Origin of the sequence: Thermobacillus xylanilyticus (assembly GCF_907165215.1) — a bacterium.
GTDB lineage: Bacteria > Bacillota > Bacilli > Paenibacillales > Paenibacillaceae > Thermobacillus > Thermobacillus xylanilyticus.
Genome location: NZ_CAJRAY010000083.1, coordinates 57,672 through 113,524 on the forward strand (window position 1 = coordinate 57,672; position 55,853 = coordinate 113,524).

The following is a 55,853-nucleotide window of genomic DNA, read 5'->3' on the forward strand; positions in this document are numbered from 1 at the left end:
CGCCGAGCGGTGGGACGGCGAGCCGGAACAGCGCGACCGGCTGGTGCCGCTGCTCGGCGCCGGCAAGATGATCGCCACCAACCACGCGATCCGGATCGTGGACCGGGCGATGCGCATCGCGGGGATCGCGGGTCTGAGCCGCAGCCTGCCGCTGGAGCGCTTCTACCGCGACGTCCGCGCCGGGCTGAGCAACCCGCCGATGGACGACGCCGCGTTGGCCGCGCTCGCCGATGCGGCGCTGAAGGAAGCTGCGGCGAGGAAATCCGTACAAGAACATGAATTCAGCCGGTAAAGGAGGCTTTTCCATGTCGATTACCCATGTGGATCATGTGCTCATCGCCGTGACGGATCTCGATGAAGCCGCGAAACAATACGAAAGATTGGGGTTCCACATTACGGAAGGGGGAACCCATCCGGGGCTGGGAACCGCCAACCGTCTGGCGGTGCTCGATACCGGATATCTGGAGCTGATCGCCGTCCGCGACAAGGCGGCCGCATGGCCGGAACTGGTGCGGCATCTGGAGCAATTCGGTCAGGGGCTGTTCAGTTTCGCCTTCGCCAGCGACGACCTGGACGCGGATGTGGAAGGGTTCCGGTCGCGCGCCGCGGCGAAGCTCACGTCCCTGACGATCGAAGAGCCGCGGGAAGGTGTCCTGGAGACCCCGGGCGGCAAGCGCAGGGGCTGGCGCAAAGCCGACGTGTCCGGGGGAAACGGCGTCAATCCGTTCCTGATCCGGCATGACCAAGACGGCGAAGCGTTGCGGAACCGGTTGTTCGGCGACCGGCCGCCGCATCCCCATCCGCTCGGCTACGGGCGCATTGACCGGCTGGAAGTGGTGTTCCCGACGCTTGAGGAAGGGGAGGCCTGCTTCCGCGACGGCTATGGCCTTCGGCGCGTCGGCGAGCAGTCGGTCTGCCCCAGCCGCCAGGGGGACCGCGTGTTCTTTCCGCTGTCCGACGGGCAGCTCGAGGTGATCGCGCCCAACTCCGCGGACAGTCCGCTGCAAGATTTCGTCACCCGGCGGGGATACGGCCTGCGGGGCGTCGTGCTCACGGTGCCCGATCCCGACGCGGCCGCTGGCGCGCTGGAAGCGAGGGGCGTCCGCTTCATCCGCTCGTCCGCGTCGGGCGCCGTCCAGATCGATCCGGCGGAAGCGGCGGGTGCACGGCTGATTCTCATCAAAGGTTGAAGGTTTGTTACTTCCGCGTTCGGCCGGAGCTGTAACGGTTGCCGCTTCCCGGCCTGCGGATGCGGGCAATGGCATAGATAAGCGCCGGCAGGACGATGAACATCGTGAACGACAAGGGGATGAGGGACGTGGAGATCGTGTGCGTCATCTCCTGATAGTTCGCCGCAACCCAGACGCCGAACAGCGTCAGCAGCAGGGCGACCGGGAACACGATCGGCCGGTAGTCGGCGAGGTTCATCCACTCCGCGGCGCCGATCACGGTGATGTAGAAGAACACGCAAATTTTCACGAAGGCGCCGAGCACCCAGATGGCCATGAACAGTGCCTCCAGATGGGCGAAAAATTCGGCCAGATCGATGTACCGCGCGAGGATCAGGAACGGGAACGAATAACCGCCCGTCAGCTCGCCGAGCAAGAGCAGCGTCACCAGGTTGGACAACACCAGCGTCAGGATGATCGCGCCGAACGTGATCCAGAGGCTCTTCTTCGCATTTTCCCGATCGGAGACATGGGGGAGGAAGAACCACGCGATGGACAGCTCCCCGAACCAGATTTGCAGCACCAGCGAACCTTTCATGGAGGGCAGGATGCCGTCCCCCAGAATCGGCATCATGTACGTGATGTGCAGGTCCGGGATGATGAGCAGCACGATCAACAGGAACAGCAGGAGAAAAGCGGGGAGAAAAAGATCGGCGAAACGCCCCACGATCTCCACTCCGCCCCGCACGGCGAGCGCACACACCAGCACCAGGCTGCCGAGCACGACGATGAGCGGGGTGTCGGACAGGAAAGCGCCGACGACGAACTCGCCGTATTCCCGCAGAACGATCCCGCTGATGTAGAGATAGTACAGCCAGAGCGCGCCCCCGATCACCCAGCCGGGCAGCCGGCCGACGGTGTCCCGGAGCGTCTGGACGACGCTCCGATCGGGGAACATCCGGTTAAGTCCAAGCACGACCGGCACGGCGATGACGCCGCTGAAGGCCCAGACGGGCGACAGCCACAGATCCTGCCGCGCGAAGTTGAAGGAGATGCCCGACGCGGTGAGAATGGCTGTGGGGGTGATAGCGAGATAAATCATCTTGCCCATCTGAAGGGCGGAAATTTTCCCTTTTTCGATCATGGCGCCTATCCGCTCCGTTTCGCGCTCAGTTGTTCGATCATGACGACCGCCGGCCGGAACATCCAGTCGACCATCCGCGACGGTCCCGGCATCCGCGGGTTGTATGCGAGCGCGGCCGCCAGCGCGACGCCCGCAAGGGTCAGGACGAGGGCGGCGATCCGCTCCCTCGTCATGCGCTTCTTCATGCGCGGCTCACCTCTGCTCCTGCCTGAAAAAGTTCTTGCCGATCAGACCCGGTCTAGCGATCCGCAAGTCCGTCTCCAGCCGGACTTCCACTTCCGGGAAAATTTCGTCCCAACGGTCCGCGTTCGCTTCCCAGATTTTCGGGTACTTCCGGTAGAAGTTGTCAGCGAACTGGAAGATGTCGGCTTTGAATTCCTTTTGGGCCTGCCCAAGCGCCATCTTGACGCGGGTATTGACGACTTTCTCCAGTTCCTTTTCCACCTTCCCGATATGGTCCGGAACCGACAGATCCAGATCCGACGTGTTTTCGACGATGTCGTCCTGGCCGGTGATCCGGACGGTCATGATCCAGCGCCCGCCTTCGATCTTCGGGATCAGCCGCGTTTGGCTGCGGTGCAGATGCAGCGAGACGTACCCGTCGGACTGCTCCGGCGAGACGGTCACGGTCGCCTGCTTGATCTCATTGCGCAGCCACATGATGCCCCGGGTGACGTCCTCGTTCACTCGCCCGATCATCTTGCCGTTCTTGATGACCGACACTCCCTGGATATACGGGAAGGACTGCTTTTCGCCCTGCTCCTCGCGGATAACCACGATCGGCAGAACCGCCGCCTTCGATTTGCTGATCAGCATCTGCGCCAGATCCATCATTGTGATGTTCAGTCCGGTCTGCTGTTCGGCCATGTGGACGAGCGCGTCCGCGACCGAGCGTTCGATCGACGGAGAGAGCAGCAGCACATTTTTCGCCGGACCGTCGCAGACGAACACGTGGGCGCGTTCCCTCGACGCGATGTGCCGCATCAGGAAGTCCATCGGCGCCTCCAATCCCGCTCTCGCCATGCGCTCGCCGAACAAGAACACATCGGCCTGTCCCCAGAACACTTTGCGGGATATCTTCTTCTGCAGCCGGGAGGCCGCATCCGCCATGTTGATGCCCGTCACGGAGCGGACGACCGATGTTCCCTTGTTGCCGTCGGGCTGACCCGACATCGAGCCGCTGCCGCTCGGCGATGTCAGATAGATCTTCACGGACAATTCGATTTGCCCGTCTTCCGTCAGATCCACGCCGGTCGCCGTAATGATGGCGAGATCGTTCACTTCCCGCGCGTTCCAGCAGCCGGCAAGAAGGAACGCGCAGACGAGCAGCGACAGGAATGCCGGCGCGGTTCTCCGCCCGTTCGCAAGCATGTCTTTCCGCTTTCGCCTCATCGCTTGCCTCTCCTGTTCAGCATCCAGCGGGGCGCCCGCCACAACACATCTTTCAGCCCGCTGTTTTTCATCGGCGCGAGCGGCGACATATAAGGAACCCCGAAGGAGCGGAGATTGAGCATGTGATTCAGGATGATGATCACCCCGAGGATCATGCCGAGCAGACCCATCATGCCCGCCAGGAACATGATGGGGAATCGGAGCAGCCGGATGGGAATGCCGATGGTGAAGCGGGGGGCCATGAACGATGCGATGCCCGTGATCGCCACCACCATGACCATCGGCGCGGACACGATGCCGGCCGAGATCGCCGCCTGGCCGATGACGAGGGCGCCGACGATGCTGACGGCCGAGCCGATCTGCTTCGGCAGCCGGGCGCCGGCTTCGCGCAGCGCTTCGAACATCGTCTCCATCAGGATGGCCTCCATCAGGGCGGAGAACGGGATCTGTTCCCGCGACCGCGCCATCGTGAGCATGAGGGTGGTCGGAATCATCTCCTGATGGAACGTCACGACCGCCACATACAGGGACGGGCCGAGCAGCGAGATCGCAAGAAAGAAATACCGCAGCCAACGAATCGCCGTGCCGACCACATACCGCTCGTAGTAGTCCTCCGGCGTCTGCAGCAGGGAGAAAAACGTCGTCGGCGCGATCAGTACGGTGGGCGTTCCGTCGACCATGACGACGACGCGGCCCTCCATCAGATAAGCGCTGGCCACATCCGGACGCTCCGTGCTGAGCAGCTGCGGAAAGGGGGAATACCGGTTGTCTTCAATCCATTCCTCGATGTACGAGGTCTCCAGCACATCCTCGATCTCGATCCGATTCAGCCTGCTCATGATTTCCCGAACCAGGGACGGTTGTGCGATACCCTCGATATAGATGACGGCGACCGGGGTTCTGGAACAGGTTCCGATGTGGAGGGTGACGACTTTCAGCTTCGGGCTCCGGATCTTGCGCCGCAGCATGGCGATGTTCGTCCGCATCGTCTCGATGAAGCCTTCGCGCGGCCCGCGCAGCACCGATTCGGCCGTCGGCTCCTCGACGGAGCGCTGCTCCCAGGAGGACAGGCCGAACACGAGCGCCGCGTTCTGGCCTTCGACGAGCAGCACCGGATTTCCGCCGGAGATCTTCTCCACGGTTTCTTCGATCGTGCCGCAGGTTTGCACGGATGCGACGGTCGTCTGATTCCGGATATCTTGCAGCGCAGGGTTCGGGCCGGGACCGTCCCGGAGCGGCGCGACGACATGCTGGTCGAGCTCTTCCAGCCGGATGAGGCCTTCAATATAGACCAGCATGGCCGGGGTGTGGCCGCCGATGACCATGTCATGGAAGACCACGTCGGCGCAATCGCTGTAGACGGCGCGCAGCCGCCGCAGATTTTCCCGCAAATGATTGGAGAGTTTCATCGCCATCCCCTGCCGTGTGCGTTTGGTTCCATTGTTTGCATGCGGGGCGTGTTTTATCCAAGGTGCCGCGTTCACAAGATGCTCGTTTGCCGAGTGGAAACATGTGCCGTATAATACGTGGAAATGAGCCATGGACAAGGGGGAGACGGCAATGGCGGGAAGAAAAGGATGGCTGGCTCTGCTTCTGCTCGCCGTCGGACTGACCGCATGCGGCGGAGGCGGCGGGAACGGGACGGGGCAGGGAAAGGCGGACGAGGCGGACCGGGTGGCAGCCGAAGGAGAGCGGCTGTACATGAACCGGTGCATGTCCTGCCATGGCGGCGAACTGGAAGGGGGCTTCGGCCCGGAGCTGCGGAATGTCGGGGAGCGGATGAGCAGGGAAGAGTTCATCGCCGTGGTCCGGGACGGCAGGAACACCATGCCGGCGTTCAGGGACCGGCTGACGGATGACGAGATCGGGGCGATCATCGATTGGCTGGACAAGCAATGACAGCGGACAAGCGTCCGCTGTCATTGCTTTATCGGCTTGCCGGGCCGACCGCCGCTTGCCGGTAGGCGGCCGGCGGCTGCCCGAGGACGGCCTTGAAGTCCTTGATGAAATGCGCCTGGTCGAAATAGCCGAGCTGCAAGGCCAGCTCCGTGAGCGACGTCGAGGCGTCCTTCTCGATCCGCTCCGCCGCTTCCTGCAGCCGGAACCGGCGGATCACCCATTTCGGCGTGACCCCGACATGGCGCTGGAACAGGCGCTGCAGCTGCCGGATCGACAGCCCGGTCAGCTCGCAGAGCTGCTCCACCCGGACGACGGATCGGTCGCGCATCACCTGCTCCACGATGCGCGCCGCCTGTTCGGCCTGCGCGTCGGGACCGGGCAGGCGCGCGAGCAGGAAGTCCTCCGCCTGCCGCGCCATCGCTTCGTCATCGCCCGCGTCCAGCACCGCATCCATCCATCCGGAAGCCGCCGGGCCGAACAGATCGGCTGCCGGAATCGTCCTCCCGGTCAGGCGGGAGACATCGTCCCGCCAGAACGGGTGGAAGCAGCCCGCGCGGAACTTGACGCCCAGCACGCGGCACGCTCCGCGCAGCACGCGCACGAACGGCCGCTTCGTGACGCCGTAGATGAGCGCCCGGCGTCCGTCGACATCGTGCTCGAACGCGAGGTGGACATTCGGATAGGACAAGATCCGCTGGGTGTACGACTCGCCGGGGGGAAGATTGTAGCGGACGATCCAGTAATGCTCGATGAACGGCTGAAGTTCGGCGCACGGTACGTAGCGGTTGAGCGAGAACTTGTCCAGGCCGGCGGCCGCGTGCACGATGCCGCGGGTCGAACCGCCGTCTTGTTTCGGTCTCATGCGCATCCCCCGTTCTCTTCCGATGACCTGTCGCCTTTTTACAATACATCGGTCGGCCGATGGCCTACCATGAACATATCACAGAATATGGGAGGAATCGAGATGTCCGAACAGACCGGCCGCAAGGGCGTCACCGGGCAATATACCCGAAACGGCACGCCGAATTGGTACACCGCCATCACACCGTTCATCATCGTGGACAACCCCGCCGCAGCCATCGCCTTCTATGAAGCGGTATTCGGCGCCAAGTTGAAAAACGCCACCTCTTTCGGCAGCGGCGATGATGCCGTGATCGTCCACGCCGAGATCGATTTCGGCAACGGCTATCTGCAGCTCGGCGCGCCGACACCCCAGTTCAAGACGGTGCTGCCGCCGGGAGACGACACGGCTTGCTATTCGCTGGGCCTCTATGTGCCGGATGTCGACCGGGTGGTGGAGCTGGCCGTCGAACACGGCGCAGTGGTCCGCGAGCCAGCCATGGATTTTGTCTCCGGGGACCGTTACGCCAGCATTCTGGACCCGTTCCGCGTCCGCTGGACGATCATGTCGCGCATCGAGGATTTGTCCGAGGAGGAAAGTATCCGCAGAGTAAGCGAGTGGAGCAAGCGTTTCAACTAGCCGGAGAGGAGCGATATCGCCGCGTCGATGATCCGTCCGATCAGAGCGTTCAGGATGATCGGGCGTCCGGACGCGATGCTCGCCCAGAGTCCGAACCCGGACAGGGATACCGCCGCGAATACGGCGGTGTCCCTGTACATTTTTTTGCGGATCAGCCAGGCCGCCTGCAGGACGATGGTCGGCGCCAGCACGATGTACAGCACCCACATGTACGGTCAACTCCTTCGGCCGCGGCTTTGGATTGCGCGTCTGATGCGCAAGGACAGCAGCATCAGGGAAGGAATGAGAATCGTATAGAAACTGTCATAGGCGAACGTGATCTTGTTACTCAATATCCGGTTCTGGATCGGGTTCTCATAGATGACGACGGCGGCGGCGGAGAGCAGGATGGAGAGCGCCACGAGATGCGGCCAGCGGGCGGCCGGCCTGGACAATTCACGGATCGTTTCGAATGCCGCATAGAGCAGCACCAGCAGTTTGATGAATATCAGCGTGATCAGGATGACGATCAGCACGGAATGGATGTTGACGATGATTTTGCCGAATTCCACTTCCTGGACGACCGTATAGATCGGATAATTGATCCGGCCCGCGCGTTCCGGTCCCAACAGACCGGTCACCATGAACACCACCAGGCTGATCGACATCGCCGCGCTGGCCAAGCCGAGCAGCAGGGCGCCCGCGGCTCCCGACCGGACCTTCGGATAGAGCATCATCAGCGCGAACGTCTCCATGAAAGGAAAGCCCATAAGGGACGTGAAGCGGAAGATCTCCCACGGATTCTGGAACGCGGGCAGCAACCGTTCCCAGTCCCAATCCACCGTCGCCAGCATCAGAATGGTCCAGAACGGAAAGACGAGGAACGGCGTGACGATCCCGTTCAGCCGCCCGATTGTTTCCGTTCCCTGGACCACCGTATAGCTGGCAACGAGCAGAAACATGACATGGAACATCGAAGGCGGCGTTCTCGGCATGATCGTCACGTTCATGAAGTCGCTCACGTTGCGCAGCGCCCATGCGCCGATCATGCAGAACCAGAGCAGATAGAGAATGCCGACGATCACGCCCGCGGGTCCCCAGGCCTCCCGCGCGATCTGGACCGGACTTTTGCCCGGGGAAGACCTGAGCAGCAGAATCCACAGCAGCGCGGCGAGCATGCCGTATGCGCCCGCCCACAGGGGCATCAGCCAGGCGTCCCGTTTGCCTCGCTGTATGATCTCGTTGATGGTCACGAACAGCGTGGTGCCGAGTGTGAAGTTTACCGTGAGCAGATAGAACTGCGCGCGAGAAATCATGGCTCTCCCCCTGCTCCGTCATAGAGTCCGCCCAGGTTGCCCATTCCCCTGAGCCGGGTCTCGACTTCGATCTTGATCTCCGCCTCGCTTGCCGCCTGATCCGGATCCGGAAGGTTCGGCGCCTTTCGGTGCAGCAGGCTGCGGATGCGGAGCAGATCCCAGCCCTTCCTGCGGGTTTTGTCCACGAAGGTTTTCAGCTCTTCGGCGAAGACCTGGTTCAGATGCTGTTCCAGCTTTTTGAGCTCATCCAGCGTCTGCGGAAAATATTCTTTCATGGCGATGGTGGAGAACTCGAACTGAAGCCGGATCCGGACGACGGGCTTGCCGTCTTGCCAGTCCAGCCGCCGCTCCATGCGCTTGGTCTTCATGATCACCGTGATGTGCTCGCCGCGAAACGGAAAGCGCCGCACGAACCGCCCTTTTTCGCCGGTGAGCACGTGATACAGAACCAGGTCGCCCTCGTTCAGGCGGCCGACCATCCGGTAATCCCGGATGACCGCTCCGCCGCTCACCCTGAGCTGGTTCCGGTTCGCGTCGATCTCCGCATTGACATCAAAGCTGTTGAGATGGCCTGTCTTGGATGTCGCGGCGACGATCGGGATGACGACCATTTCTTCCCTTTCCACCCGCTCGATGACGTCCCGGAGTTCGATCCTCCGGCCGGCCTTGAGCGTGAAATCGTACATCAGGTCGAGCCGGGAAACGATGGAATCCGCCGGGTTCCGCTCCAGGGGGGTGAATGTTCGCATCACTTCGGCGATCGAACCGTCGACGACCAGCAGCGGGATGGAAGTCCGGGCGTCCGGCTGAAGTTCGGAGAAATTCAAGAAATCCCGCATTCCCTGCCTGGCGGCGCGTTCGGAAATCAGGACGGCCTTGGCGTGATGGAGGAACATTCTTCTGGGCAGGACATTGTAGAAGGACGCCTGCGCTTCTCCCGGTGATTTGCCGCTGGCCGTGTAAGTATAGACGGGAGCTTGCTCGCCTCCCGGGGCGCCCTGGGCGGAGGCGCCGGTGGCCGGGTTGATGACCTGCAGGTAAACCGTATAGATGCCGCTCTCCGGATCCCGGTCCAGCCCGGCCAGACTGACGAGCGACAGTTCGTTGATTTCGACTTTGTCCCAGCAGGATGTCAGCAGTGCCGCGCACAGCGCGAGGACCGCCGCCGCGGCGCGTTGTCGGCGTGACATGCCCATTCCTCCCGGTTACTTTCGTTTCAGCCGCCGGATGGACGCGGGGAGAAGGTTCGGTTTCATCGAGGGACGGGGCGCGCGTATCAGTACATCGCGCCAGTCGTCCTTGTTGGCCGGCGCGAGCGGGGTCAGGTACGGGACGCCGAACGATTTCAGCGACACCAGATGGGCGAGCAGGAACAGCGCGCCGCACAGGACGCCGAACAGCCCCATGAACCCGGCCAGCAGGATGAATGTAAACCGGAGCAGCCGCTGCGACATGCCGAAGCTGTACACCGGCACGACGAAGTTGGTGATGCCGGTCACCGCGACGACGATGACGACCGCGGCGGAGATCAGCCCGGCTTCCACGGCCGCCTGTCCGAGGACGATCGCGCCGACGATCGACAGCGCCTGTCCGACCGCCCTCGGCATGCGCAACCCCGCTTCCCGGATGATCTCGAACACGATCTCCATCAGCAAGACCTCCAGGAAGGCCGGCAATGGCACGCCTTCCCGCTGGGCGGACAGGCTGATGAGCAGTTCAGTCGGGATCAACTCCTGATGAAACGTCGTGGCGGCGACGAACAGGGAAGGCGCGAAGACGGCGGCGAAGAACGAGATCAGCCGGATCCAGCGGATGAACGTCGCGATGTCCGCCCGCTGATAATAGTCTTCGGCCGAGTTGAACAGCTCGTGGAATGTGAGCGGCGCGATCAGGACGAAGGGCGTGCCGTTCACCATGACGGCCACCTTGCCTTCCAGCAGGTGGGCGGCCGTCTTGTCCGGCCGCTCGGTGTTCAGCAGCGTCGGGAAAGGCGTCAGAATCCGATCCTCGATGTACTCTTCCACATAGGAGCTCTCCAGCACGCTGTCCGTCCGGATGGCCGCCAGCCGGCTTCTCACTTCCCGAACAAGCGTTTCCGGTGCGAGGTTCTCCATATAGACCATCATGACGGTCGAACCGCTCTGACTGCCGATCGTCATCTGTTCGAACCGGAGCGACGGATTGGCGATGCGCTTGCGGATCAGGCCGATGTTGATCCGGATGTTTTCCGTAAACCCTTCGTAAGGACCGCGGATCGTCGGTTCGGTCCTTGGTTCATCGACCTGGCGGCCCGGCGCATTGTACGTGTCAATGAGCCAGAGCCGTTCCCGCACGGCGTCGATCAGCACGCATTTGCCGGTGATAACCGCCTGCAACACCTGTTGCCGCAAGGTTTCATACGGCGCCGTGAACGGCAGTTCTTGAATATACTGGTTGCCTGAAGCTGCCGGTCCTTCGGCGAACGTGTTCTGCTGAACGGAGCTTACGATGAACTCGTCAATGGTCCGCTTGTCGACCAGCGAATCCAGATAGATGCATTGCACGATGCGGTCCCCGTCCGGGATCAGGGAACGGCAGACCAGATCCGGGGGAGACCCGAGCATCGTCTGGATGTCGCCGGCCAGATCGGAACCGATCGAACGGCCTTTTGTTCTTCTTCCCATCGCCGGACCTCCGGATGACATTGTTCCGTGCGCGCGGCGGGGCCGTCTCCCTTGGAGAAGGCGTCAACCGCTTTCTTGACTGTCAGGACGAGGTAATCTATAATCTTCACCGTGCGCGAAAACTTCATACGGAAGATTTGGGAGGAGCCTGTCACCGACGGGCTTCTCTTTGTATTAGGATAAATTATGGAAGGAGAGGAACGATTTGGATTTTATATTGGAGGCCATGCTGCAGCTTGCCATCATCGTGGCGGCAGCAAAGCTTGCGGGGGAGCTGGCGATTCGTCTGGGCCAGCCTTCCGTGCTGGGCAAGCTGCTGGCGGGTGTCCTCGTCGGGCCGGCCGTGCTTGGATGGGTGGAGTCGTCCCATTGGGTCGAGGTATTCGCTGAAATCGGCGTGCTGCTGCTCATGTTTCTGGCCGGCATGGAGACCGACCTGAAGATGTTGAACGAGAACCGCACGTCCTCGCTGGCGGTGGCGACGGGTGGAATCCTGTTTCCGCTGCTGGGGGGGTACGCCGTCGGGTTGTCGTTCGGACTCGATTCCGCACATGCCATTTTCCTCGGGCTGCTGCTGTCGGCGACATCCGTCAGCATTTCGGTCCAGACGTTCCGCGAGCTGGGGAAACTGGGCGGCAGGGAAGCGACGACGGTGCTGGGCGCCGCCATTGCGGACGACATCCTGGTCGTCATCGGGCTGGCCGTGGTCCTCGGCCTGCTGGCGTCCGGCGGGGTCAGCCTCGCAACGGTGATCGGCCTGATGGTTGCGTTCACCGTCGTGGTCGTCCTGATGGTATGGAAAGGCATTCCGTTCCTGCTCCGGCAATCGGCCCGTCTGTCGGTTACCGAGCCGGTGCTGAGCGCGGCCATCGTCATCGTGCTGCTGATGGCCTTCGCCGCGGAATATTCGGGGATGGCCGGCATCATCGGCTCGTTCGCCGCCGGACTGGCCGTGTCCCGCACCGAGTTCAAGGAGAAGGTGGAGCGGGGGGTCGAGCGGATCGCCTACCCGGTATTCGTTCCGGTCTTCTTCGTCAGCATCGGACTGCATGTCTCGTTCGACGGTCTGTCCGAACAATGGTTGGAGCTCATCGTCCTGTCCGTCCTCGCCGTGTTGACGAAGCTGATCGGCGCCGGGCTCGGCGCCCGCCTCACCGGTTTCAACCGGAAGTCCTCCCTGATTATCGGTTCGGGCATGGTGTCGCGCGGGGAAGTGGCGCTGATCATCGCGTCGCTCGGACTCGGGAACGGGCTGGTGCCGCTTGACCTCTATACGACGGTCATTCTGGTCGTCGTCTTCACGACGCTGGCCGCGCCGCCCATGCTGAAATGGACGCTCCGGGAACCGAAGGGCGCGGTCGAGCGGACCTGAACCTTTCGGTTCGCAAGAGCAAGGATGACAAAAAGCCGGCTTAATGGCCGGCTTTTATTGGTATCAGCGGTGCGTTACGACCCGGACGGCATCCAGATCCGGTAATTTCCGGTCAGCGCCAGCATTGCGAAGAAATAGAGGCAATTGTCATAATAGCGCCGATTGCCGGTGCGGACGGGCGTCCGCCAGAACAGCTCGACCGCCCGGCGGGCATGCGGGCCGTCCGCCGCCAGCGACGCCATCGCGTTCGTCGCGATCAGGCCGGTCGGATGAAGGGCCGGCTCGTCTAACGGCTCGCCCGCGATGGTGTACCGGCGCAGATCGGCCGGATCTTTGTCCGCGAAGAACGCCTGGATCAGGTTCGCTTCCTTCACGTTCCACGGGTCGGCGCGGAACCATTCCCAGTCGAGTCCGATATTCGCCGCCACGCGGTACGAATCGCTGAAGAAATGGCCGAAACCGCGCACATGGTTCGGCGTTCCGTCATAGAACGCATACTCGGGCGCCAGGCCGGTGACGGGATGGCAGGCGGTCTTCAGGAATGCCCGGCTCGCCTGCGCCGCTTCCCGCCAGAACGCCCGGTCTTCGGGATAAGCCCACAGGGCGAACAGTTCGTAGAAGTGGGGCAGATGGTAAGACGGGTCGGTGAACTCGCAGTTCGGGATGAATTTGATCAGCTTGTTGTCCGGGTTCCACATCGGCCGGCCGACGCCGTCCTCGCCTTTGTGCAGGCAGGTGCGGAGCAGATCCCGGGCCTGGCGACCGTAATCGAAGATGCCTTCGCCGTCGCCCCAGCGGTGCGAAGCGAAGAACAGCGCGAGCGCGAAATATTCTTCGCCGTCCGGAGCGGGGCCGTTCGAGTTGCGCGAACCGTCCGGCAGGCAGGACCAGGCGAAATACCCCGCATGCTCGCCTTCCGTCATGTACATGTAGGTCATCGCCCAGCGCCAGATCCGGTCGAAAATATCTTTGCGGTCCATCTGCACGGCCATCATCATGCCGTACGACATGCCTTCCGTGCGGACGTCGAGATTGCCGGTATCGAGCAGGTAGCCCATATCCGGACCGGCTTCATAATAAATGCGCGTCTCGGCATGATCGCCGTCCTCGCCGAACAGCTGATCCCATGTGTCCTGCAGCCGCCCCGCGGCTTCCTGTTCCGATGCAAGTCCGTACTCTGCTATGACGTTGCGGTATTGTCCGGTATGAAACGCTCCTTGCTTTGCTTCCGTCATTTCGGCATGCTCCTCCAGTGGAATTCAAATGTGTCATGTTCAAGTGCGTCAAGACTTCGCCGCTTCGATGGCGGCCCAGAACGCCGGCTTGGCCTGCAGCTGCCTGTCGAACAGGAGCGGCGCGTCCGTCCGGCCCTGAACGGGGAAATCGTGCAGCCACGTGTGGCTGTCCGCGATCCCCCAGAAGACGACGGCGCTCACGAGGTCCCGGTTGTCCCTGAACGCTTCGAAAAATTCGCGGTACCGGTCGGCCTGCTTCTGAATCACGGCCTCGGGAATGTCGTCGCCGTAATCGCTGCGGTTGTTGTACGCGTAAATGCTCATATCCATCTCGGTGACGATGTTGTCGAGGCCGAGCCCGGCGAACTTCCGCATCGACTCGATCAGCGAATCGGCGGACGGCCAATCGACATTGACGTGCGTCTGATGGCCGACCCCGTCGATCGGCACGCCGCGGTCCAGCAGCTCCTTCACCAGCTCGTAGAGCCGGTCGCGCTTCGCCGGTTCGTTCGTGTTGTAGTCGTTGATGTACAGCTTCGCGTCCGGACCGGCCGCTTCGCGCGCGGCGCGGAACGCCGTCTCGATGTAGTCGATTCCCGCGATCTGGTACCATTCGCTGTTGCGGAGGCCGCCCGGGTCCGACGGCTCGACCACTTCGTTCACGACATCCCACGATTTGATGTCGTCCTTGAAATGTTCGACGACGACGCGGATATGGTTCTCAAGCCGCTCGAGCAAGAGTTTCTTGTTCTCCTCCCGCTTCGCGGGATCGGTCTCGTCCGTCATCCGTTTGCCTTCCCGGTCATGGAAGAACCAGGCGGGCGTCTGCTGATGCCAGACGAGCGTGTGGAACCGCAGCTGCATGCCGTTCTCCCTGGCGAACTCGACGATCCGGTCGGCCTGCTCGAAGCGGAACTGGCCTTCCGTCGGCTGCAGCAGCATCGGCTTCATGACGTTTTCGGCCACGAGCATGTTCACGTGCTTCTTCAGCAGTTCGGCCATGGGACCTTCCGTCTGTTCCGGCGTGATGGCCGCGCCGATCGGGAAATCGTCGGCATACGCTTCGGCCAGCGACGGAATATCGGTCTGGACGGCCGGTTCCGTCGGTTCAACCTTAGCTGCGGCCTCTTCTTCCTCGGCCGCCGCATCGCTCTCCGCATCGGCGTTCTCCCGCGTCTGACCGCCGCTGCCCGCCTCTTCCTCCATAACCGGGCCGCTTGCCGCAGCATCCGGCTCTCCGGCATTGCGCGCCGAGCAGCCGAGCGCCAGCAGCAGCAATACGGCCGCGAGGAGCGCCGCGCCGCTGCGCGCGGCTTTCGTTCTGCCGCCTTGCCTCATCTTACCGCCCCTCCGGATCACTGACATCATGCCTGTGAAACAGAAATTAGGAGTTGGAAATCTGTTGAATGAAATGTACAATGATTTTCCCGGGATGTAAATTGAGTCTTAAATTTTTGCTATGAAAACTATATTTTTTCAAGTTCCGTCCACCCGTTCATTTCTGTAAACTGAAAAGAAAACGGCATGGGCGAAACTTTTGTGGATGTAAGCGGTTACAGATTGTGAGGGAATCTACTTTTTAACCAGGCGGATATTTGTATCCGGCGAAATCGACGTTCTGCCGAACACCGGGGAAGAGCGCGCATGCGAAGTTGCGCAAACGAGCAAATGCAACGATGCGAAAGGAGCAACGGTCATGCACAAAGTATTGCTCGTCGATGACGAAGTCTTCGCGCGCACGGGACTTCGCGGCTTGATACCATGGAACTCTCTTGGATTCGAGATCGTGGCGGAAGCGGAGAACGGCGAAGAAGCGCTCCAGATGATCAGGGACGAGCAGCCGGACCTCGTCGTGACCGACATCCGCATGCCGGTGCTGGACGGTCTGGAGCTGATCCGGACGGTCAAGGAGCAGGAGATCGGAAATCCGAAATTCATCATCATCAGCGGATACAATGACTTCAAGTATGCCCAGCAGGCGGTCCGCTTCGGCGTGGAGGATTTCATCCTGAAGCCGATCGACGAGGCGGAGCTGGAGGACACGCTGAAGCGTGTTGCTGAATCGTTAAAGCGGGATCAGCTGCTGGAAGCGGGACATCCGGCCTTGCATCTGTCGCTGCTCGAGAGCCTGCTGACGGGAAGGCTGGATAAGCCGTACATCCCCGGCGCGGCGGCCGCCCTCGGCCTTCCCGCCGGCCGTGAGCTCTGCTACATCATTGCGGAAGTGAACGATGTCGGCGCGGAGGCTGACACGGAATCCGCCGACGCGGGTCATTGGAAGGCGGAGTTGATCCGGGCGGCGGCCGCATTGACGGGCGGCCGGGAACCGCTGCTGCACGAGCACGGCGAGTGGACCGCGGGCCTGCTGCTCCCGCTCGGCGAGAGCCTGCAATCGTGGGAAGCGGCGGCGGAGAAGCTGCGGCAGGCCGTCCGGCTGCGCGGCGGCGTCCTGCGCCTGTATGTGGGCAAGCCGGCCGGGACGCCGGAACAGATCCATCGCTCGTACCGGTCCGCCAAGCAGACGATGGATTACAAATATGCGCTTGACGGGCAGGCCGTATTGTCCGGCAAGGATACGGAAGGCCTGGCGCTCGTCCGGACGGAGCTGCCGTCCGATCTGTTCGACCGGCTGCTTCACGCGATGGAAGAGCGCGATGCCAACGCGGCGGAAGCGGTGCTCGACGAAATCTTCGACACGTTCCGCTCGTCACGGTTCGCTCCGGACGCGGTCGCGGCGTCGATTGCGCGGCTGATCCGGGCCGTCAACCGGACGGTGCAGGCGATGGACGGCGACGAACAGGCGCTGGCCGGCTGCACGGCGCTCGCCGGATGGCAGGAAAAGCCGATGACGCTGCAGGGGCTCAAGCGGCTTGCGGCAGCGTTCGTCGAAGAAGCGTCGGATTACATGGCGGAGCTTCGCAAAGAAAAGGCGAAAGGCTCGATCCACAAAATCAAACAGCACATCGAGCGCCATTTCCGCGAGAACATCAGCCTGAAGGTCATCGCGCAGCAATACTACATGAACCCGGTCTACCTGGGGCAGCTGTTCAAGAAAACGTACGGCGTCTATTTCAACGATTTTCTGCTGGATCTGCGCATCCAGGAAGCGAAGCGGCTGCTCCGCCAGACGGATATGCGCATCTACGAGATCGCGGCGGAAGTCGGCTTCAGCAATCCCGAGTATTTCGCGGCGCAGTTCGAGAAAGTCGTGAGCATGACGCCGAAGGAATACCGCACCGCCCTGACGTCGAAAACATGAAGAAGCACCGGAACAAAAAAACATATTGGAAAATTACAAATGTTCTATTGTTCTTCTATGGCGGTTCACGGTGCTTCATTCCTATAATGAAAGGGAAACGGAACGCTTCGGCGTTCTGTTTTTACGATATAAGAGTTTAAATTTTTTCAGGCGTCCATCCCTTCGCTGCGATGGAAGAAGGCGGGTAGCCTTTGACCGCTTTGAACACGTTGCTGAAGTACGCGACGTCCTTGAAGCCGCATCGTTCGGCCACTTCGCTGACAGTGAAGCCGCCGGCGGCGAGCATCGCTTCGGCGTTGTTGACGCGGATCGTGTTCAGGAACGCGCGGAAGGAAACGCCGGTCTGCTGTTTGAACAGCCGGCCGAGATAGACCGGGTGCAGGCCCGCGAGCTCCGCCAGCCGGCCGATGTCGAGATCTTCGGCGTAGTTCTCGGCGAGGTAGGCCTTCATCCGCTCGATGCGCGGATCGGGGGCCAGATCTTCCGTCCGGTGCAGCGCCGTGACGAGCAGCCGGTGGAGGATCAGAAGAAACTGGCCGCGCGCCTGCATTTTGTATCCGGGCTGCTTGCTCATCCAGATCTGGTTGAACGCCTTGATCTGCTCCAGCAGCGGTCCCGTAAGCCGGAACTTCGTGATGGTCGCAAGCGGCAGCCGGGTCTCGTTGTTCGGGGGCAGCCACAGAAAATTGAACGCGTAGGAATGCATCGGCGAGTCGGCATAGGTATTCGCTTCACGAATCGACCCCGGCGGAATGTAGATCAGGTTGCCGGCTTCGGCGGTATGTTTTACGCCGTTGACGTAGTAGTCGGCCTTGCCGCCGACGACGAAGGTCAGGTCATGGAAATCGATCGGCCTCCGGATGATTTTCCAGTCGGGGTAACAGCGCCGGTCGACAAAGAGCACCACTTCGGGCACCAGATGATCGTATTGGGACAATGCCATGGGCACTGAGCCTCCTTCGTTCGGCTTGCTGACGCGTTCATGTGCGGAATACGGATCGCAGCAAAGGTTCCTGCAACTATCCTATCACGGGTCATCACTTAGCGTACATAAGGAGGATTCATTCATGTCCGTCGCGAACGCCACTTCCGACACCGGTTACGATGCCTGGCTCCGGTACGACCGATTGCCGGAGAGGCAGGCCGGGGTGCTGACCGGCTGGTGCCGCCGGATCGTGATGCCGGAGCGGGAAGGTCTGTTCCACACCGTTCGGCGCGAATTGACGGCGGCGCTGGCGTCGCTGCTCGGCATCGAGCCGGTCGTCACGGATGTGCTCGACGCGGATGCGGACGCAGCGGACACGACCGGCGCGGGGCGGGCGCTGGTCGTCGCGACGGCGGAACGCGCCGCCGGCCTCGGGCTGCTTGCCGGAGAAGAAGCCGGGGCATTGCATGCGGATGGTTTCGTCATCCGAACCGTCCGCCGGGGAGACGTCCGGGCGGTGCTGCTGGCGGGCGGCACGGCGCGCGGGCTGCTGTACGGCGCATTCCATTTTCTCCGGCTCGCGTCCATCGGCAGCCTGAACGATCGCGCTCTCGAGCAACTGGATATCGCGGATCGCCCGCGCAATCCGCTGCGCATGATCAATCATTGGGACAATATGGATGGCAGCATCGAGCGGGGTTACGCGGGGAAATCCATTTTCTTCCGTGATGGAAAATTTATTGCGGACAAGACGCGCGTCCGCGATTATGCCCGGCTGCTCGCATCGATCGGCATCAACGCGCTGACGATCAACAACGTTAACGTGCATGAAACGGAAACGAAGCTGATCACGGACGAACTGCTGCCCGATGTCGCGGCGACGGCCGACATTTTCCGCGAATACGGCATCCGGCTCATGCTCAGCATCAACTTCGCCGCTCCGATCCAGGCCGGCGGCCTGCCGACGGCGGATCCGCTCGATCCGGCGGTGCGCGCGTGGTGGCGCGAGCGCGCGGCAGCCATCTTCCGCCGGATTCCGGACTTCGGCGGCTTCCTCGTGAAGGCCGATTCCGAATTCCGGCCGGGGCCGTTCACCTACGGCCGGGACCACGCGGACGGCGCGAACATGCTGGCCGAGGCGCTGGAACCGTTCGGCGGCATCGTCATCTGGCGCTGTTTCGTCTACAACTGCCTGCAGGACTGGCGCGACCGGACGACGGACCGGGCGAAGGCGGCGTATGACCATTTCGTGCCGCTCGACGGCCGCTTCAAGGACAATGTGCTGCTGCAGATCAAGAACGGGCCGATGGATTTCCAGGTGCGCGAGCCCGTGTCGCCGCTGTTCGGGGGCCTCACGCGGACGAACCAGATGCTCGAGCTGCAGATTACGCAGGAGTACACGGGCCAGCAGCGCCACCTCTGCTACCTGGTGCCGCAATGGAAGGAAGTGCTCGATTTCGACACTTATGCCTGCGGCGAAGGGACGACCGTGGCGCGCATCGCAAGCGGCAGCGCGTTCGGTCGCGAGACGGGCGGCATCGCGGGCGTCTCCAACATCGGCGACGATCCGAACTGGACCGGCCATCTGCTGGCGCAGGCGAATCTGTACGGATTCGGCCGGCTGGCGTGGAATCCGGAGCTGTCCGCAGAAGACATCACCGATGAATGGGTGCGGCTGACGTTCGGCGGCGATCCCGAGACGGTCCGTACGATTGCGGAGATGCTGCTGGACTCCTGGCGCATTTACGAGAACTATACGGCGCCGCTCGGCGTCGGCTGGATGGTCAATCCCGGACACCACTACGGTCCGAACGTCGACGGATACGAATATTCGAAGTGGGGGACGTACCACTTCGCCGACTGCCGCGGCATCGGCGTCGACCGGACGGTGAAGACGGGGACGGGCTTTACGGCCCAGTACCACAAGCCGCACTCCGAGATCTATGAATCGCTTGAGCAGTGCCCGGATGAACTGCTGCTGTTCTTCCACCATGTGCCGTACACGCACCGGCTGCATTCCGGCAAGACGGTGATCCAGCATATCTACGACACGCATTTCGAGGGCGCCGAGCAGGCCCGCGGGCTGGTGGAGCGGTGGTCCGGCCTGAAGGGCCGGATCGATACCGGCCGGTTCCTGCAAGTGTTGAGACGGCTTGAGGAGCAGGCGGAACACGCGAAGGAATGGCGCGACGTCATCAACACCTATTTCTGGCGGAAATCCGGCATACCGGATGCGCGCGGGCGCAAGATCTATTGAAGGGCGCCGCGCGCATGTTCGCCGATTGTCCATACGCCGCCCCAAGGAGGATGAGAACATGTCGGCCAACCATCCCGTCCGCGTCGCGTTGATCGGCTGCGGCGCGATCGCTCCGGCGCATGTCGAAGCTTGTGCATCATTTCCCGGGCAATGGGAGATTGTCGCCTTGTGCGACATTGTGCCGGAAAAAGCCGAAGCGCTCAAAGCCCGCTTCGGGCTCGAGCAGGCTGTCGTGGCAGATCATGCGGAGAAATTGCTCGATCTCGACTTCGATCTCGCGTCCGTCTGCACGCCGCCCTACACGCATGCGGAACTCGCCATTCTGTTCCTGCGCGCGGGACGGCACGTCATCGTCGAGAAGCCGATGGCGGCTTCGCTGGAGGAATGCGACCGGATGCTGGCCGCCGCGGCGGACAGCGGCAAGGTGTTGTCGGTCATTGCCCAGAACCGGTTCCGCACGCCGCTCATGAAGCTGAAGCGGATGCTGGATTCCGGGCTCGCCGGCAAACTGCTGCATGTGCAGGTCGATTCCCATTGGTGGCGGGGCTACAGCTACTACGATCTCTGGTGGCGCGGAACATGGGAGAAGGAGGGCGGCGGCTGCACGATCAATCACGCCGTTCATCATATCGACGCGATGCTCTGGATGGCCGGCATGCCCGTGGAAGTGCAGGCGTACCTTGCGAACACGGCGCATGACAACGCGGAAGTGGAGGATCTGTCCGTCGCGATTTTCCGCTATGCGGACGGGGCGCTCGGCCAGCTCACCAGCTCCGTCGTCCATCACGGCGAGGAACAGCAGCTTGTCTTCCAATGCAGCGGCGCACGCATCTCGGCGCCCTGGCGGCCGAAGGCCGGAATCGCGAAGCCGAACGGCTTCCCGGAGCCGAATCCGGAGCTGGAACGGAAGCTTCAGGAAGCTTATGACGCCATTCCGGATCTTGAGCACGAAGGCCACGCCGGACAATACGCCGATGTGCTGAACGCGATCCGGACCGGCGGGAAGCCGCTGATCGGCGGCGAGGACGGACGGCGGACGCTCGAGTTCATCACCGCCGTCTACAAAGCGGGCGCGACGGGTCAGGCGGTCCGGCTGCCGCTTGCGCCGGACGATCCGTTCTACACCCGCGAAGGAATTCTGGCCCGGGCGGTGAAGTTTTACGAGAAGAAACGCTCGGTCGAAGGTTTTGCGCCATCCGGCGACATTACGACCGGCAGCGATTACCGATAACGGGTGCCGCGGCATGCCGAAGAACAACGGTATGCCGCGGCAGTGTACCGCATGAAGGTTGAGCGCATGGGGAACCCGGCCGCATGCGACGCCCGGCAGTCCGGGTTGCGGATGCGGCTGTGAAATCCTATCAAACAACAATCAGCGAGGTGAACCGGGCATGGCCGAACTCAAACTGTGGGAAGTTTTCAAGGACGACTTCGACATCGGCGCGGCGGTGAACGTCCGGACGGTGGACAGCGCGGCGGAACTGCTCAGGGCGCAGTACAACAGCATCACGGCGGAGAACGAGATGAAGCCCATTAATACGCAGCCGTCTGAAGGCGTTTTCACCTTCGAGCAGGCGGACAAGATTGCCGATTTCGCCGCGAAGCACGGCAAGAAGCTGCGCGGACACACGCTCGTCTGGCACAACCAGACGCCGGACTGGTTCTTCGAAGCGCCCGGCGGCGGTCCCGCCGGCAAGGAGACGCTGCTCCGGCGCATGCGCGACCACATCCATGCGGTGGCGGGCCGGTACAAAGGGCGGACCTACTGTTGGGATGTCGTGAACGAAGCGGTCGCCGACGAAGGCGAACAGTGGCTGCGGGCGTCGAAATGGCACGACATGGTCGGGCCGGAATTCATCGTCCGCGCGTTCGAGTACGCGCACGAGGCCGATCCCGACGCGCTGCTGTTCTACAACGACTACAACGAATGCAATCCCGCGAAGCGCGACAAGATCATCCGCCTCGTGAAATGGCTCAAAGAGCAGGGCGCGCCGATCCACGGCATCGGCATGCAGGGGCACTACAATCTGGCGTCGCCGTCCATCGCCGAGGTGCGCGAGGCGATCGAGAAGTACGCCGAGCTCGGCCTGGTCATTCATGTGACGGAACTGGACATGTCCGTCTACGCCTGGGATGACCGGCGAACCGATCTGCTCGAGCCGACGGCGGAAATGGTGGAGCGGCAGGCGGAGCTGTACGAGCAGCTGTTCTCGCTTTACCGCGAATACCGGGACGTCATCCGCAGCGTCACGTTCTGGGGCGCGGCGGACGATTATACGTGGCTCAGCTATTTCCCGGTGCGCGGGCGGCGCAACTGGCCGCTGCTGTTCGACGCGCAGCACCGGCCGAAGGAGGCGTTCCGGCGCGTCGTGCGGACGGCGGGCGCTGAAGCTTGAGCCGGCGGAAACCGGCAATCGCAGCCGGTCTGTTCCGGAGAAACGGACGGACCGGCTGTTGCCGTTCCGCGGGCTCAGATTCGTGAGCACCGCCGCGTTACGCCCGGACGGTTGTTTTTGCCCTTCCGGAGCGGAATTCGCCGGGCGTGAGGCCGATGTACTTCTTGAACTGCCGCATGAAGTGGACGTCGTTCTCGTATCCGCACTGTGCGGCGATGTCGCGGATGCTGTCGGACGTGTTTTTCAGCCGGTACATCGCGTATTCGAGCCGGTTGTGGATGATGTCGTTCATGACGGAGATGCCGAACAGTTCTTTGTACAGCTTCTGGAAATAGGACCGGCTCATGTTGACGCGGGCCGCCAGATCGCCGATCGTCCAGGCGACGGACGGGTTGCTGTATATGTCGTTGCGCAGCGACACGAGCAGATCGTAATATTTGCTGACCGGCTTGTTCGGCTCGATCCGGTTGCGGATGTCGCTGAGCTTCATGAGGAGGCAGCGGACGGTCGCGTCGATGATCTCGTCCCGGTACAGCCCGTTCTGGACCAGCGCTTCCTGGATTTCGCTCACTTTCCGCGACACATATACCGGTTCATGCACCTTCATCGGCGTGTCCAGCGGCAGATTCAGTTTCCGGCAGAACGTCTCGACATCCTCGCCGTCAAAATGGAACCAGTCGTGCACCATCGGCTGTTCGATGTCATGGTAGTATTGCCGGCTTCCTTTGCGGTAAATGATGCAGGTGTTCTTGTCCGTCAGGAAGCGCTCTCCCTGCGCTTCGACGCACATGCGGCTGCGGAAGAACAGGAACAGATAATCGCCCGAGCCGTGCGGCCGGTCGATGACGATGCCTTCCGGATGGACGACGTTGTAGCCGCACCGGTTCATCTGGAACATCGCGCCACCGCCTTGAAGACGAAAGATCAGTTATTGATTATGATAGATCATTTCACCAATGCGATCAAACCTTTACAATGATTAGTGAAGACAAGAGTCGCGGGGATTCGAATATGAGAGTTGCACGGCCCGCGGAAGATAATCTTTCAGCAAAATGAAGGAGCGATGAACGTGGCAAGCCGGGTAGTCGTAAACGCCGACAGGGTGAAGGGCACGATCAACCGCAACATTTACGGCCATTTCTCGGAACATCTCGGGCGATGCATCTACGAAGGGCTGTGGGTCGGAGAAGATTCGCCGATTCCGAATACGAACGGGATCCGAAACGACGTGCTCGAGGCGCTGAAGCAGATGAAAATTCCGGTCCTCCGCTGGCCGGGCGGCTGCTTCGCGGACGAATACCATTGGAAAGACGGCGTCGGCCCGCGGGAGAAGCGGAAGCGGATGGTGAACACGCACTGGGGCGGCGTCATCGAGAACAACCATTTCGGCACCCATGAGTTCATGATGCTGTGCGAGCTGCTCGGCTGCGAACCGTACATCAGCGGCAACGTGGGCAGCGGCACCGTGCAGGAGATGTCCGAATGGGTCGAGTACATTACGTTCGACGGCGAATCGCCGATGGCGAACTGGCGCAGGGAGAACGGACGGGAGAAGCCGTGGCGCATCAAGTACTGGGGCGTCGGCAACGAGAACTGGGGCTGCGGCGGCAACATGCGCGCGGAATATTACGCCGATCTGTACCGCCAGTTCCAGACGTATCTGCGCAACTACGGCGACAACAAGCTGCACAAGATTGCGTGCGGCGCGAACACGGCCGACTACCATTGGACGGAAGTGCTGATGAAGCAGGCCGCGCCGTTCATGCACGGGCTGTCGCTGCACTATTACACCGTTCCGGGCCCCTGGGAGAAGAAAGGACCCGCGACCGGCTTCACGACGGATGAATGGTGGGTCACGCTGAAGAAGGCGCTGTTCATGGACGAGCTCGTCACGAAGCATTCGGCCATCATGGACGTCTACGATCCGGACAAGCGGATCGATCTGATCGTGGACGAATGGGGCACGTGGTATGACGTCGAACCGGGCACGAATCCGGGCTTCCTGTATCAGCAGAACTCGATCCGCGACGCGCTTGTCGCGGGCGCGACGCTGCACATTTTCCACCGCCATTGCGACCGCGTCCGGATGGCGAACATCGCCCAGCTCGTCAACGTGCTGCAATCCGTCATCCTGACGGAGGGCGAGCGGATGCTGCTGACGCCGACCTACCATGTGTTCAACATGTTCAAGGTGCATCAGGATGCGGAACTGCTCGATACATGGGAGTCTGTGGAGCGCACGGGTCCGGAAGGCGAGCTGCCGAAGGTATCGGTCTCCGCTTCCCGCGCGGCGGACGGCAAGATCCACATCAGTCTGTGCAATCTGGACTTCGAGACCGGAGCAAGCGTGGACATCGAGCTGCGCGGCCTGAACGGCGGCGTGAGCGCAACCGGCACGACGCTGACGTCGGACCGCATCGACGGGCACAACACGTTCGACGAGCCCGAGCGGGTGAAACCGGCCCCGTTCCGCGACTTCAAACTCGAGGGCGGGCACCTGAACGCATCGCTGCCGCCGATGTCCGTGACGGTGCTTGAGCTGACGGCGGGGTGAGCGGCGGATGACGGCGGAACGCCCGTGCAGAGGCTGCAGGTCTGACGCGCACGTGTCGGAAGAACGCATCCGGGCGATGCTCGCCGCGCCGATGTTCGCGGAATCAAGCGGGCTGTGCGTGCCGGACGACGTCTATGAGATGCGGCTGGACCTCTGCCGGTCCTGTCCGAAGCTGATTGGCGGCCATACATGCGCGGTCTGCGGCTGCATCGTTCCGATCGTCGCGAAGCTGAAAGACCGCGCCTGCCCGGCTCCCGGCGCGCCGCGCTGGACGCGGTACACGGAAGCGGGAGCTTGAGGCGGGCGGAGAATGAAACGGCACGGGGAACACCCCCGTGCCGTTTGTTCGTCAGCCCGTGCCCAGCGGCAGCCTGACCGTGAACACCGAACCTTGTCCGAGCCGGCTGTCCGCCTCGATCGTCCCTTCGCTCAGGTCGACGATCCGCTTGACGATGGCAAGTCCCAATCCGTTCCCCGTCTTCGAGCGGGACGGGTCGCCCTGGTAAAACTTGTCGAACATGCGCCGCATCGTTTCTTCGCTCATGCCGCAGCCGCTGTCTTCAAGCCGGAAGACGGCTTCCCGGCCGTCTCTCCAAAGGGCGATTCGCAGCGTTCCGCCCTCGTCGGTAAACTTGATCGCGTTGTCGAGCAGGTTGAGCCATACCTGTTGAAGCAGGTTTTTGTTGCCGACGATATCGACTTTGACCAGCGCAATATCGAGCTTCAGCGCTTTGGCGCTCCACTTCGGCTCCAGCATCAGCATCGCCAGCCGGATCTGCTCGTCCAGACGAAAGACCGTCTTCTCGCGCAAAATTTCGGTGTTCTCCACCTTCGACAAGTTCAGAATGCTGGCTGACAGCTCCACCAACCGCTCGGATTCCTGAATGATGCGATCCAGGTAGTCCTGCCGGTCCGCTTCGCTGAGATTGCCCTGCTTCAACAATTTTGCGAAGCCGCTGATGGAGACGATCGGCGTCTTGAACTCGTGGGAGAAGTTGCGCACGAAATCGCTGCGCAGCGTCTCGATCCCTTGCAGCTCCCGCACCATCTTGTTGAAGCTGGCGGCCAGCTTGTCCAGTTCAAACACGACGCTTCCCTTCACCGTCGCCTGGGCGGAAAAATCGCCTTTGGCCACCCGGTCGGTCGCCTCCATCATGTCGCGGATCGGCTTCACGGACCGCCTGCTCAACAGCGCGGCGATGACAACGCCCATGAAGACGCTGATGTACAGCAGGACGTATATGCCGCGATACGAATCCGGCTGGTTCAGATCGATCAGCCCGGCCCGCTTCAGCAGGAAGGCGAGCAGGGCGGCCGAAGCGACGGACAGCACCATTACGAGAAAGACGAGGGCGACCAGGGAGAAGGCCAGCGATATTTTTTTCGTCCCGAACCTCCGGTTCGATTTCAACTCCGCTTCACCGCTTTGTATCCCAGACCGCGCACCGTCACGATCTCGAAATCGGGATTGTTCCTGAATTTGTCGCGCAGCCGGTTGATGTGAACGTTCAAGGTGTGATCATCCGTCGTGTCCGGTCCCCAAATTTCCTCCAGCAGCTGCAGCCGGGTAAATATTTTGTTCGGATAACTGAGCAGCTTGGACAAGAGGAAAAATTCCTTCTGCGGCAGCGTGATCTCCAGATCTCCCCTCGTTACCGTCAGCGCGTTGTAATCCAGCGTCGTGCCGCCGACGACAATTTTGCGCTCGCTGGCGATCCGCGCCCTCCGCAGCAACGCCTTGATCCGGAGCAGCAGCTCCTGTTCGTCGAACGGCTTCGTCAAATAATCGTCCGTGCCGGCCAGGAAACCGTTGCGCTTGTCCTCGATATCCTGGGCCGCCGTGAGCATCAGGATCGGAATGGTGTCCCCCGCGCCGCGCAATTCCTCGCATAACCGGTAACCGTCCATTCCCGGCATCATCAGGTCCAGCACAATCAGATCGAAGCGGCGCTTCTCCATCAGGTCCAGCGCCTCCAGTCCGTTCGCGGCCACATGAGTCCTGTAGCCTCCCCGCTCAAGCAAGGCGCAGAGCAGCTTCCGGGTATTGGCATCGTCTTCGACCACCAACAGATCGATCACCGCATCTCCCCCACTTCGGTTTGATCTACGCCCTTACTATACGATCCCCACATCAACCGAAGATCAACGAGCTTCCAGACCGCGGGTTGAGATTCGGTTGAGATGCGTCGGTTAAAGTACAGGCTGATTCCATTTTGAAAAAAGTCTGCAGCAAGGGTGGTTCGAGAAATGAGAGACGGAAAAGCCGGCGCCATCGCCATCCGAATGGACCGGGTGAGCAAAAAATTCGGCGATTACTACGCCGTGCGCGACTTGTCGCTTGAATTGAAGAAAGGAGAAATCATCGGCTTTCTCGGCTTGAACGGAGCCGGCAAGACGACGACGATCCGGATGCTCCTGTCGCTGCTCAAGCCTACCGACGGCAGCATTCATCTGCTGGGAAGCAAGGTCGACTCCGGCAACTACAAGCTGTGGGAGAAGGTGGGCTACCTGGAGGAAGCCTCCTATTATCCGGAGCTCACCGTGGCGGAGAATCTGGACATCGCGCGGAGAATGCATCGGATCGCCGACCGGGAGGCCGTCGACCGGGTCATCCGGAAGCTCGACCTGGACGCGCACCGGAACAAGAAAGCCAAAAATCTTTCGCTCGGGAACCGGCAGCGGCTCGGACTGGCGAAAGCGATCATTCACAACCCCGAACTGTTGATTCTGGACGAACCGGTCAACGGGCTCGACCCGGCCAGCGTCGTCGAAATCCGGGAACTGCTGCTGGATCTGTCCCGCAATGACGGCGTTACGATCTTCCTCTCCAGCCATCTCCTGGAGGAGTTGTCCAAGCTGGTCGACCGCGTCGTGATCATGCATAAAGGGCGGCTCGTCCGGAATCTGACGATGGACGAGCTGGAACGCTCGCTGCAGAAGAAGCTGGTGGTGGGCGGACGCGACTTGGCCGCCATGAAGCGCGTCCTCGCGGAGCACGGGTTTGCCTGTGCGGACACGGAAGACGACCGGCTGGAGCTTGCGGAAGACCGCGCGCTGGATCGTCCCGAACAGATCGCGGAGCTACTCGTGCGCGCGAAACAACCGCCGACGCATCTCAGCGTCGTCACGGAAAATCTGGAAAGCTATTTTCTGCGGACCATTCGTACGGCAGGGAGGACGGATGCATAATGCTGCATGCTTTCATTCGCAACGAGACGCTCAAAGTCAGGCGATCGGTCGTGTTCTGGGTCGTGGCCGCGGTGTGGGGAACCTATTATTCGAATGTCCTGGACTCCATCGCTTCCCTGCTGGTGGTGGGCTTCTCTTTCACTTCGGCATGGGTGTTCGGACGGGAGTACACGGACAGAACGATCAAGGATCTGCTCGTCAAGCCGATTCCCAAATCGTACAGCGTGCTGTCGAAGTTCATCGTGACCGCGATGTGGAATATCCTGATCGCCCTGTTTACGTTCGCGATGATTACGGCCGCCGGTGCGGTCAATGGCGCGCACGGCGGGTCGGCCGACACCTTCCTCCGGGTCTTCGGGACCTACATGACGGCAGCGCTGTTCATTATGGCCGTCAGCTCGACGAGCGCCTTGATCGCCAATCTCACGAAAGGGTACCTGGCCCCGATCGGGGTGATCTTCGTCATCATCATCGTGTCCAACGCCGTAGTCCAGTTCGGATTCGGGCCGTATTTTCCGTGGACCATCCCGGTCCTTCTGGCCAAGGGCGCGGACATCGGCTTCGTCAGCGTCATGATTCTCGCGCTCACCGCGATCGCCGGTTTTGCCGGAACCGTCGCCTGGTGGAGATATGCGGAGCACAAGTAAGCGGCGGTTCGCCAACCGGCGTCAGAGCCTGGCGGCAGGCCGTTCCGGCTGCACCGCCGGCTTCGGCCGGCGCTCCAGCCGGACATACGCCAGCAGGCCGGTCATCGCGATCAACAGCGCGAGCAGCAGGTAGACCGCGCCGTAAGTCGACGGTTGGACCAGCGCAAAGGCGTTCAGGCCGCTCAGATCGAACTCGATCAGCTTGCTGACGATGGCGCCGCTGATTGCGCCCGACAGGAAGTTGACCAGGTTGTACATGCCCATGCCGACGCCGGACTGTTCCCGCGGGAGCGTGGACGACACCGACTTCGCCATCGCCGTCTGCACGAACGTGAACGGCGCGTTGATCAGCGGCAGGAGGAGCGCGATGACCCAGGCGTCCGCGGCGGACAGCAGCGAGAGCGCCAGCATGCCGGCGCCGATGAAGCCGAGCGCGACGAAGAGCGCGAACCGGGTGCCGCGCCGGTCGACGAGGCCGCCGCCGAACCGGCCGAGCAGCGCCGCCGACATCGCGCCCGGGAACAGGACGAAGCCGATGGCCTGCGCGCCCAGTCCGTGGCCTTCCGGGTTGCCGAGCATCATCGGCGTCATCAGGAACAGGCCGAAGACCGCGAACAAGGCGGAGAAACTGACGATCAGCCCGCAGGTGTAATCCGCGTTGCGGAAAAGCGAAAGCTGGACGAAAGGATGCGGCGCCTTCCGCGAACGGATGACGAACAGCGCGGCGAGCGCGGCCGATCCGAGCAGATACCAGCCGTTCCACTGCGTGACGGACAGCATGAGCAGCGTGACCGCGGCGCCGAGCAGACCCGCGCCGTACCAGTCGACCTGCCCGCCGTCCCTCACCGGCTCATCGGGCAGGGCGCGGCGGATGAACGGCAGCGCCACGGGCGCCAGCAGCGAGACGAGGAACATGCCCGACCAATGGAACTGGCCGGCGATGAATCCGCCGACGATCGGTCCGATCCCCGCCGAGAAGGCGAGCGTCGACGCGATCGTGCCCATGACGCGGCCGCGGCGCTCCGGCGGGTAGAAGCGGATCGGGATGAGCATGACCAGCGCCGGGACACAGGAAGCGCCCGCCGCCTGAATAACGCGCGCGGTGAGCAGCATCGCATAGCTGTCGGCAAACACGCCGATGGCGGAACCCGAGGCGAACGCAAGCAGGCCGACCGTGATGAGCCGCTTGAGCGGCAGCCGGTCGGCCAGTTTGCCGAACAGGAGCGAGCCCAGCGCGTACAGGACGGAATAGATGGTTGCGACCCAGCTTACGGCCGACGACGGGAGCCGGAACTCGCCGGCGATGGAAGGCAGGGCAACGTTGAACATGGTGGCGTTCATGACCGAGAAGAACAGCACGAAGCTCAGGGCATAGACCAGACGGCCGGACGACGGGGCGGATGCCGGTCGATTCATCAGGATTCTCCTTTCATTTCGGGGGCTTCCGGTTCGCCTTCGGCTCGAACTTCAGGCACGACTGCCCGGAAGATGAATAGACCACGGCGCTCGGCATCATATGGGTTTTGAACTCATAGGCTCTGCAGCCGCGGGGGAAATCGGGATCCCAGGTGACGAAATAGTGGCGGCACTGAAAGCAATTGATTTTTCTGTCCACGGACAAGGACGACCGCTCCTTTCCGCTCCCTCTCCTTCGCTATTGTAAATCAACCCGATCCGCGAGACAAACATTTGTTCCGTTTGCGAGCACAATGACAAGAACAAATGTTCCCGAAATCATTGAACAACCTATCCAACAAATGGTATCCTTGTATTATCGTGAGATCTGCAATGGTGAAGGGGAGTGCCGAATGGAACGGGTGATCACGCGCCGGCAGGCCGGACAATTTCTGCTGGTCCGCCACGGTCTGGCCGGGGAATGGCGCTACGAGGGGAAAGAAGGGGCCATGGCCTGGCTCCGGATGGTCCGATGCCTGCAATTCGACCCGCTCAATGTCGTGGGCTACAACCCGCATCTGGTGCTGCAATCCCGGATCAGGGGATACCGGCCGGAGATGCTCGACGAGCTGCTGTACCAAGACCGGCTGCTGTTCGACGGCTGGGACAAGAACATGTCCATTCTGCTGACGGAAGACTGGCCCTGCTTCGCCCGCCGGCGGCAGACGGCGCGAGCCCGGCTGCTTCAAAATCCGAAGATCGCCGAACTGGCGCCGCTCGTGATCAGACGGCTGGAGGAGCGGGGGCCGTTGTCATCGGCGGATCTGGAGTTTCACGAGAAGATCGACTGGCCGTGGGCGCCGGCCCGTCTGTCCCGCGCGGTGCTGGAAAGCCTGTTCTTCGCCGGCGAAGTGATCATCCACCACAAAGAAGGGGCGCGTAAAATTTACGACCTGAGCCGCCGCCATCTGCCGGCCGATGTGCTGGACGCCGACGATCCGAACCCGACGGAAGACGAACACCACGACTGGCATGTGCTCCGCCGAATCGGCGCCATCGGCATGCTCTGGAACAAGTCCGGGGACGCCTGGCTCGGCATCGCCGGGATGAAAAGCGGACAGCGGACGGCATCGTTCGAGCGTCTGCACCAAAGCGGCCGGATCTGCAAGGTAATCGTTGAAGGTCTGGAGAAGCACCCGCTTTACGTGAAGGCGGAGGACGTGCCCCTCCTGGACGAGGTGATCCGGAGCGGGACCGGCGGGCCGGACAGGGCGAGCATGCTGGCGCCGCTCGACAATCTGCTCTGGGATCGCCGGCTCATCCTCGAACTGTTCGGGTTCGATTACCGCTGGGAAGTGTACAAGCCCGCCGCCGAGCGGCGGTACGGCTATTATGTGCTGCCGGTCGTGTACGGGGACCGGTTCATCGGGAGGATCGAACCGGTGCTGGACCGGAGCCGGCGCAGGCTGATCATCCGCGGCTGGTGGCCGGAGACCGGCGTTGAGCCTGCGGATGATCTGAGGAATAGCCTGGCGGACTGCATTCGCCGGTTCACGGCCTTCACCGGAGCGGATCTTGCGCAGTTGGACGAGACCGCCGCGACGGCGGCCGATATGCGGAAATGGCTTCAGATTTGAGGCTGGGGGTACCATCCAGCGGCTTCTTCATTTTTGTCACAAATTCGCCATGCCACGATGCCAGGAAGTTTAGATAGAATCCCCTCATCCGGCTGAACTATAATGAACGCGGAGAGGTTCCCGGCCGGGGTTCCTTCACAAACGCAGGCATCATCAGCCGGCGGAACGCGCATTCGGGGGGATACAGTTGAACAGATCATGGGTGACCAAGCTGATCGTGCTGGCCATTGCAAGCGTTCTCGTGCTGAGCGCTTGTTCGTCCGGCGGGAACAAGCCGGGATCCGGATCGAATTCCGGCAGCTCTCAAAACGCGACAAATGTAAACGGTAACAATTCCGGAGACTCCGGTCAATCGGGCAATGCGGGCAATGCGGGCGGCCAGCCGTCCGGCGCGGCCGACAGCTCCGATCCGTTCGGCGGCTGGGTGGAAGGCTTGCCGAAGATCGAAGCTCCGGAAGGATTCGATTGGAAACAATTTGAAGGCGTCACGCTCAACGTCATCACCGAGAACACGCCGCCTTCCTCCGGGCTTGCCGCCAATATCGAAGTGTTCGAGCAGGCGACCGGCATCAAGGTCAACATCGAGCAGGTCAACCTGGACATCGTGGTGGAGAAGGCGGGCCTGGATTTCAACGCCCGCAACAGCAACTACCAAATCATCTATGCCGATCCGTACCAGATTCTGTCGAAGCAAGCCAAACATTTCGTCGACCTGAACACGCTGAACAACGATCCGACGCTGCCGTCCATTCCGGGAGGACTCGAGGACTTCATCCAGTCGCAGCTGCTGGTCGGCGGCTACATGGGCGACAAGGAGCATCTGTACGCTCTGCCCTATGACAACCCGACGATGGTGCTCGCCTACCGCAAGGACGTCTTCGAGAAGTACAAGGATCTGTTCATGCAGGAGAAGGGCTACGACTGGACGCCTGGGCCTGACATGACGTGGGACCAATACTACGAAGTCGCGCTCTGGATCAACGAGAAAGCCAAGGCGGGCGTCATTTCGGAAGTCAAATACGGCACCGGTCACCAGGCGAAACAGCACGACTCGCTCATGAACGACTTCAGCAACGTGCTGGCCGCATACGGCGGCGACTACTTCGAGGCGGAGAATCTCGGCGACATCGGCACGGAGAATCCCGGCAAATCGCTGCTCACATCGCCGGAAGCGATTGAAGCGGCCGAATTCTACAACGAGCTGCTCAAGATCGCGGCGCCGGGCAGCACGACCTGGGACTGGAACGGTCTGGCCGAAGCGTTCGCCGCCGGGGAAATCGCGATGATTCCGGAGTGGCACGAATTCGCAGGCATGTTCGAAAATCCGGAATTGTCGAAAGTGGCGGGCAAGGTCGGCTGGACGATCCTGCCGAAAGGCCCGAAAGGCCGCGGCAACATGTACGGCGGCACGAGCATCGGCATCAACAAATATGCGAGCGACAAAGAGATCAAGGCGGCATGGCTCTTCCTGATCTGGGCGACGGCGCCGCAGACGCAATACATGATTCTCGACGCCGGCTTTACGCCCACGCGCTACTCCGTCTATCAATTGCCGTACATCCAGAAGGCGATGAACGATCCGGAATCGCAGGAAGCCAAGGAATGGCCGCTCGCCTCCTCGCTGATCGCCGCGCAGGAAGCGTGGAAGGAAGGCAATGTTTACATGCGCCCGAAAATTCCGATGTGGCCGCAGATCGACACGATCATTTACACCGAGCTTTCGAAGATGCTGGCCGGCCGTCAATCGCCGGCGGACACGATGAAAGAAATCGCAAAACAAAGCGACAGGCTGACCGGCAACTGACGGACAAGGACAAAGCGGGTTTGCCGATGGTGCGGCATGCCCGCTTTCATGCCTTCTTTCCCGTCGGCCGGAATGAATCGGCAAGGAGGCTTACCATGCAACAGGCTGCAAGCCGGCCGCTCATGCGAAAACCAAAGCGGAATCGCACGGAATTCTGGATGCTGCTGCCATCGATTGTCGTGCTGGCGGCGATCAGCATTTTCCCGTTCTTCTTCATGGTCTATGCGAGCTTCATGGACTATTCGCTGGATATGGACCGCCCCCGCTTCGCCGGATTCGGCAATTGGGCGGACACGCTTACGGACACGGCGTTCTGGCAGTCGTGGGGCCGGACGCTCGTCTATGCCGGCGGCGGCCTGCTCGCCCAGCTCGTGTTCGGCTGCGCGATCGCGCTGCTGCTGTACCATATCCCGCGGTTCCGCAACCTGTTCTCGACCCTGTTCATGCTGCCGCTCTTCGTGGCGCCGATCGTCACCGGTCTCTTGTGGCGGTTTCTGCTCGATCCGACCTACGGGCTGTACCATTGGGTGCTGAACACGTTCGGCCTGGACATCCAGGTGCTGGGCGACCCGTCCTACGCGATGTTCGCCGTAATTATGATGGACGTCTGGGAATGGACGCCGCTCATTACGATCATCGTGCTGGCCGGACTCCAGACCGTGCCGGAAGAACCGCTGGAAGCCGCCGATGTGGACGGCGCGAATTCCTGGCAGAAGATCCGCTATATCCTGCTGCCGATGGTCCGGCGGATGATCGTGGTGGCGCTGCTCGTCCGCTCGATGGACATTCTGCGCTACGTCGATACGATCGTCATCACGACCGAAGGCGGTCCGGCCGATGCGACGAAGACGATCGGCTATTACCTGATGCAGGTGGCGTTCCGCTTCCAGGACATCGGCGGGGCGGCTTCCGTCGGCCTGACGATGCTGCTGGCCAGCATCCTGATGGGGCGGTTCTTCATTAAAGTCTTGAGAAGCGAGGAAGCCTGAAGATGCAACACAGACAGAAGCTGCTGCACGCCGTGCTTTATGCGCTGATGACGCTCAGTCTCCTGTGGGCGCTTGTCCCGATTCTTCACATGATCCTGTCTTCGATGAAGACGCAGGTCAACATGTTCGAAATGCCGCCCAGACTTTTCTTCACGCCGACGTTCGACGTATATCAGGAAATGTTTTTCGGCAGAGGCGATTTCCCGCAGTTTCTGCGGAACAGTCTTGTCGTGTCGGTGGTGACCACCGCCTTGTGCCTGCTGCTCGGCGTCATGGGAGGGTTTGGCCTCGCGCGCGGCAATTTCAGGTGGGAGAAGGACGTCTCGTTCTGGGTGATCAGCACGCGGATGGCGCCGATTCCGGCCGTCATTCTGCCGCTGTACCTGATCTTCTCCAAACTGAATCTGATCGGCACGACGACGGGGCTGGTGCTGGCCTACACGACCTTCAACCTGCCGTTCGCGCTGTGGATGATGTCCACATTCTTCAAGGATGTGCCGGCCGATCTGGAGGAGGCGGCCATGATCGACGGCTGCGGCAAATTCCGCGCCTTCTGGCGCGTCGTCGTGCCCGCCGCGGCGCCCGGCATCGTCGCCACCGCGGTGCTCTGTCTCATGTTCTCGTGGAACGATTATCTGTTCGCTTCGATCTTCACCGGCCGCGGCACGCAGACTGTTCCGATCGCCGCGTCGCTGCTCGTCTCGCAGTCCGGCATCAAATGGGGCCAGGCGATGGCGACCGGCACCGTCATCATCATGCCGATGCTGATCTGCGGGCTGCTTGTGCGAAAATATATGGTCCGCGGTCTTTCCATGGGCGCCGTGAAGTGATTGAATGGAATCAGGGACAATTGACGATGGGAGGAGACTGATCCATGCAGGGGAAAATGAAAGCAGCGGTACTGACCAAGCCGGGACACATCGAAATTCAGGAACTGGACATTCCGACGCCCGGTCCGGACGAGGCGCTCGTCCGGGTGCGGGCCGTCGGACTGTGCGGTTCCGACGTCCACTATTATGAGCACGGCAAAATCGGTCCTTACGTCGTGACGAAGCCGATCATTCTCGGGCACGAGGCGGCCGGCGAAGTCGTCGCCGTGGGCAGCGAAGTGCGCCATCTGAAGGCGGGGCAGCGGGTGACGATCGAGCCGGGCGTTACCTGCGGCCGGTGTGAATATTGCAAGTCGGGCCGGTACAACCTGTGCCCGGACGTCCGCTTCCTGGCGACGCCGCCGTATGACGGCGCATTCTGCGAGTATATCGTGATCCGCGCGGATTTCCTGTATCCGATTCCGGATTCGATGTCTTACGAGAAAGCGGCGCTGATCGAACCCCTCTCCGTCGGGCTGCATGCGGTCAGCCGCGGCGGACTGAAGACCGGGGAGACGGTGGTCATCATGGGGATGGGACCCATCGGCATGATGACGCTGCTCGCCGCCAAGGCGGCCGGCGCGGGCCGGGTCATCGGCGTCGACCTCGAACGTTTCCGGCTGGAGCGGGCGCTGCAGATGGGCGCCGACGGCGTCGTCAATCTGCGCGAAGAAGACGGCATGGAAGCGATTCTCCGTCTGACCGGCGGACGGAAGGCGGATCTGGCGATCGAGACCGCCGGCAACGGCAAGGCGGCCCAGGCTTCGCTGCAAGCGGTGCGCCGAGGCGGCAGAGTTGTGCTCGTCGGTCTGCCGCAAGAAGAAGCGACGCCGCTCAATATTCCGTATATCGTCGACAACGAGATCGATATCCGCGGCGTCTTCCGCTACCACAACACGTATCCGACGGGTGTGGCCGTCATGTCGGCGGAGAACCTGAATCTGGATCCGATCGTAACGGACCGCATGACGCTCGACGAGACGCCGAAGGCGTTCGAGAAAGCGATCAAGGAGAAACACAGCACGCTGAAAATCGTCATCGAGCCTTGAGGAGCGGCGGTGGAAGCGGCCTGCGGCGGTCCGGCCGGCAAACAGCGCATCGTCTTCCGGCAGGCGGTGATGACGTTCAAGAGAGCGGTGACCCATCATGTACAAGTTCGGCAGACTGCTCAGCGCCATCGTATCCCAGAATATCGTCATCATCATCGCGATCGGATTGATCCGGGCGATGTTCGGCGTTTACGGCTGGTTTCCCAACGACAACGTCAATCTCCTGGTCGGTCCGCTCCTGAACTGGCTGGTGCCCGTGCTGTTCGGCTATACGGGCGGACATCTGCTGGGCGGCAAACGGGGCGGTACCGCGGCGGCCATCGTCGTTTTCGGACTGGCGCTGGCCAGCAATGTCTCGATGATTTTCATCGCGATGTTGGTTGGGCCGGTCATCGGCTGGGCGGTGAACCGGATCGAACGCGCGCTGGAGCATCGGCTGCCGTCGGGCTATGAACTCCTGACCGCCAACTTCATCTTTGCCGTGCTTGCCGGCGGGCTCGCCGTCACCTGCTTTCTCTATGTCGGCCAGTTCTTCTCCAGCATCATCCTGAAGCTGAACGGACTGATTCTGCAGGTCGCCTATTCCGGATGGCTGCCGGCCGCCGCCGCCGTCATCGAACCGGCCAAGGTGCTGTTCCTGAACAACATGATGAGTTACGGTATTCTCGGCCCGATCGGCATTTCCCAGATCAAGGATTTGAGCAAGTCGATTTTCTTCCTGCTCGAATCGAATCCCGGTCCGGCGATCGGCATGCTTGTGGCTTACATCATCCGGCTGCGGGGGCAGGTGCGGCGCAACGCGGCTTCTTCGCTTGCCATCCATGCGCTGGGCGGCATTCACGAAGTCTATTTTCCGTATGTGCTGATGAAGCCGCAGCTGCTCATCGCGCTCATTCTCGGCAACATGTCCGGCATCTGGGTCTTCCAATATTGGAACGCCGGACTGGTGTCCATTCCGTCGCCGGCCAGTCTGTTCCTCGTGATCGGCCTGGCACCGCCCGGCGACATTTTCTATGTGATGCTGGGGATTGCCGTCTCCGCGGTTGTATCGCTGGCGGTGTCGCTCGTCGTCATCGGTTCGGCGGACGATCTGAAGGAGCGGAATGAAAGCAGCAAAGAACATGAACTGATCCGGCGGCTTGAGCATGTCGGGCAGTGGGGAGAAGTCAGCCCGGTGCTGCGCAATCCGCTGGCGTCCCGGCCCCCGGAGAAGCCGGCGCCGGACATCGGCGAAGAAGGCGGGACGTTCACCGTCTGCTTCGCCTGCGACGCCGGACTCGGTTCGAGCGCCATGGGGGCCGCCATTCTGCGCAAGAAATTGCGCGCGCTTCCATTCGGCGAGCGGGTGGCGATCGTGCATGCTTCGCTTGACCAGATTCCGGACAACGCGGATCTGATCGTGACGCATCACTATCTGCTGGGCCGGGCGAAACAGAGCGCTCCCGGCCGGGAATACCTGTCGATCGGCAACTACACCGACCCTGCCGCCTACGAGGCGATTTTGCAGAAAATTCGCTCCATTACGAAGTGACGGATCCGAAACGGTGCGCGCTGTGCGGAAGAACCGGGTGCGGAGGTGGGGACATGATGAACATCAAGCTGACGATGAGACAGGTGCAGATCTTGCGCTACTTTCTTGAACACGACGATTTCACCAGTCCGCAGCCCCTGGCAGACCGGCTGGGCGTCAGTCTGCGTACGCTCCAGCGCGAGCTTGCCGAGCTGGATCTGTATCTCGACCGATTCGGCATCCGGTTCCGGAAGAAATTCGGCCGCGGCATGAAACTGCACGGCGATGAAGCGGCGCTTGCCGAGTTGGCCGGGCAGCTGCGCCGCCAGGCTGATGCCGCGCCGGATTACACGGCGGAAGAAAGGCAGGCCGTCATCAAGCACATGCTGCTCTCCGGCAAGGAACCGGTCAAGCTGTATGCGCTCGGCAAGGCGCTCCATGTCGCGGAATCGACGGTGAGCTACGATCTTCAGAAGATTGAGCCGTGGCTTGCGAAATACGGCATCCGGCTGCATCGCAGGCCGGGGCTGGGCGTCTACATCGAAGGCACGGAGAAACAGATTCGCGCCGCCCTGGCCGACCTGCTGTACGAGAACGTCACCCAGGAACAATTGATGACGCTGATCTACGGCCGCGAGGAAGCCCGCCGGGAGAAACTGCGGGATGAAATCCGCAGCCGGCTGCTGAACTTTATCGACCCGGCCTGGCTGCTGAAGATCGAGCAGGTCATCCAGCAGATGGAGCAGAAGCGCGGCTATCCGATGGCGGACAACGCCTATGTCGGGTTCGTCGTGCGTCTGGCGCTGGCCGCGCAGCGGCTGAAGAACCGGGAAGAAATTACGATTGAACGGGAAATTCTGGAGCGGCTCAAGGCAACGCCCGAGTTCGATCTGGCCTCCGAACTGGCGGACCGGCTCAGCGAGAAGCTGGAGCTTGCGTTTCCCGAGAGCGAGATCGGCTACATCACCATGCACCTTCTCGGCGCGCGCTCGAACAATGTGATGAGCAGCGATTACGATTATTCCGTGCTCGAAGATTACACGAAGCGCATGATCTCCGTCATGGAGCAGGAACTCCGGCTGGAACTCGGCAGCGACGACCGGCTGGCGGACAATCTGACGACGCATTTGCGGTCGGCGGTCAAACGGATCGAGCTCGGCATGCCGGTGCGCAATCCGCTGCTCCAGCATGTGAAGACGGAGTATCCGGATGACCCGGAAGGCGTCGCGTTGTCTGGAACAGGCGCTCGGCAAACCGGTGCCGGAAGAAGAGATCGGTTATCTGGCGATGCATTTCGGCACGGCGATTCTGAACCGGCAGGAGACCGGCAGGGAGAAGTACCGGGTGCTGCTCGTCTGTTCCAGCGGAATCGGCACTTCGCAGCTCTTGCAGGCGCAGATCAAGCTGAAGCTTCCGTCGCTGCACGTGGTGGACACTGTTTCGCTCATGCAGCTCGACGATTGGCTGCGCGACCATCCGCCGGTCGATCTTGTGCTGACGACGCTGCCGATTCAGATGGAGCATGTTGACGCGTTCACTGTCAGCCCGTTCCTCACGGACGATGAAATCGCCCGGATTCAGGAGCGGCTGGAACAGATCAGAACGCAGAAGCAAGGAGCCCATAAGCCGGCGTTGGATCGGGCAAGCGTCGCCAGGACGGTGGACCAGGTGGAGCGGTACGGCAAAGCGTTGGCCGGGTTGATCCGCAATCTCGAAGTCGTCGACCGGTTTGAAGCCGATGACAAGCAGCATCTGATTGACCGGATCATCGCGTATGCGGGGGAGAACTTCTCCGTCTCCGACCCGGACCTCCTGAAGCGCGACCTGGAGAACCGCGAGCGGCTCGGGCCGCTGCTGATGGAGCCGGAACGGCTGGCGATGCTGCATTGCCGGAGCGAAGGCATTGACGAGATGGCGATCTGCCTGTTCCGCCTCGGGCGCGAAGTGAACTGGGACATCGAAGGCCGCCGGGCACCCGTGCGGACAGTGCTGACGATGCTCGGCCCGCTGCACGGTCCGAAGGAAAACTTCGAACTTGCCAGCGAGATCAACATGTCGCTCATCGAGGAGCCGTTCATCCGCAGTCTGACGCACGGCAGTCCGGGCGAAGCGAAGGAAGCGATGCAATTCGTGCTGAAGAAAGGGTATGTCCGGCTGATCGGCCAACAGCTGTGAACCGGCCGAGGCAGCCTGTCCAAACTCGGAGAACGGGAGGATGATCATGAAGGCGCTCGTCATTGAAAAACCGAACCATGCCGTCATCAAAGAAGTGCCGTATCCCGAGCCCGGCCCCGGCGAACTTACGGTGAAGGTGGAGCGGGTCGGCATCTGCGGCACCGATTTCCATATCTTTGCCGGCACGTTCCTGTCCCCGTACCCGCTCATTCCCGGCCATGAATTTTCCGGTGTCGTCGACAAGGTGGGCGAAGGGGTCGAGGGCTTTGTTCCCGGCGACCGGGTGACGGCCGATCCGACCCTGCTGTGCGGCGAATGCGAATATTGCCTGACCCGCCGCGGCAACCAATGCCTGAAATGGGGAGCGCTGGGCGACACGACCGACGGCGCCATGGCTGAATATGTGAAGCTTCCCGCCCGGAACGCGGTGAAAATTCCCGATACGATGAGTTTTGCGGAGGCGGCGTTCGTCGAACCGGTGGCTTGCGTCGTGCACGGCATGAACCGGCTCGATCTGAAGATGGGCGATCGGGTCATCCTGTTCGGCGCCGGCGCCATGGGCTTGCAGCTCATGCAGGCGATCGCCGCGGCCGGCGCTTCCGAGCTCGTCGTCGTCGACGTATCCCCGAACAAGCTGCAGCTCGCGCTGGGGCTGGGCGCGACGCGGGGCGTGCTCAGCGGGGAGCTGAAGCCGGAAGACTTCCCGCGCGGGTTCGACGCCGTCGTCGACGCCACCGGTGTACCGGCCGTCATCGAGCGGGCGCTGGGCTTCCTGGGGCCGGCGGGCAAGTTCCTGCAGTTCGGCGTGGCGCCGCAGAACGCGGAAATCCGCATCAATCCGTTCAAACTGTACCACAAGGACTGGACGCTCATCGGCTCCATGGCGATCAATCATACGTTCCTGCCCGCGTTCCGCTGGGTGAAGGAGAAGCGGATCAAGCTGGAGCCGCTCGTCTCGAAAGTGATCACGCTCGAGGAAACGCCGGATTTTCTGGCCAGACCGAAGGATCCCGATCTGCTCAAAGTGCAGATTCAAATCTGACCGCATGGAAAAAGCAGCCTGCGCGGTTCGCACATGCGTGCCGCACGGGCTGCTTCTCATTTGGATGCGCGCCGCCTGCGGGACTTGAGCGGGCGTTTTTTCCGCGCGATTCGGCGCTGCCCCCGGGAGTAGACGCCGCGCTTGTGGAACGAGAGCGAGCGGTAATTCCGCGCATACCGTCGCCTCTCGGCCGGCGTGAGGGAGGAGGCGCCGCGGCGGAGATGCAGGTTGCGGGCGGGGAGCAGTTTGACGGCGGACGGATTTTCGCCGTACACCATGTTGCCGTACGTCTCGTACTCGGAGAATCCGAAGTTGCGCGTCCGGTCGATGCTGTCGATGATCGCCCGGTACCACGGCTTGCCGTGCCGCGCTTCGAGCATGGCTTTGAACCGGTAGAGCTTGTGCCGGTCGAACAGCATGTAGTGCGCGACGAACGACACTTTCGCTTTCCGGCGGCGTCCCGTCAGCCTGCGGTACGTCCGGAAATATTCGGGCTGGCTCCAGCGCCGGTAATAGAAGACGGTCTTGCCGTCGATCCGGAACCGGTGCGGACGGATCAGCACCGTGTCGGCGTCCATGACGAGGAAATGCCGCCGGCGGACGAGACGGTCGCCGCTCAGCTTGAGCAGCTGCTGATAGAGCCATCCGGACCGCTCCCACCGCTTCGACCGGTAGCGGATCCGGCTTTTCGGCAGCGGCTCGATCAGCCGCTCGTTCACGAAGACGCAGCCTTTGCGCGCGCAGATTGCGCGGATCCGCGGGCTGTCCGGCGATACGACATAGATCGTGCCGATCGGATGCCGGACCATGCTCCGGATACTGTCGATCGTGTGCGGCAGCGTGCCGGCATCTTTGTCGACGGCCGGAATGAGCACGTCGATCGGTTCGCCTGAACCCGAAATATGGACAAGGCCGGCAGTCATAAGCTCACCCCGGTTCGTTCGCATCGTCTTGCTCCAGCATATGCGCCGGCCCGCCGTTGTGCACTTCGATCAGCTCCATGCCGGAATCGGTTTGGAGGGCATAGCGTTCGCCGCGCGCCAGGAGGACCGTTTCCCCCCGGCGGAGCGGCTTGAGGCTCCCGTCCAGCCGCAGCAGCGTCCCTTCGCCCGACAGCACCGTGATCAGGGTATCGCCGCCGGGTTCTTCCGGCATCTGCCGGACCGCGCCCGGGGTCAAGGACGCCAGCGCGATCGTCCGCCCGCCGCTGTCCGGGGCGTCCGCATGGATGACGCGCCGGACGCCCCAGGCGTATTCGCCGTACATCGGGCGTCCGGCATGCGGGGGAAGGTCCCGCACCCGGCTGCTCTGCGACTTGTCGGCGACGAGGATGCCGTCCGGACCGGCGGCCGCGATGATGCCGCTTACGCCGATGACATGGATCGGGATATGCAGTTCGTTGACGATGTGCGAGCCGCGCGCATCGCCGATGATCGCGCCCGGACCGACGACGGACGTCCCGAGATGGTCGGACAGGGAAGACCAGCTCCCGAGATCGCGCCACAGGCCGTCGTGCCGGAGGACGATCGCCTCCGGCTCGCGTTCGGCGATCTCCCGGTCGAAGCAGTCCGCTTCCCGCCGTCCGTACAGCTCCTGCAGGCTGCCGTAGTCGGCGGGCAGTTCCCGTTCCGCCATCGAGGCGAGCAGGTACTTCAGCCGGAACGCGAACACGCCGCAGTTCCAGAGCGCGCCGTCCCGAATCAGCTTCTCCGCATCCGACGCGGCGGGTTTCTCGGCGAATCGCCGCACGGCGGCATGGCCGCCGGACGGCACGGCGCCCTCCGGCACGATGTAGCCGAACTGATCGGACGGATGCGAGGGAACGGTGCCGATCAGGGCGAGCTTCGCCCCCGTCTGCTCCAGCGCGTCGGGAAGCCGGGCGATCGTCCGGAAGAACGTTTCGTCCACGAGCGGATCGGCAGGCATGACGCAGACGATCTCGTCCGGGTCCGCGGACAGCACCGAATGGAGATAGGCAGCGGCAAGCGCCGCCGCCATGTAGGTGCCGCGCCGCCCGGGCTCGGGAATGACCAGCCCGCTTCCGCCGATCCGGCGCCGCAGCAGGGCCGTCTGGTCGCGGCGGATGACGAACAGGGCGGACGACAGCATGCCCGCTTCTTCCAATTGCCGGCACAGCCGCCGGACCATCGATTCCCGTCCCCCTCCGGGAGCGGGCAGCAGGTCGAGAAACAGCTTCGAGCGGATATCATTTGAAAGCGGCCGCAGCCGGGTGCCGGAACCGCCGCACAACAGGACAAGTCGCATCCTCGCATGCCTCCCGGATCCATTCGTTCGAGCGTCTCGACTATCCTATGTGGTTCGGGGCGCGATGTCCGGGCGGAAGCAGCCTCTTTTTTGCATCGGCGGCGCCAAGGATTGACCCCCGGCGGGTGATGGTGGATAATGGCGTTATGTGACTTGCGGAGGGAGATGCTGAGGATGGATTGGCGCAGAGTATCGGTGCTGGCCGGCATTGTCATGGCCATGCTCGTCTCGGCGATGGATACGACGATCATCAACACGACGATGCCGACGATTGCGGAAGAACTGGGACAGTTCCATCTGTACGCGTGGACTTTCGCTTCCTATATGATCTTCACGACGGTGCTGGCACCGATCGCCGGCCGGCTTTCCGACATGTACGGGAGGAAAAAGGTGCTGCTGGCGGGGCTCGTCCTGTTCCTGCTCGGATCGCTGCTGTGCGGCGCCGCGCAGTCGATGGTGCAGCTTGTTCTTTTCCGCGCCGTCCAGGGCATCGGGGCGGGCATCATGAACCCGTTCCCGGCGATCATCGCGGGGGATCTGTTCTCCGTCGAGAAGCGTGGACGCATCCAGGCGCTGTTCACGGCGATGTGGGGGCTGTCGGGGGTCATTGCGCCGCTGCTCGGCTCGCTGTTCGTCGAGTATTGGACATGGCGGTGGATTTTCTTCGTCAACATTCCGATCTGCATCGTATCGATTCTGCTGCTGCTGCCTTATCGCGAGGTGTACCAGCCGCGGCCGGCCGCCATCGACTACGCCGGCACGGTGCTGTTCACGGCCGGGGTCAGTCTGCTCCTCATGACGACGGTTGTGGAAAGCGGAATTGCACTGTACGCCGCGGGCGGACTCGCGCTGCTCGCGCTGTTCGTGCAGTGGGAACGCCGCCACGCGTCGCCGCTGCTGCCGCTCAATCTGTTCCGCAACCGCCAGGTGACCTGGATCAATGTGAACGGATTTCTGGCGAACGCGGCGCTGTTCGGCGCAAGCACTTATCTTCCGTATTATCTGCAGGACCAGGGCTGGTCCATCTTCATGAGCGGCGTCGCCATGCTCGGCATGACCGGCGGCTGGATGATCGCTTCGGTGCCGGCGGGCCGCTGGATTCTGAACTACGGCTACCGACCGCTCATCGTGCTCGGCAATCTGCTGCAGGTTGTTTCGGCGGCCATGTTCCTGCTGCTCGGCACGTTCAACGATTTCTGGTTCGTACTTATCCTGTCGTTCCCGCTCGGAATTGCGTTCGGCATGCTGTCGACCGTGTCGATCATCGGGGTGCAGCAGCTGGTGGCGCCCGACCAGAAGGGCGTCTCGACGTCGCTGCAGATGTTCGCGCGGAACATCGGCACGACGTTCGGCGTCACGCTGATGGGCGCGATGCTCGCGAAGGCGCCGGAGGTGGCGGAAGGATTCCGCTGGATGTTCCTGTACGGCACCGCCGGCAGTCTCGTGTCGCTGGCCACCGCGTTCCTGATCCGCGGCGGCCGGCCGGCGCGGGAAGTGAACGCCGGCGCATGAATCATGGACCGCTTCGGCTGCTTCGGGCCGGGCGGTCCTTCTTTGCGCGCACCGGTTACGATTGAAGATCCCGGACTTTTTTGCATCACAACGATTTTTTTTTGATTGAATGCTTGCAATCATCCGCTGATTGGAATATAAGGAATATTTGGTTGTTGCGTTTGCGGGATCAGATCACAATAATACAAAGTAGCACATGGGAAAAGGGAGAGGACATTCATGAAAAAAACAGCCGCCATCCTGCTCGCGGCACTGCTTGCGGTTGCGGTCATCGGCTGCGGCTCAGGCAACAGCAACAAGGACCAGGCAAGCTCGGGCGTGAAGGTCATCGACATTCCGCTCACGGAAGAAGAGTACGCCTTCGGGGTGGACAAGAATCAACCGGAGCTTCTGGAGCAAGTGAATGAGTTCATCGCCAAGATCAAGGAAGACGGAACGCTCGATGAGATCCTGAACCGTTATTTCGGCGACGGAGAACCTCAGCCGGTCACTTCCGCGGAACTGGACACCGGCAAGGACCAACTGGTCGTCGCGACCAACGCGGCTTTTGAGCCGTTCGAGTATATGAAGGGCGACAAATACTACGGCGTTGACATGGAGATCGCCGCGCTGCTCGCCGAGCATCTGGGCAAAGAACTTGTCATCAGCAACATGGACTTCGACGCCGTTGTGCTGTCCGTCGGCCAGGGCAAAGCGGATATCGGCATGGCCGGTCTTACGGTCAATGAGGAGCGCAAGCAATACGTGGAGTTCTCGGAGAAATACTATGACGCTGCGCAGTTGGTCATCGTGAAAGCTTCCGATACCCGGTTCGACGACAGCAAGACGGCCGCCGATGTGGAAGCGGTACTGGCCGGACTGACGAAGGAGAACAAGGTCGGGTTCCAGACCGGCACGACGGCACAGTTCTATGTGGAAGGCGACGAAGATTGGGGATTCCCGGGACTCAATGTGACCGGCGTCGGCTACCGCAATGGTTCGCTGGCCGTTCAGGATATGCTCAACGGCAATGTTGAACTGGTCATCATCGACGAGGCGCCGGCGAAGTTCATTGCCGCCGCGATCAACGAATTGCAATAAAGACAGGCGGATGCAGACGCTGGCATCCAGGCAAAGCTTGAACAGATTCGATGATACTCCGCCGGAGGGCGGAGTATCTCCGCGTTTGGGAGCGTGTCATGGGAAATTTTGACAAGAAGCTGGAGCGGTTCTGGGAGGTCTTCATCGAGCATGGCGGATACGTCAAGGTGCTTACCGGACTGCAAAATACGGTCTACATCGCGGTCGCGGGCCTGGCCATCGGTATCCTGATCGGTACGCTCATCGCCATCATCCGGGTATCGCCCAAAAACAACGGATTGCTGAAAACCCTGAACAGCCTGTGCGTTTTCTATGTCGGATTGTTCAGAGGAACGCCGATCGTCGTGCAGCTGCTCGTCGCCTACTATGTCATGTTGCCGATGATTGGCGTCAACATCCCCGCACTACAGGTGTGCGTGCTCGTCTTCGGGCTGAACAGCGCCGCTTATGTGTCGGAGATCATGCGCAGCGGCATCCTGTCCGTCGATCCCGGCCAGATGGAGGCGGGCCGGGCCCTCGGTCTGAACTACCGCGTCACCATGCTGAAGATCGTCATTCCGCAAGCCGTGAAGAACATCGTGCCGACGCTTGGCAACGAATTCATTTCGCTGATCAAGGAAACCTCCGTCGTAAGCTTCGTCGGCGCGGCCGATCTGTATGTGGCCTTCAACTATATCGGCTCGAACAATTACGAATTCATGGTGCCTTATCTCGTCATGGCCTTGATCTACATTGCCCTGGTTGCCGTCGCTGCGCTGATCATCAGGCAATTGGAAAGGAGCCTGAGAAAAAGTGATAGACGTCATTGATCTGAAGAAGACCTACGGCAAGCTGGACGTGCTGAAGGGGATTACGACCTCGATCAAGCCGGGCGAGAAGATCGCGATTATCGGACCGTCCGGAAGCGGCAAGAGCACCTTCCTCCGCTGCCTGAACCGGATGGAAGAACCGACGAGCGGCTTGATCATCTTCAACGGTCAGGGTATTACCGACCGGAAGGCGGATATCGACGCCCACCGCCGCCAGATGGGCATGGTGTTCCAGCATTTCAACCTGTTCAACAACAAGACCGTGCTCGACAACATCATGCTGGCGCCGGTCTACCTGGCCTTGCGCGATCTGCGCAGGCTGAAATGGCGGAACCGGCTCATCCGGCTGCGCAATCTGTTCCGCCGCGAGAAGCTGCCGCTCCATCCGATCAACACGAGCAAGGCGCAGATCAAGGCCGAGGCGCGGGAGACGGCCCTGCGGCTCTTGAAGCGCATCGGCCTGGAGGACAAGGCGCATGTGTATCCGTCCACTCTGTCCGGCGGGCAGAAGCAGCGCATCGCGATCGTCCGCGCGCTGGCGATGAATCCGAAGGTCATGCTGTTCGACGAGCCGACTTCGGCGCTCGATCCGGAGATGGTCGGCGAGGTGCTGGATCTGATCCGGCAGCTGGCCCACGAGGGCATGACCATGGTGATCGTCACCCATGAGATGGGATTCGCCCGGGAAGTGGCGACCCGGGTGCTGTTCATGGACGGGGGGAGCATCGTGGAGGACGACGCACCGGAACGCATTTTCACGAATCCGCAGCATCCGCGGACGAAGGAGTTCTTGTCCAAGGTGTTGTAAGAAGCGAAAAAGTACGGTTCGCCTGGTTGAGGCGGGCCGTACTTTTTTTGTGAGTCTGGCATGGGGCGGGGTTGTAACGCGGTATGCGCGTTACAGTGTGCGGCGAGCGGCTCCGTGCGAGTCTGTAGCGTGGTATTCACGTTACAGCGTGAGGCGTTCCGCCCCGAGCGGGTCTGTAGCGCGGTATTCACGTTACAGCGTGCGATGAGCCGCCCCGAGCGGTGCCGTAGCGTGGTATGCGCGTTACAGTGTGCGATGAACCGCCCCGAGCGGTGCCGTAGCGTGGTATCCACGTTACAACGCGGGGCGAGCGGCTCCGAGCGAGTCTGTAGCGTGGTATTCACGTTACAGCGTGGAGCGAGCGGCTCCGAGCGAGTCTGTAGCGTGGTATTCACGTTACAGCGCGGGACGAGCGGCTCCGAGCGGTGCCGTAGCGTGGTATCCACGTTACAGCGCGGGGCGAGCGGCTCCGAGCGAGTCTGTAGCGTGGTATTCACGTTACAACGTGCGGCGAGCCGACCCGAGCGAGTCTGTAGCGTGGTATTCACGTTACAGCGTGGAGCGAGCCGCTCCGGGCGGGTCTGTAACGCGGTATCCGCGTTACGTCGTCCCTGCGAGTTCTTTTTCCCGGGGCTTCCGGTCCTCGAGGAACTGCCTGCCGTATTCGCCGTGCGGATGGATCTGCGCGTGTTCGGTCTGGATGGTGGCGTGCATGATTTTGTATTTTTCCTTCAGCATCTCGTTGATCGCGAGGATGACGCAGAACGGCTGGATGTCGGCGCGGATGAAGACGTGGGCGGTCAGGATGTTGTGGTCGGTCGAGATCGCCCAGAAATGCATCTCATGAACGTCCAGCACGCCTTCCACCTTCGCGATGTCCTTCCGGATCTCCTCCAGCTCGTACCCCTCCGGCACCGATTCCATCAGGACGCGGAACGACTGCCGGATGATCTTCGCCCCGCCGCCGAAAATGATCCCGCCGATGATGATGCTGATGATCGGGTCGAACAGATGCCAGCCCGTGAAGTAAATGAGCGCAGCCGACACGATGACGCCGATCGAGCTGAGCAGATCGCCGATGAAATGCCACAGCGCGCTCTTGATGTTCAGGTTGTTCTCTTCCTTCATGCTGCGGCTGAGGACGATCGTCAGGACGATGTTGACGATAAGGCCGATGACGGCGATCGTCAGCATGATGCCGTAGTCGATCTCGGGCCGCGTCACGAACCGGCGCGCGCCTTCGATGAAGATGCCGACGGAGATGGCGCACAGCGCGAGGCCGTTCAGCAGCGCGGCGATCGTCTCGAACCGCAGATAGCCATAGGTGTAGCGGGAATTCGGCCTGCGCGACGCCAGCTGCACCGCGAGCAGGCTGAGCCCCAGGGCGGCGACGTCGGAGATCATGTGGGCGGAGTCGGACAGGAGCGCCAGCGATTTCGAGACGATGCCGCCGATCACTTCGACGATCGTGAAGAACAGGGTAAGACCGAGCACGATCCACAACGTGCGCCGGGATGCCGCCTGTTCCTTGACGTGCGCGAGATGATGGAAATCGCCCATATGGGCCGCCTCCTTCGGCGCACGGCCTGTTCATGCGCCCGATAATGTACATTTAGTATATGCCCGGTTCGTCGAAGTCGCAATGAATCGACGCATTGACAAATGGAAGAGCCGGCCCAGGCACGGATGTGCCTGACCGGCTCCTTTTGTCCCCAATCCGCAGATACAACGCTGAAAGGCGTCTGCCATCGCGAAGCAATTTTCCGTCATGCCAATTTTGCAAAGCAGATTCAATCAAACCGATAAGTCCAGAATCGCTCGGTTCCGAACCGCTCTTCCAGTTCGCGGGTGATCCGCTTGCCGCCGTCCGATATGCCGGGCACGTAAAATTGGGAGCGGTGCGCCCGGATCGAATCGAACTTCTGCTTCAGGTACGGCCGGACGTCGCGGTAGACGTCGGGCTTGCCGAGATCGCGCTCGCAGCCGTGCGAGAAGGCGATGCAATGCACGGTCGGCCGTTCGCCGCGAGGCATCCGTCCGATCACGCGGACGACGGCGGCGCCGCATGCGTCGTGGTCGGGGTGGACGGCATATCCCGGGTAGAAAGTGATGACGAGCTCGGGCTTCACGTCGCGTACGACCGCGCCGATCCGCTCATCGAGCAGCTCGGGATCTTCGAATTCGATCGTCTTGTCCATGAAACCGAGCAGTCTGAGGTCCCGGACGCCGATGGCCCGGCACGATTCCTCGAGTTCCCGCCTGCGGAACCCGGGCAGCGTCAAGCGGTTCGCGAACGGCGGAAAACCCATGTTCCGGCCCATCTCGCCGAGGGTCAGGCAGGCGTATGCGACTTCGGCGCCGGAGGCGGCGTACATGGCCAGCGTTCCGGACACGCCGAACGATTCGTCATCGGGATGCGGGAAAACGGCAAGAACGCGTTTTTCCATAATCTAAGCACCTCTCCCCTCTCAGAACGGGCTCGGAGACAACTGCAGGGCGACGGCCAGCTTGCCTTCGCTGTTGTGGCCTGCCAGCAGGAGCCGCTCCGTCTCCGATTCCTCGTAGTGCGTCAGTCCCTCGCAATAGACCCATCCGTGTGCCATCTTCAGTCCGACGCGGTACGGACCGCTGCCGGATATCGTACCCCGTTCATAGCGGATGACGGCGTTCTTGACGAACGCCGACGACGGATGCCTGCTGCTGTCGTGATGAGTGGCGTATGCGCCGGTCGTCGACTCGAGGTGAAGATAGAGATCGCGTCCTTTCAATGCCTCGAGCCGGGCCTGAACCGTTTCGGCGTCGATTGGTATCAATGTCGGCACCTCCTTGCGTGAAGACCGTCTGCCCGGCCTTGCCGGCGAATCCGGAAGTACCGGGGCAGCCGTCAAGTCATGGTACTGACAGGGTACCACTCCGCAAGGCTTGAAATCAACGACATCCGCACATTTTGGACGAGGCGGGGGTGTTTATCCAGGAGGGAGTTGTCTTCCCGGCATATGATGCAGCAGTACAAGTGGAAGGGGAGCGATGCCGATGCAAGCGGGTACCGGCAGGACGCTGGCGAACAAGTGGGCAAAGACGGCTGCGCTCAAATCGCATCCGGGAATCGCTCCGCATATTCCGCACACGCGGCTGTTCACCGAAGCCAATCTGCGCCGGATGCTGGCGCAATACGGGAGCGTTGTCGTCAAGCCGCAGCGCGGCACCGGCGGACTCGGCGTCGCCAAGATTGCGCGCAGCGGACGCGGATATACCGTCACGGTCGGCGCGTCGAAACGCACGTACCGCTCGTTCGCGGGGCTGCTTCGGGCGCTGCGTCGGCTCAGGCGCGGGCGCCGCTACCTGATCCAGCGCTGCATCCCGCTCGCGACGATCGGCGGACGGCCGATCGATTACCGGGTGAAGATCGTGAAGGAGGGCGGCGCGTGGAAAATCCGGGCGATCGTCGGCCGGCTGGCACGCAAGGGGCTGTTCGTCACGAACCTGTGCCGCGGCGGCACGCAGCTGCCGGCTTCCGTCGGCATCAGCCGCTCGCTGTCTCCTCGGCTGGCGGCCGTCAAGAAACGGCAGATGCGTTCGCTCACGTACACGGCGACGGCCGTGCTGGAACAGCGGTATCCCGGAATCGGCCAGCTCGGATTCGACTACGGTCTGGACCGCTCGGGGAAAATCTGGATTTTCGAAGTGAACACGCGGCCGCATTGATCTTGCCAGATATTTAATGAGGTTAATAGGATTTGCTAATCTGGAAATCAATATGCATCAAACTTTTTTATAGGGCAGGCGCAAATCACATGCTGTGTATAACTCTATCCACAACATCCCCATAGCAACGGCGCATTTTTCGACGTCTGCCCACAAGAAACGCACAATTCATACACAGTCCGCTGTGGATATCCGGATCGCTTGTTACGCTGGAAATGGACATGCTAAGATGAGGATGACACAAGCATTGAAAGGATGACCCGAGCATGAACAAGCTTCCGGACGAATTGCTGCTCGAAGCTTATTATACGGCGGTTGAACAGAAACTGGATCCCGCGTTCATCCGCATGCTCGCAGCGGAACTGTCCCGGCGCAAGCTGAAGCCTGTTTCCGTCCGGATGGGAGCGTAATAGATCCGGGCGTTCACGGCCGCAGGACAATCGTGACTTCGCCATCGGTTCCGCAGGATGCGCAGTGAACCGCGTGAATACAGATCATGTCTTCGATCGAGCCGCGCATGCGGCTTTCTTCGTGCCCGGGCTCGTACGGCGCGTACGGCCCGAGCGCGTCGGAAACACGCCCGGCGTCCTCGGCGGAGCGGCCGCAGCGGGGACAGTCGAAGACGAGCGGCACGAGACCGTTGCACACGGGACAGATCGGCGGCATGGCCATCACCCCGTCACATAGGATGTCCAGCCGTCACAATTTCATATTGCTGCTGTGGCCCGGAGACAGCTTCGCGGTTGGATCGATGTACACTTTCGCGTTGTTGATGGCGGTCGGCGCTTCCCCGAAACCGACGGCGATCAGCTTCAGCTTGCCGGGGTAGGTGACGATGTCGCCCGCGGCGAAAATGCCCGGAATGGACGTCTCCATGCGCGAGTCGACGACGATGGAGCCGGATTCGATCTGAAGTCCCCATTCCTCGATCGGGCCGAGCGAAGAGACGAAGCCGAAGCTGACGATGACCGCGTCGACCTCGTGCTCCGTCGTTTCGCCGGAGCGGCCATGTTTCAGGGTTACGCGTTCGATCCGCCCGCTGCCGGACAGGGCCTCGATCTCGGCGGGCGTGATGATGTTCACGCTCGACGCCTTCAGCTTCTCGACGCTGTGCTCGTGGGCCCGGAATTTGTCCCGGCGGTGCACCAGCGTGACGGAGGATGCGATCGGCTCGAGCATGAGCGCCCAGTCGACGGCGGAGTCGCCGCCGCCGCTGATCAGGACGCGCTTGTCCCGGAATTTCTCCATGTCATTGACAAAATAATGCAGGTTGACGCCCTCGTATGCTTCCGCTCCCGGCAATTCCAGCTTCCGGGGTTCGAAAGCGCCGACGCCGGCGGTGATGATGACGGCGCGCGCGTGGTGCACGGTGCGGTCGGTCGTCACTTCGAACAGCCGTTCCTCGATTTTTCGCACGTTCAGCACTTTTTCTTCGAGACAGATTTCCGGCTTGAACAGATCGAGCTGCTCACGGAGACGGTCGACGAGTTTCTGCGCCTTCACGCGCGGAAAGCCCGCCACGTCAAAAATTTCTTTCTCCGGGTAGAGCGCGGAGAGCTGGCCGCCGAGCTGCGGCATGCTCTCGATGATTTTCACGGTCGCCTGCCGCATGCCGCCGTAGAATGCGGCGAACATGCCGACGGGACCGCCGCCGACGATGACGATGTCGGTCAGATTGGGATGGGTTTGCTGGGACATCACACGGCACCTCCAGGCTGATTGGATAATTTCGACATCTGCGCGGTTATTTTTACATTATACCTGTTCCCGCGTCCTTCGTCTGTCGTTTTTGTACGGAGTTCTAAAAGAATTCGTAGGTTTTGCTCTTGAACTTTTTCTGAAAACTGCTATCATTTTCAATGTATGTTACGGGTATTGTGTCCGATATCTGTTCGAGCGCATACATGAGGGCGTTTGAATTGACGCAAGCTAGGCATGAAACCCTTGATGGCCGGTCTTGTTTGTGTAATTTTTCACAATATCCCGGTAATGATCAACGACCAAGAATGGAAGGGAGCCCAACATGAGCAGCATTCCGAAGATCGTCATTCTCGGCGCCGGGTACGGGGGCGTCATGACGGCGCTTCGTCTGCAGAAGCAACTCAATTACAACGAAGCGGACGTGACGCTCGTCAACAAGCATGACTACCATTATATTACCACCCACCTGCACATGCCGGCCGCAGGAACGGACAGTCCGGAGAATGCACGCGTCAGCATTTCGAAACTGATCGACGAGTTCAAGATCGATTTCGTGAAGTCGACGGTCGTGCAGATCCGGCCGCAGGACCGCAAGGTCATTCTGGAGGACGGCACGCTGTCTTACGACTACCTCGTGATCGGCGTCGGCGGGGAGCCGGAGACGTTCGGCATTCCGGGCCTGAAGGAGTACGCGCTGAACATCCGGAGCATCAACTCCGTCCGTCTGATCCGCGAACATATTGAGTATCAGTTCGCGAAGTACAAACGCGAGCCGCATCGCACCGACTATCTGACGTTCATCGTCGGCGGCGCGGGCTTCACCGGCATCGAGTTCGTCGGCGAGCTGGCCGACCGCATCCCGCAGCTCTGCCGTGAATTCGACGTCGATCCGCAGCTCGTGAAGCTGATCAACATCGAAGCGGCGCCGACCGCGCTGCCGGGCTTCGATCCGGAGCTCGTCGAATATGCGATGGACGTGCTGCGCAAGAAAGGCGTCACGTTCCGCATCGGCACGCCGATCAAGGAGTGCAAGCCGGACGGCGTCATCGTCGGCGAAGGCGAGGAGATCAAGGCGCAGACGGTCATCTGGACCGGCGGCATCCGCGGCAACCGGCTGATCGAGGAAGCCGGCTTCGAGACGATGCGCGGCCGCGTGAAGGTCGACGAATATCTGCGTGCGCCGGGGCATGACAATGTTTACGTCGTCGGCGACAACTCGCTGGTGTTCAACGAGGAAGGCCGCCCGTACCCGCCGACGGCGCAGATCGCCATGCAGCAAGGCGTGGCCGTGGCGCACAACCTGGTCGCCTCCATCCGCAACCAGGCGCTGAAGAAGTTCGAGTACAAACACAAGGGCACGGTCGCTTCGCTGGGCAAAGGTGAAGCCATCGGCATCGCCTTCGGCAAGAAGTACAAAGGCTGGACGGCAGCCCAGCTCAAGAAGCTCATCGACCTGCGCTATCTGTTCATCATCGGCGGCATTCCGCTCGTGCTGCGCAAAGGGAAATTCTTCTGATGCGGCACTGCAGCGTACAAGTGCGGGGACTGCTGACCCGGGACGAGCTCGACCGCTACAACGCGCTCATGGAAGTCGGCTCTTACCTGGAATCGCAGGGACGATACGACCTGGCTTATACGGTGCAACGAGAAGTGGATCTGCTGATTCAGCCCGCGATCGAGCGGCTGAAGGCGAAAAGCCGCGAGCGCGACCGGATGACGGCAGAATATCTGGCGGCGAAAAAAGCCGAAGCGGAAGGCGCGGCAGCCAACGGGACGGCGGACGCCGGAACGGAAGAAGACGACGAGTGATGCTATCGGAATGCTGCGCCATCGGGAACGAAACAAGGCCGGTCAGGATGCGAATCCTGTCCGGCCTTTTGCTGCGTCCATTTACACGTTCAACAGTTCGCCAAGCTTGTCCGACGTCAACAGATTGCCGACGTAGAAGTCGCCGAATTCGCCGAACCGCGCGCTTACCTCGTCGAAACGCATTTCGTAGACCAGCTTCTTGAACTGGATCGGGTCGTCGGCGAACAGCGTGACGCCCCACTCCCACAAGTCGAAGCCGACCGAACCGGTGATGATCTGCCGGACCTTGCCGGCGTATTTGCGGCCGGTCATGCCATGGGAGCGCATCATTTCGCGCCGCTCGTCGATCGGGAGCATGTACCAGTTGTCGCTGCCCTGCCGGCGTTTGTTCATCGGGTAGAAGCAGATGTGCCGGGTTTTCGGCAGAATCGGTTTGAGCCGGGCGACGATCTCCGGGTTCTGCATCGGATCGGTTCCCGGCTGCGCCATATAGTTGCTCAGCTCGACGACGCTGACATAGGAGTACGCGGGAAGCGTATAGTCGGCAAATGCCGATTTGTTGAACGCCGTCTCCACTTCCTGCAGTTCGTCCAGCGTCTCGCGCAGATGCATGAACAGAATGTCGGCTTTCTGGCCGACGATCGCGTAGACGGCCGTGCTGCCGGTTTTCGCGGCTTCGACCGATGCCCATTCTTCCATCATGCGGCGCAGTTCGCCTGCTGCCTGTTCCCGCTCGGCCGCGTCGGCCTGCTTCCATGCCGACCAGTCGATGGTGCGGAAATCGTGCAGCGCGAACCAGCCTTCAAGCGTTTGAGCCG

The 55,853-nt window shown here is 61.6% G+C and carries 53 protein-coding genes and 1 pseudogene (2 of these 54 cut by a window edge); 30 read left to right on the plus strand and 24 right to left on the minus strand.

Features of this window, described 5'->3' with window-relative positions; all coding sequences use genetic code 11:
* Positions 1-292: the final stretch of an acyl-CoA dehydrogenase family protein gene (locus KJQ12_RS15570; protein ID WP_213485703.1), read on the plus strand. It extends 929 nt beyond the left edge of the window; only the last 292 of its 1,221 coding nucleotides appear in the window; the start codon falls outside the window, past its left edge; it ends in the stop codon at positions 290-292.
* A gap of 13 nt (positions 293-305) precedes the next feature.
* Entirely contained in the window at positions 306-1,190 is an 885-nt protein-coding gene (locus KJQ12_RS15575) for a VOC family protein (RefSeq protein ID WP_213485705.1), read from the plus strand.
* A gap of 7 nt (positions 1,191-1,197) precedes the next feature.
* Here the strand turns inward: KJQ12_RS15575 and KJQ12_RS15580 are convergent, their stop codons facing one another.
* Genes KJQ12_RS15580 through KJQ12_RS15595 form a run of 4 tightly spaced genes read right to left on the minus strand, consistent with a single transcriptional unit; the run spans position 1,198 to position 5,114 of the window.
* A complete protein-coding gene (locus KJQ12_RS15580; protein WP_213485707.1) occupies positions 1,198-2,313 on the minus strand; it encodes a GerAB/ArcD/ProY family transporter in 1,116 nt (371 codons plus the stop codon).
* A 5-nt stretch (positions 2,314-2,318) separates the two neighbouring features.
* The gene (locus KJQ12_RS15585) at positions 2,319-2,498 is read right to left on the minus strand and encodes a hypothetical protein (RefSeq protein WP_015255623.1); all 180 of its coding nucleotides are present in this window, start codon (positions 2,496-2,498) and stop codon (positions 2,319-2,321) included.
* Positions 2,499-2,505: 7 nt separating this feature from the next.
* Entirely contained in the window at positions 2,506-3,705 is a 1,200-nt protein-coding gene (locus KJQ12_RS15590; protein ID WP_213485709.1) for a Ger(x)C family spore germination protein, read from the minus strand.
* Positions 3,702-5,114: a spore germination protein gene (locus tag KJQ12_RS15595; protein WP_213485711.1), complete on the minus strand. Its 1,413-nt coding sequence runs from the start codon at positions 5,112-5,114 to the stop codon at positions 3,702-3,704. The genes KJQ12_RS15590 and KJQ12_RS15595 overlap by 4 nt, the downstream gene beginning before the upstream one ends.
* 151 nt (positions 5,115-5,265) lie before the next feature.
* On the opposite strand from KJQ12_RS15595, the gene KJQ12_RS15600 reads away from it, so the two are divergent.
* The gene (locus KJQ12_RS15600; protein ID WP_213485713.1) at positions 5,266-5,604 is read left to right on the plus strand and encodes a c-type cytochrome; all 339 of its coding nucleotides are present in this window, start codon (positions 5,266-5,268) and stop codon (positions 5,602-5,604) included.
* 28 nt (positions 5,605-5,632) lie between these two features.
* On the opposite strand, the gene KJQ12_RS15605 is transcribed toward KJQ12_RS15600, so the two are convergent.
* Positions 5,633-6,466, minus strand: coding sequence for an AraC family transcriptional regulator (locus KJQ12_RS15605; RefSeq protein ID WP_213485715.1), 834 nt, complete (start codon positions 6,464-6,466; stop codon positions 5,633-5,635).
* A 102-nt stretch (positions 6,467-6,568) separates the two neighbouring features.
* Between KJQ12_RS15605 and KJQ12_RS15610 the strand changes: the two genes are divergently transcribed.
* The gene (locus KJQ12_RS15610) at positions 6,569-7,084 is read left to right on the plus strand and encodes a VOC family protein (RefSeq protein WP_213485717.1); all 516 of its coding nucleotides are present in this window, start codon (positions 6,569-6,571) and stop codon (positions 7,082-7,084) included.
* On the opposite strand, the gene KJQ12_RS15615 is transcribed toward KJQ12_RS15610, so the two are convergent.
* The 4 genes from KJQ12_RS15615 to KJQ12_RS15630 are packed head-to-tail and all read right to left on the minus strand — an operon-like array spanning position 7,081 to position 11,042.
* Positions 7,081-7,293, minus strand: a complete 213-nt coding sequence (locus KJQ12_RS15615; RefSeq protein WP_213485719.1) for a hypothetical protein — start codon at positions 7,291-7,293, stop codon at positions 7,081-7,083. The two genes, KJQ12_RS15610 and KJQ12_RS15615, sit on opposite strands and share 4 nt — an antisense overlap.
* A gap of 6 nt (positions 7,294-7,299) precedes the next feature.
* Positions 7,300-8,379 (minus strand): GerAB/ArcD/ProY family transporter, encoded by a 1,080-nt coding sequence (locus KJQ12_RS15620; protein ID WP_213485721.1) that lies wholly within the window; start codon positions 8,377-8,379, stop codon positions 7,300-7,302.
* Positions 8,376-9,569, minus strand: coding sequence for a Ger(x)C family spore germination protein (locus KJQ12_RS15625; RefSeq protein WP_213485722.1), 1,194 nt, complete (start codon positions 9,567-9,569; stop codon positions 8,376-8,378). The genes KJQ12_RS15620 and KJQ12_RS15625 overlap by 4 nt, the downstream gene beginning before the upstream one ends.
* A gap of 15 nt (positions 9,570-9,584) precedes the next feature.
* Complete coding sequence (locus KJQ12_RS15630; RefSeq protein WP_213485724.1) at positions 9,585-11,042, minus strand: spore germination protein; 1,458 nt, start codon at positions 11,040-11,042, stop codon at positions 9,585-9,587.
* Between the two features lie 226 nt (positions 11,043-11,268).
* On the opposite strand from KJQ12_RS15630, the gene KJQ12_RS15635 reads away from it, so the two are divergent.
* Complete coding sequence (locus KJQ12_RS15635) at positions 11,269-12,414, plus strand: cation:proton antiporter (RefSeq protein WP_213485877.1); 1,146 nt, start codon at positions 11,269-11,271, stop codon at positions 12,412-12,414.
* Between the two features lie 74 nt (positions 12,415-12,488).
* Here KJQ12_RS15635 and KJQ12_RS15640 read toward each other — a convergent pair whose 3' ends face one another.
* The gene (locus KJQ12_RS15640) at positions 12,489-13,649 is read right to left on the minus strand and encodes a family 8 glycosyl hydrolase (RefSeq protein ID WP_213485726.1); all 1,161 of its coding nucleotides are present in this window, start codon (positions 13,647-13,649) and stop codon (positions 12,489-12,491) included.
* A gap of 48 nt (positions 13,650-13,697) precedes the next feature.
* A complete protein-coding gene (locus tag KJQ12_RS15645; protein ID WP_213485751.1) occupies positions 13,698-14,987 on the minus strand; it encodes an endo-1,4-beta-xylanase in 1,290 nt (429 codons plus the stop codon).
* 358 nt (positions 14,988-15,345) lie between these two features.
* On the opposite strand from KJQ12_RS15645, the gene KJQ12_RS15650 reads away from it, so the two are divergent.
* Complete coding sequence (locus KJQ12_RS15650; RefSeq protein ID WP_213485754.1) at positions 15,346-16,908, plus strand: response regulator transcription factor; 1,563 nt, start codon at positions 15,346-15,348, stop codon at positions 16,906-16,908.
* A 136-nt stretch (positions 16,909-17,044) separates the two neighbouring features.
* On the opposite strand, the gene KJQ12_RS15655 is transcribed toward KJQ12_RS15650, so the two are convergent.
* The gene (locus KJQ12_RS15655; RefSeq protein ID WP_213485755.1) at positions 17,045-17,851 is read right to left on the minus strand and encodes an AraC family transcriptional regulator; all 807 of its coding nucleotides are present in this window, start codon (positions 17,849-17,851) and stop codon (positions 17,045-17,047) included.
* Positions 17,852-17,975: 124 nt separating this feature from the next.
* On the opposite strand from KJQ12_RS15655, the gene KJQ12_RS15660 reads away from it, so the two are divergent.
* From KJQ12_RS15660 to KJQ12_RS15670, 3 genes are all read left to right on the plus strand, one after another.
* Complete coding sequence (locus KJQ12_RS15660; RefSeq protein ID WP_213485756.1) at positions 17,976-20,090, plus strand: alpha-glucuronidase family glycosyl hydrolase; 2,115 nt, start codon at positions 17,976-17,978, stop codon at positions 20,088-20,090.
* 58 nt (positions 20,091-20,148) lie between these two features.
* Complete coding sequence (locus tag KJQ12_RS15665) at positions 20,149-21,321, plus strand: Gfo/Idh/MocA family protein (protein WP_213485757.1); 1,173 nt, start codon at positions 20,149-20,151, stop codon at positions 21,319-21,321.
* A 160-nt stretch (positions 21,322-21,481) separates the two neighbouring features.
* On the plus strand, positions 21,482-22,486 hold the full coding sequence (locus tag KJQ12_RS15670; RefSeq protein ID WP_015255604.1) for an endo-1,4-beta-xylanase: 1,005 nt from the start codon (positions 21,482-21,484) through the stop codon (positions 22,484-22,486).
* 97 nt (positions 22,487-22,583) lie between these two features.
* On the opposite strand, the gene KJQ12_RS15675 is transcribed toward KJQ12_RS15670, so the two are convergent.
* Positions 22,584-23,384 (minus strand): AraC family transcriptional regulator, encoded by an 801-nt coding sequence (locus KJQ12_RS15675; RefSeq protein WP_213485758.1) that lies wholly within the window; start codon positions 23,382-23,384, stop codon positions 22,584-22,586.
* Between the two features lie 171 nt (positions 23,385-23,555).
* Between KJQ12_RS15675 and KJQ12_RS15680 the strand changes: the two genes are divergently transcribed.
* Together KJQ12_RS15680 and KJQ12_RS15685 are read left to right on the plus strand one after the other, a co-directional pair.
* The gene (locus KJQ12_RS15680; protein WP_280529271.1) at positions 23,556-25,040 is read left to right on the plus strand and encodes an alpha-N-arabinofuranosidase; all 1,485 of its coding nucleotides are present in this window, start codon (positions 23,556-23,558) and stop codon (positions 25,038-25,040) included.
* Positions 25,041-25,047: 7 nt separating this feature from the next.
* Positions 25,048-25,338 carry a DUF6171 family protein gene (locus tag KJQ12_RS15685; RefSeq protein WP_213485760.1) on the plus strand — a complete coding sequence of 97 codons (291 nt, stop codon included), beginning with the start codon at positions 25,048-25,050 and terminating at the stop codon, positions 25,336-25,338.
* 51 nt (positions 25,339-25,389) lie between these two features.
* Here the strand turns inward: KJQ12_RS15685 and KJQ12_RS15690 are convergent, their stop codons facing one another.
* Positions 25,390-26,451, minus strand: a complete 1,062-nt coding sequence (locus KJQ12_RS15690) for a sensor histidine kinase (protein WP_213485762.1) — start codon at positions 26,449-26,451, stop codon at positions 25,390-25,392.
* A complete protein-coding gene (locus tag KJQ12_RS15695; protein WP_213485764.1) occupies positions 26,448-27,119 on the minus strand; it encodes a response regulator transcription factor in 672 nt (223 codons plus the stop codon). Before KJQ12_RS15695 ends, KJQ12_RS15690 begins: the two co-directional genes overlap by 4 nt.
* Before the next feature lie 168 nt (positions 27,120-27,287).
* On the opposite strand from KJQ12_RS15695, the gene KJQ12_RS15700 reads away from it, so the two are divergent.
* Entirely contained in the window at positions 27,288-28,229 is a 942-nt protein-coding gene (locus KJQ12_RS15700) for an ABC transporter ATP-binding protein (protein ID WP_213485766.1), read from the plus strand.
* Complete coding sequence (locus tag KJQ12_RS15705; RefSeq protein ID WP_244860650.1) at positions 28,229-28,876, plus strand: ABC transporter permease; 648 nt, start codon at positions 28,229-28,231, stop codon at positions 28,874-28,876. Before KJQ12_RS15700 ends, KJQ12_RS15705 begins: the two co-directional genes overlap by 1 nt.
* 21 nt (positions 28,877-28,897) lie before the next feature.
* On the opposite strand, the gene KJQ12_RS15710 is transcribed toward KJQ12_RS15705, so the two are convergent.
* Complete coding sequence (locus KJQ12_RS15710; RefSeq protein ID WP_213485768.1) at positions 28,898-30,292, minus strand: MFS transporter; 1,395 nt, start codon at positions 30,290-30,292, stop codon at positions 28,898-28,900.
* Positions 30,293-30,684: 392 nt separating this feature from the next.
* Here KJQ12_RS15710 and KJQ12_RS15715 point away from each other — a divergent pair, with 392 nt between their 5' ends.
* The 9 genes and pseudogenes from KJQ12_RS15715 (at position 30,685) to KJQ12_RS15750 (ending at position 41,346) form a co-directional block, all read left to right on the plus strand.
* Positions 30,685-31,908 (plus strand): winged helix-turn-helix domain-containing protein, encoded by a 1,224-nt coding sequence (locus KJQ12_RS15715; RefSeq protein WP_213485770.1) that lies wholly within the window; start codon positions 30,685-30,687, stop codon positions 31,906-31,908.
* A gap of 187 nt (positions 31,909-32,095) precedes the next feature.
* Positions 32,096-33,712, plus strand: coding sequence for an extracellular solute-binding protein (locus tag KJQ12_RS15720; protein WP_015255594.1), 1,617 nt, complete (start codon positions 32,096-32,098; stop codon positions 33,710-33,712).
* A 95-nt stretch (positions 33,713-33,807) separates the two neighbouring features.
* The gene (locus KJQ12_RS15725; protein ID WP_213485772.1) at positions 33,808-34,701 is read left to right on the plus strand and encodes a carbohydrate ABC transporter permease; all 894 of its coding nucleotides are present in this window, start codon (positions 33,808-33,810) and stop codon (positions 34,699-34,701) included.
* Positions 34,702-34,703: 2 nt separating this feature from the next.
* Positions 34,704-35,531, plus strand: a complete 828-nt coding sequence (locus KJQ12_RS15730; RefSeq protein ID WP_213485775.1) for a carbohydrate ABC transporter permease — start codon at positions 34,704-34,706, stop codon at positions 35,529-35,531.
* 44 nt (positions 35,532-35,575) lie between these two features.
* Positions 35,576-36,619: an NAD(P)-dependent alcohol dehydrogenase gene (locus KJQ12_RS15735; protein ID WP_213485778.1), complete on the plus strand. Its 1,044-nt coding sequence runs from the start codon at positions 35,576-35,578 to the stop codon at positions 36,617-36,619.
* 97 nt (positions 36,620-36,716) lie between these two features.
* Positions 36,717-38,150 (plus strand): PTS transporter subunit EIIC, encoded by a 1,434-nt coding sequence (locus KJQ12_RS15740; RefSeq protein WP_213485779.1) that lies wholly within the window; start codon positions 36,717-36,719, stop codon positions 38,148-38,150.
* A gap of 74 nt (positions 38,151-38,224) precedes the next feature.
* Positions 38,225-39,371: pseudogene (locus tag KJQ12_RS19675) on the plus strand (BglG family transcription antiterminator); the annotation flags it as partial.
* Positions 39,372-39,575: 204 nt separating this feature from the next.
* Complete coding sequence (locus KJQ12_RS19680) at positions 39,576-40,304, plus strand: PTS sugar transporter subunit IIA (RefSeq protein ID WP_244860653.1); 729 nt, start codon at positions 39,576-39,578, stop codon at positions 40,302-40,304.
* Between the two features lie 46 nt (positions 40,305-40,350).
* On the plus strand, positions 40,351-41,346 hold the full coding sequence (locus tag KJQ12_RS15750; RefSeq protein WP_213485879.1) for a zinc-dependent alcohol dehydrogenase family protein: 996 nt from the start codon (positions 40,351-40,353) through the stop codon (positions 41,344-41,346).
* Positions 41,347-41,402: 56 nt separating this feature from the next.
* On the opposite strand, the gene KJQ12_RS15755 is transcribed toward KJQ12_RS15750, so the two are convergent.
* Together KJQ12_RS15755 and KJQ12_RS15760 are read right to left on the minus strand one after the other, a co-directional pair.
* On the minus strand, positions 41,403-42,293 hold the full coding sequence (locus KJQ12_RS15755) for a DUF6492 family protein (RefSeq protein ID WP_015255587.1): 891 nt from the start codon (positions 42,291-42,293) through the stop codon (positions 41,403-41,405).
* On the minus strand, positions 42,274-43,611 hold the full coding sequence (locus tag KJQ12_RS15760; RefSeq protein WP_213485782.1) for a sugar phosphate nucleotidyltransferase: 1,338 nt from the start codon (positions 43,609-43,611) through the stop codon (positions 42,274-42,276). The genes KJQ12_RS15755 and KJQ12_RS15760 overlap by 20 nt, the downstream gene beginning before the upstream one ends.
* Positions 43,612-43,785: 174 nt before the next feature.
* Here KJQ12_RS15760 and KJQ12_RS15765 point away from each other — a divergent pair, with 174 nt between their 5' ends.
* The 4 genes from KJQ12_RS15765 (at position 43,786) to KJQ12_RS15780 (ending at position 47,820) form a co-directional block, all read left to right on the plus strand.
* Positions 43,786-45,123, plus strand: coding sequence for an MFS transporter (locus tag KJQ12_RS15765; RefSeq protein ID WP_213485784.1), 1,338 nt, complete (start codon positions 43,786-43,788; stop codon positions 45,121-45,123).
* A 219-nt stretch (positions 45,124-45,342) separates the two neighbouring features.
* Entirely contained in the window at positions 45,343-46,203 is an 861-nt protein-coding gene (locus KJQ12_RS15770; protein ID WP_015255584.1) for a transporter substrate-binding domain-containing protein, read from the plus strand.
* 98 nt (positions 46,204-46,301) lie between these two features.
* Positions 46,302-47,012 (plus strand): amino acid ABC transporter permease, encoded by a 711-nt coding sequence (locus tag KJQ12_RS15775; RefSeq protein ID WP_213485786.1) that lies wholly within the window; start codon positions 46,302-46,304, stop codon positions 47,010-47,012.
* A complete protein-coding gene (locus KJQ12_RS15780; RefSeq protein WP_213485788.1) occupies positions 46,996-47,820 on the plus strand; it encodes an amino acid ABC transporter ATP-binding protein in 825 nt (274 codons plus the stop codon). The genes KJQ12_RS15775 and KJQ12_RS15780 overlap by 17 nt, the downstream gene beginning before the upstream one ends.
* A gap of 600 nt (positions 47,821-48,420) precedes the next feature.
* Here the strand turns inward: KJQ12_RS15780 and KJQ12_RS15785 are convergent.
* From KJQ12_RS15785 to KJQ12_RS15795, 3 genes are all read right to left on the minus strand, one after another.
* Positions 48,421-49,380 (minus strand): cation diffusion facilitator family transporter, encoded by a 960-nt coding sequence (locus tag KJQ12_RS15785; RefSeq protein WP_213485790.1) that lies wholly within the window; start codon positions 49,378-49,380, stop codon positions 48,421-48,423.
* A gap of 230 nt (positions 49,381-49,610) precedes the next feature.
* Positions 49,611-50,267 carry a bacillithiol biosynthesis deacetylase BshB2 gene (gene bshB2, locus KJQ12_RS15790; protein WP_015255579.1) on the minus strand — a complete coding sequence of 219 codons (657 nt, stop codon included), beginning with the start codon at positions 50,265-50,267 and terminating at the stop codon, positions 49,611-49,613.
* Between the two features lie 21 nt (positions 50,268-50,288).
* Complete coding sequence (locus tag KJQ12_RS15795; protein ID WP_015255578.1) at positions 50,289-50,633, minus strand: YojF family protein; 345 nt, start codon at positions 50,631-50,633, stop codon at positions 50,289-50,291.
* A 220-nt stretch (positions 50,634-50,853) separates the two neighbouring features.
* Here KJQ12_RS15795 and KJQ12_RS15800 point away from each other — a divergent pair, with 220 nt between their 5' ends.
* Entirely contained in the window at positions 50,854-51,525 is a 672-nt protein-coding gene (locus KJQ12_RS15800; RefSeq protein ID WP_213485792.1) for a YheC/YheD family protein, read from the plus strand.
* A gap of 266 nt (positions 51,526-51,791) precedes the next feature.
* Positions 51,792-51,935 carry a sporulation histidine kinase inhibitor Sda gene (gene sda, locus KJQ12_RS15805; protein WP_015255576.1) on the plus strand — a complete coding sequence of 48 codons (144 nt, stop codon included), beginning with the start codon at positions 51,792-51,794 and terminating at the stop codon, positions 51,933-51,935.
* 13 nt (positions 51,936-51,948) lie between these two features.
* Here the strand turns inward: sda and KJQ12_RS15810 are convergent, their stop codons facing one another.
* Positions 51,949-52,191, minus strand: a complete 243-nt coding sequence (locus KJQ12_RS15810; protein WP_213485795.1) for a hypothetical protein — start codon at positions 52,189-52,191, stop codon at positions 51,949-51,951.
* A 33-nt stretch (positions 52,192-52,224) separates the two neighbouring features.
* Entirely contained in the window at positions 52,225-53,223 is a 999-nt protein-coding gene (locus KJQ12_RS15815; protein ID WP_213485797.1) for an NAD(P)/FAD-dependent oxidoreductase, read from the minus strand.
* Between the two features lie 325 nt (positions 53,224-53,548).
* Here KJQ12_RS15815 and KJQ12_RS15820 point away from each other — a divergent pair, with 325 nt between their 5' ends.
* A complete protein-coding gene (locus KJQ12_RS15820) occupies positions 53,549-54,742 on the plus strand; it encodes an NAD(P)/FAD-dependent oxidoreductase (RefSeq protein ID WP_015255573.1) in 1,194 nt (397 codons plus the stop codon).
* Positions 54,742-55,035 carry a hypothetical protein gene (locus KJQ12_RS15825; RefSeq protein WP_213485799.1) on the plus strand — a complete coding sequence of 98 codons (294 nt, stop codon included), beginning with the start codon at positions 54,742-54,744 and terminating at the stop codon, positions 55,033-55,035. The genes KJQ12_RS15820 and KJQ12_RS15825 overlap by 1 nt, the downstream gene beginning before the upstream one ends.
* A gap of 81 nt (positions 55,036-55,116) precedes the next feature.
* Here KJQ12_RS15825 and hemQ read toward each other — a convergent pair whose 3' ends face one another.
* Positions 55,117-55,853 carry the 3' portion of a hydrogen peroxide-dependent heme synthase gene (gene hemQ, locus KJQ12_RS15830; RefSeq protein ID WP_015255571.1) on the minus strand. 10 nt of this gene lie beyond the right edge of the window, so the window shows 737 of its 747 coding nt (coding positions 11-747); its start codon lies beyond the right edge, outside the window; its stop codon occupies positions 55,117-55,119.

Excerpts from the sequence above, each read along its gene's own strand:
- KJQ12_RS15575 (WP_213485705.1), top strand. The coding sequence starts at position 306 with ATGTCGATTACCCATGTGGATCATGTGCTCATCGCCGTGACGGATCTC.
- KJQ12_RS15580 (WP_213485707.1), bottom strand. The coding sequence starts at position 2,313 with ATGATCGAAAAAGGGAAAATTTCCGCCCTTCAGATGGGCAAGATGATT.
- KJQ12_RS15585 (WP_015255623.1), bottom strand. The coding sequence starts at position 2,498 with ATGAAGAAGCGCATGACGAGGGAGCGGATCGCCGCCCTCGTCCTGACC.
- KJQ12_RS15590 (WP_213485709.1), bottom strand. The coding sequence starts at position 3,705 with ATGAGGCGAAAGCGGAAAGACATGCTTGCGAACGGGCGGAGAACCGCG.
- KJQ12_RS15595 (WP_213485711.1), bottom strand. The coding sequence starts at position 5,114 with ATGAAACTCTCCAATCATTTGCGGGAAAATCTGCGGCGGCTGCGCGCC.
- KJQ12_RS15600 (WP_213485713.1), top strand. The coding sequence starts at position 5,266 with ATGGCGGGAAGAAAAGGATGGCTGGCTCTGCTTCTGCTCGCCGTCGGA.
- KJQ12_RS15605 (WP_213485715.1), bottom strand. The coding sequence starts at position 6,466 with ATGAGACCGAAACAAGACGGCGGTTCGACCCGCGGCATCGTGCACGCG.
- KJQ12_RS15610 (WP_213485717.1), top strand. The coding sequence starts at position 6,569 with ATGTCCGAACAGACCGGCCGCAAGGGCGTCACCGGGCAATATACCCGA.
- KJQ12_RS15615 (WP_213485719.1), bottom strand. The coding sequence starts at position 7,293 with ATGTGGGTGCTGTACATCGTGCTGGCGCCGACCATCGTCCTGCAGGCG.
- KJQ12_RS15620 (WP_213485721.1), bottom strand. The coding sequence starts at position 8,379 with ATGATTTCTCGCGCGCAGTTCTATCTGCTCACGGTAAACTTCACACTC.
- KJQ12_RS15625 (WP_213485722.1), bottom strand. The coding sequence starts at position 9,569 with ATGTCACGCCGACAACGCGCCGCGGCGGCGGTCCTCGCGCTGTGCGCG.
- KJQ12_RS15630 (WP_213485724.1), bottom strand. The coding sequence starts at position 11,042 with ATGGGAAGAAGAACAAAAGGCCGTTCGATCGGTTCCGATCTGGCCGGC.
- KJQ12_RS15635 (WP_213485877.1), top strand. The coding sequence starts at position 11,269 with ATGCTGCAGCTTGCCATCATCGTGGCGGCAGCAAAGCTTGCGGGGGAG.
- KJQ12_RS15640 (WP_213485726.1), bottom strand. The coding sequence starts at position 13,649 with ATGACGGAAGCAAAGCAAGGAGCGTTTCATACCGGACAATACCGCAAC.
- KJQ12_RS15645 (WP_213485751.1), bottom strand. The coding sequence starts at position 14,987 with ATGAGGCAAGGCGGCAGAACGAAAGCCGCGCGCAGCGGCGCGGCGCTC.
- KJQ12_RS15650 (WP_213485754.1), top strand. The coding sequence starts at position 15,346 with ATGCACAAAGTATTGCTCGTCGATGACGAAGTCTTCGCGCGCACGGGA.
- KJQ12_RS15655 (WP_213485755.1), bottom strand. The coding sequence starts at position 17,851 with ATGGCATTGTCCCAATACGATCATCTGGTGCCCGAAGTGGTGCTCTTT.
- KJQ12_RS15660 (WP_213485756.1), top strand. The coding sequence starts at position 17,976 with ATGTCCGTCGCGAACGCCACTTCCGACACCGGTTACGATGCCTGGCTC.
- KJQ12_RS15665 (WP_213485757.1), top strand. The coding sequence starts at position 20,149 with ATGTCGGCCAACCATCCCGTCCGCGTCGCGTTGATCGGCTGCGGCGCG.
- KJQ12_RS15670 (WP_015255604.1), top strand. The coding sequence starts at position 21,482 with ATGGCCGAACTCAAACTGTGGGAAGTTTTCAAGGACGACTTCGACATC.
- KJQ12_RS15675 (WP_213485758.1), bottom strand. The coding sequence starts at position 23,384 with ATGTTCCAGATGAACCGGTGCGGCTACAACGTCGTCCATCCGGAAGGC.
- KJQ12_RS15685 (WP_213485760.1), top strand. The coding sequence starts at position 25,048 with ATGACGGCGGAACGCCCGTGCAGAGGCTGCAGGTCTGACGCGCACGTG.
- KJQ12_RS15700 (WP_213485766.1), top strand. The coding sequence starts at position 27,288 with ATGAGAGACGGAAAAGCCGGCGCCATCGCCATCCGAATGGACCGGGTG.
- KJQ12_RS15705 (WP_244860650.1), top strand. The coding sequence starts at position 28,229 with ATGCTGCATGCTTTCATTCGCAACGAGACGCTCAAAGTCAGGCGATCG.
- KJQ12_RS15710 (WP_213485768.1), bottom strand. The coding sequence starts at position 30,292 with ATGAATCGACCGGCATCCGCCCCGTCGTCCGGCCGTCTGGTCTATGCC.
- KJQ12_RS15715 (WP_213485770.1), top strand. The coding sequence starts at position 30,685 with ATGGAACGGGTGATCACGCGCCGGCAGGCCGGACAATTTCTGCTGGTC.
- KJQ12_RS15725 (WP_213485772.1), top strand. The coding sequence starts at position 33,808 with ATGCAACAGGCTGCAAGCCGGCCGCTCATGCGAAAACCAAAGCGGAAT.
- KJQ12_RS15730 (WP_213485775.1), top strand. The coding sequence starts at position 34,704 with ATGCAACACAGACAGAAGCTGCTGCACGCCGTGCTTTATGCGCTGATG.
- KJQ12_RS15735 (WP_213485778.1), top strand. The coding sequence starts at position 35,576 with ATGCAGGGGAAAATGAAAGCAGCGGTACTGACCAAGCCGGGACACATC.
- KJQ12_RS15740 (WP_213485779.1), top strand. The coding sequence starts at position 36,717 with ATGTACAAGTTCGGCAGACTGCTCAGCGCCATCGTATCCCAGAATATC.
- KJQ12_RS19680 (WP_244860653.1), top strand. The coding sequence starts at position 39,576 with ATGCAGCTCGACGATTGGCTGCGCGACCATCCGCCGGTCGATCTTGTG.
- KJQ12_RS15750 (WP_213485879.1), top strand. The coding sequence starts at position 40,351 with ATGAAGGCGCTCGTCATTGAAAAACCGAACCATGCCGTCATCAAAGAA.
- KJQ12_RS15755 (WP_015255587.1), bottom strand. The coding sequence starts at position 42,293 with ATGCGAACGAACCGGGGTGAGCTTATGACTGCCGGCCTTGTCCATATT.
- KJQ12_RS15760 (WP_213485782.1), bottom strand. The coding sequence starts at position 43,611 with ATGCGACTTGTCCTGTTGTGCGGCGGTTCCGGCACCCGGCTGCGGCCG.
- KJQ12_RS15765 (WP_213485784.1), top strand. The coding sequence starts at position 43,786 with ATGGATTGGCGCAGAGTATCGGTGCTGGCCGGCATTGTCATGGCCATG.
- KJQ12_RS15770 (WP_015255584.1), top strand. The coding sequence starts at position 45,343 with ATGAAAAAAACAGCCGCCATCCTGCTCGCGGCACTGCTTGCGGTTGCG.
- KJQ12_RS15775 (WP_213485786.1), top strand. The coding sequence starts at position 46,302 with ATGGGAAATTTTGACAAGAAGCTGGAGCGGTTCTGGGAGGTCTTCATC.
- KJQ12_RS15785 (WP_213485790.1), bottom strand. The coding sequence starts at position 49,380 with ATGGGCGATTTCCATCATCTCGCGCACGTCAAGGAACAGGCGGCATCC.
- bshB2 (WP_015255579.1), bottom strand. The coding sequence starts at position 50,267 with ATGGAAAAACGCGTTCTTGCCGTTTTCCCGCATCCCGATGACGAATCG.
- KJQ12_RS15800 (WP_213485792.1), top strand. The coding sequence starts at position 50,854 with ATGCAAGCGGGTACCGGCAGGACGCTGGCGAACAAGTGGGCAAAGACG.
- sda (WP_015255576.1), top strand. The coding sequence starts at position 51,792 with ATGAACAAGCTTCCGGACGAATTGCTGCTCGAAGCTTATTATACGGCG.
- KJQ12_RS15810 (WP_213485795.1), bottom strand. The coding sequence starts at position 52,191 with ATGCCGCCGATCTGTCCCGTGTGCAACGGTCTCGTGCCGCTCGTCTTC.
- KJQ12_RS15815 (WP_213485797.1), bottom strand. The coding sequence starts at position 53,223 with ATGTCCCAGCAAACCCATCCCAATCTGACCGACATCGTCATCGTCGGC.
- KJQ12_RS15820 (WP_015255573.1), top strand. The coding sequence starts at position 53,549 with ATGAGCAGCATTCCGAAGATCGTCATTCTCGGCGCCGGGTACGGGGGC.
- KJQ12_RS15825 (WP_213485799.1), top strand. The coding sequence starts at position 54,742 with ATGCGGCACTGCAGCGTACAAGTGCGGGGACTGCTGACCCGGGACGAG.